The 55,514-nt window shown below is 71.0% G+C and carries 54 protein-coding genes, 2 tRNA genes and 1 other RNA gene (1 of these 57 running past the window's edge); 46 read left to right on the top strand and 11 right to left on the bottom strand.

Annotation, left to right across the window (positions count from 1 at the left end):
* Both DW296_RS13190 and DW296_RS13185 read left to right on the top strand, forming a co-directional pair.
* Positions 1 to 792, top strand: partial view of an NtaA/DmoA family FMN-dependent monooxygenase gene (locus DW296_RS13190; RefSeq protein WP_136052595.1) — the 3' portion only. It extends 588 nt beyond the left edge of the window; 792 of the gene's 1,380 nt are visible here — the last part of the coding sequence; the start codon falls outside the window, past its left edge; it ends in the stop codon at positions 790 to 792.
* Positions 785 to 1,669 carry a ribokinase gene (locus DW296_RS13185; protein ID WP_136052594.1) on the top strand — a complete coding sequence of 295 codons (885 nt, stop codon included), beginning with the start codon at positions 785 to 787 and terminating at the stop codon, positions 1,667 to 1,669. The genes DW296_RS13190 and DW296_RS13185 overlap by 8 nt, the downstream gene beginning before the upstream one ends.
* A 19-nt stretch (positions 1,670 to 1,688) precedes the next feature.
* On the opposite strand, the gene DW296_RS13180 is transcribed toward DW296_RS13185, so the two are convergent.
* Positions 1,689 to 2,291, bottom strand: a complete 603-nt coding sequence (locus tag DW296_RS13180; protein ID WP_025102352.1) for a PadR family transcriptional regulator — start codon at positions 2,289 to 2,291, stop codon at positions 1,689 to 1,691.
* A gap of 103 nt (positions 2,292 to 2,394) precedes the next feature.
* On the opposite strand from DW296_RS13180, the gene DW296_RS13175 reads away from it, so the two are divergent.
* Both DW296_RS13175 and DW296_RS13170 read left to right on the top strand, forming a co-directional pair.
* The gene (locus tag DW296_RS13175; protein ID WP_025102351.1) at positions 2,395 to 2,904 is read left to right on the top strand and encodes a flavin reductase family protein; all 510 of its coding nucleotides are present in this window, start codon (positions 2,395 to 2,397) and stop codon (positions 2,902 to 2,904) included.
* Positions 2,901 to 3,290, top strand: a complete 390-nt coding sequence (locus tag DW296_RS13170) for a riboflavin kinase (protein WP_136052593.1) — start codon at positions 2,901 to 2,903, stop codon at positions 3,288 to 3,290. Before DW296_RS13175 ends, DW296_RS13170 begins: the two co-directional genes overlap by 4 nt.
* 331 nt (positions 3,291 to 3,621) lie before the next feature.
* On the opposite strand, the gene DW296_RS13165 is transcribed toward DW296_RS13170, so the two are convergent.
* Positions 3,622 to 5,130, bottom strand: a complete 1,509-nt coding sequence (locus DW296_RS13165) for a PucR family transcriptional regulator (RefSeq protein WP_136052592.1) — start codon at positions 5,128 to 5,130, stop codon at positions 3,622 to 3,624.
* A 93-nt stretch (positions 5,131 to 5,223) separates the two neighbouring features.
* Here DW296_RS13165 and gabT point away from each other — a divergent pair, with 93 nt between their 5' ends.
* From gabT to poxB, 8 genes are all read left to right on the top strand, one after another.
* Positions 5,224 to 6,585, top strand: a complete 1,362-nt coding sequence (gene gabT, locus DW296_RS13160) for a 4-aminobutyrate--2-oxoglutarate transaminase (protein ID WP_136052591.1) — start codon at positions 5,224 to 5,226, stop codon at positions 6,583 to 6,585.
* Between the two features lie 89 nt (positions 6,586 to 6,674).
* A complete protein-coding gene (locus tag DW296_RS13155) occupies positions 6,675 to 8,057 on the top strand; it encodes a flavin monoamine oxidase family protein (RefSeq protein ID WP_136052590.1) in 1,383 nt (460 codons plus the stop codon).
* The gene (locus DW296_RS13150) at positions 8,057 to 8,941 is read left to right on the top strand and encodes a universal stress protein (RefSeq protein ID WP_071328919.1); all 885 of its coding nucleotides are present in this window, start codon (positions 8,057 to 8,059) and stop codon (positions 8,939 to 8,941) included. Before DW296_RS13155 ends, DW296_RS13150 begins: the two co-directional genes overlap by 1 nt.
* On the top strand, positions 8,941 to 10,497 hold the full coding sequence (locus DW296_RS13145; RefSeq protein WP_025102346.1) for an APC family permease: 1,557 nt from the start codon (positions 8,941 to 8,943) through the stop codon (positions 10,495 to 10,497). The genes DW296_RS13150 and DW296_RS13145 overlap by 1 nt, the downstream gene beginning before the upstream one ends.
* Before the next feature lie 14 nt (positions 10,498 to 10,511).
* Positions 10,512 to 11,978 carry an NAD-dependent succinate-semialdehyde dehydrogenase gene (locus DW296_RS13140; protein ID WP_060923240.1) on the top strand — a complete coding sequence of 489 codons (1,467 nt, stop codon included), beginning with the start codon at positions 10,512 to 10,514 and terminating at the stop codon, positions 11,976 to 11,978.
* 25 nt (positions 11,979 to 12,003) lie between these two features.
* A complete protein-coding gene (locus DW296_RS13135; RefSeq protein ID WP_136052589.1) occupies positions 12,004 to 13,368 on the top strand; it encodes an NAD-dependent succinate-semialdehyde dehydrogenase in 1,365 nt (454 codons plus the stop codon).
* A gap of 122 nt (positions 13,369 to 13,490) precedes the next feature.
* Positions 13,491 to 13,928 (top strand): pyridoxamine 5'-phosphate oxidase family protein, encoded by a 438-nt coding sequence (locus tag DW296_RS13130; RefSeq protein ID WP_136052588.1) that lies wholly within the window; start codon positions 13,491 to 13,493, stop codon positions 13,926 to 13,928.
* A gap of 40 nt (positions 13,929 to 13,968) precedes the next feature.
* Positions 13,969 to 15,693: a ubiquinone-dependent pyruvate dehydrogenase gene (poxB, locus tag DW296_RS13125; RefSeq protein ID WP_136052587.1), complete on the top strand. Its 1,725-nt coding sequence runs from the start codon at positions 13,969 to 13,971 to the stop codon at positions 15,691 to 15,693.
* A 63-nt stretch (positions 15,694 to 15,756) separates the two neighbouring features.
* Here the strand turns inward: poxB and DW296_RS13120 are convergent, their stop codons facing one another.
* Both DW296_RS13120 and DW296_RS13115 read right to left on the bottom strand, forming a co-directional pair.
* On the bottom strand, positions 15,757 to 18,549 hold the full coding sequence (locus tag DW296_RS13120; RefSeq protein ID WP_136052586.1) for a hypothetical protein: 2,793 nt from the start codon (positions 18,547 to 18,549) through the stop codon (positions 15,757 to 15,759).
* Between the two features lie 28 nt (positions 18,550 to 18,577).
* On the bottom strand, positions 18,578 to 20,371 hold the full coding sequence (locus DW296_RS13115; RefSeq protein ID WP_240743090.1) for an HSP90 family protein: 1,794 nt from the start codon (positions 20,369 to 20,371) through the stop codon (positions 18,578 to 18,580).
* A 219-nt stretch (positions 20,372 to 20,590) separates the two neighbouring features.
* Here DW296_RS13115 and DW296_RS13110 point away from each other — a divergent pair.
* From DW296_RS13110 to DW296_RS13070, 9 genes are all read left to right on the top strand, one after another.
* Positions 20,591 to 20,663: transfer RNA gene (locus tag DW296_RS13110), tRNA-Trp, on the top strand.
* A 39-nt stretch (positions 20,664 to 20,702) separates the two neighbouring features.
* A complete protein-coding gene (secE, locus tag DW296_RS13105; protein WP_025102339.1) occupies positions 20,703 to 20,975 on the top strand; it encodes a preprotein translocase subunit SecE in 273 nt (90 codons plus the stop codon).
* 42 nt (positions 20,976 to 21,017) lie between these two features.
* Positions 21,018 to 22,052, top strand: a complete 1,035-nt coding sequence (gene nusG, locus DW296_RS13100) for a transcription termination/antitermination protein NusG (protein WP_136052584.1) — start codon at positions 21,018 to 21,020, stop codon at positions 22,050 to 22,052.
* A 264-nt stretch (positions 22,053 to 22,316) separates the two neighbouring features.
* Entirely contained in the window at positions 22,317 to 22,748 is a 432-nt protein-coding gene (rplK, locus tag DW296_RS13095; RefSeq protein WP_025102337.1) for a 50S ribosomal protein L11, read from the top strand.
* An 11-nt stretch (positions 22,749 to 22,759) separates the two neighbouring features.
* A complete protein-coding gene (gene rplA / locus DW296_RS13090) occupies positions 22,760 to 23,449 on the top strand; it encodes a 50S ribosomal protein L1 (protein ID WP_025102336.1) in 690 nt (229 codons plus the stop codon).
* Between the two features lie 199 nt (positions 23,450 to 23,648).
* Positions 23,649 to 24,464: an amino acid ABC transporter substrate-binding protein gene (locus DW296_RS13085; RefSeq protein WP_136052583.1), complete on the top strand. Its 816-nt coding sequence runs from the start codon at positions 23,649 to 23,651 to the stop codon at positions 24,462 to 24,464.
* A 3-nt stretch (positions 24,465 to 24,467) separates the two neighbouring features.
* The gene (locus DW296_RS13080; RefSeq protein WP_025102334.1) at positions 24,468 to 25,133 is read left to right on the top strand and encodes an amino acid ABC transporter permease; all 666 of its coding nucleotides are present in this window, start codon (positions 24,468 to 24,470) and stop codon (positions 25,131 to 25,133) included.
* Complete coding sequence (locus DW296_RS13075; RefSeq protein ID WP_136052582.1) at positions 25,120 to 25,923, top strand: amino acid ABC transporter ATP-binding protein; 804 nt, start codon at positions 25,120 to 25,122, stop codon at positions 25,921 to 25,923. Before DW296_RS13080 ends, DW296_RS13075 begins: the two co-directional genes overlap by 14 nt.
* 40 nt (positions 25,924 to 25,963) lie before the next feature.
* A complete protein-coding gene (locus tag DW296_RS13070) occupies positions 25,964 to 26,320 on the top strand; it encodes an iron chaperone (RefSeq protein ID WP_136052581.1) in 357 nt (118 codons plus the stop codon).
* Positions 26,321 to 26,324: 4 nt separating this feature from the next.
* Here DW296_RS13070 and lysE read toward each other — a convergent pair whose 3' ends face one another.
* Positions 26,325 to 26,978: an L-lysine exporter gene (gene lysE, locus DW296_RS13065; RefSeq protein ID WP_136052580.1), complete on the bottom strand. Its 654-nt coding sequence runs from the start codon at positions 26,976 to 26,978 to the stop codon at positions 26,325 to 26,327.
* Between the two features lie 69 nt (positions 26,979 to 27,047).
* On the opposite strand from lysE, the gene DW296_RS13060 reads away from it, so the two are divergent.
* The gene (locus DW296_RS13060; protein WP_205807997.1) at positions 27,048 to 27,932 is read left to right on the top strand and encodes a LysR family transcriptional regulator ArgP; all 885 of its coding nucleotides are present in this window, start codon (positions 27,048 to 27,050) and stop codon (positions 27,930 to 27,932) included.
* A 43-nt stretch (positions 27,933 to 27,975) separates the two neighbouring features.
* On the opposite strand, the gene DW296_RS13055 is transcribed toward DW296_RS13060, so the two are convergent.
* Entirely contained in the window at positions 27,976 to 28,656 is a 681-nt protein-coding gene (locus DW296_RS13055) for a YqaJ viral recombinase family protein (protein WP_136052578.1), read from the bottom strand.
* A gap of 237 nt (positions 28,657 to 28,893) precedes the next feature.
* Between DW296_RS13055 and DW296_RS13050 the strand changes: the two genes are divergently transcribed.
* The 3 genes from DW296_RS13050 to rplL all read left to right on the top strand — a co-directional run bounded on the left by DW296_RS13050 (position 28,894) and on the right by rplL (position 31,115).
* On the top strand, positions 28,894 to 29,868 hold the full coding sequence (locus DW296_RS13050) for a hypothetical protein (protein WP_136052577.1): 975 nt from the start codon (positions 28,894 to 28,896) through the stop codon (positions 29,866 to 29,868).
* A gap of 326 nt (positions 29,869 to 30,194) precedes the next feature.
* A complete protein-coding gene (gene rplJ, locus DW296_RS13045) occupies positions 30,195 to 30,683 on the top strand; it encodes a 50S ribosomal protein L10 (RefSeq protein WP_025104226.1) in 489 nt (162 codons plus the stop codon).
* Positions 30,684 to 30,731: 48 nt separating this feature from the next.
* Positions 30,732 to 31,115, top strand: a complete 384-nt coding sequence (rplL, locus tag DW296_RS13040; RefSeq protein WP_025104227.1) for a 50S ribosomal protein L7/L12 — start codon at positions 30,732 to 30,734, stop codon at positions 31,113 to 31,115.
* A 66-nt stretch (positions 31,116 to 31,181) separates the two neighbouring features.
* Here rplL and DW296_RS13035 read toward each other — a convergent pair whose 3' ends face one another.
* Entirely contained in the window at positions 31,182 to 32,186 is a 1,005-nt protein-coding gene (locus tag DW296_RS13035; RefSeq protein WP_136052576.1) for a LacI family DNA-binding transcriptional regulator, read from the bottom strand.
* Positions 32,187 to 32,469: 283 nt separating this feature from the next.
* Here DW296_RS13035 and DW296_RS13030 point away from each other — a divergent pair, with 283 nt between their 5' ends.
* The 7 genes from DW296_RS13030 (at position 32,470) to DW296_RS13000 (ending at position 40,251) form a co-directional block, all read left to right on the top strand.
* A complete protein-coding gene (locus DW296_RS13030; protein ID WP_136052575.1) occupies positions 32,470 to 33,798 on the top strand; it encodes an ABC transporter substrate-binding protein in 1,329 nt (442 codons plus the stop codon).
* Positions 33,799 to 33,909: 111 nt separating this feature from the next.
* Positions 33,910 to 35,247: a carbohydrate ABC transporter permease gene (locus DW296_RS13025; protein WP_136052574.1), complete on the top strand. Its 1,338-nt coding sequence runs from the start codon at positions 33,910 to 33,912 to the stop codon at positions 35,245 to 35,247.
* Positions 35,247 to 36,215 carry a carbohydrate ABC transporter permease gene (locus DW296_RS13020; protein WP_025104231.1) on the top strand — a complete coding sequence of 323 codons (969 nt, stop codon included), beginning with the start codon at positions 35,247 to 35,249 and terminating at the stop codon, positions 36,213 to 36,215. Before DW296_RS13025 ends, DW296_RS13020 begins: the two co-directional genes overlap by 1 nt.
* 140 nt (positions 36,216 to 36,355) lie before the next feature.
* Positions 36,356 to 37,726, top strand: coding sequence for a cystathionine beta-synthase (locus DW296_RS13015; RefSeq protein WP_136052573.1), 1,371 nt, complete (start codon positions 36,356 to 36,358; stop codon positions 37,724 to 37,726).
* Positions 37,727 to 37,780: 54 nt separating this feature from the next.
* Positions 37,781 to 38,941 (top strand): cystathionine gamma-synthase, encoded by a 1,161-nt coding sequence (locus DW296_RS13010; RefSeq protein ID WP_136052572.1) that lies wholly within the window; start codon positions 37,781 to 37,783, stop codon positions 38,939 to 38,941.
* A gap of 47 nt (positions 38,942 to 38,988) precedes the next feature.
* Entirely contained in the window at positions 38,989 to 39,630 is a 642-nt protein-coding gene (locus DW296_RS13005; protein ID WP_234024150.1) for a phosphatase PAP2 family protein, read from the top strand.
* Positions 39,631 to 39,648: 18 nt separating this feature from the next.
* Positions 39,649 to 40,251, top strand: coding sequence for a GNAT family N-acetyltransferase (locus DW296_RS13000; protein ID WP_136052571.1), 603 nt, complete (start codon positions 39,649 to 39,651; stop codon positions 40,249 to 40,251).
* Positions 40,252 to 40,303: 52 nt separating this feature from the next.
* Here DW296_RS13000 and DW296_RS12995 read toward each other — a convergent pair.
* A tRNA-Ser gene (locus DW296_RS12995) sits at positions 40,304 to 40,391 on the bottom strand.
* A 165-nt stretch (positions 40,392 to 40,556) separates the two neighbouring features.
* Between DW296_RS12995 and mpaB the strand changes: the two genes are divergently transcribed.
* The 12 genes from mpaB (at position 40,557) to trhO (ending at position 50,161) form a co-directional block, all read left to right on the top strand.
* A complete protein-coding gene (gene mpaB / locus DW296_RS12990; RefSeq protein WP_136052570.1) occupies positions 40,557 to 41,624 on the top strand; it encodes a daptide biosynthesis RiPP recognition protein in 1,068 nt (355 codons plus the stop codon).
* Positions 41,621 to 42,880 (top strand): daptide-type RiPP biosynthesis aminotransferase, encoded by a 1,260-nt coding sequence (gene mpaD / locus DW296_RS12985; RefSeq protein ID WP_136052569.1) that lies wholly within the window; start codon positions 41,621 to 41,623, stop codon positions 42,878 to 42,880. Before mpaB ends, mpaD begins: the two co-directional genes overlap by 4 nt.
* A complete protein-coding gene (gene mpaC / locus DW296_RS12980; RefSeq protein ID WP_136052568.1) occupies positions 42,877 to 44,049 on the top strand; it encodes a daptide-type RiPP biosynthesis dehydogenase in 1,173 nt (390 codons plus the stop codon). The genes mpaD and mpaC overlap by 4 nt, the downstream gene beginning before the upstream one ends.
* Positions 44,050 to 44,054: 5 nt before the next feature.
* Positions 44,055 to 44,189: an MpaA1 family daptide-type RiPP gene (gene mpaA1 / locus DW296_RS16710; RefSeq protein ID WP_256209430.1), complete on the top strand. Its 135-nt coding sequence runs from the start codon at positions 44,055 to 44,057 to the stop codon at positions 44,187 to 44,189.
* Between the two features lie 43 nt (positions 44,190 to 44,232).
* Complete coding sequence (gene mpaA2 / locus DW296_RS16705) at positions 44,233 to 44,358, top strand: MpaA2 family daptide-type RiPP (RefSeq protein WP_256209429.1); 126 nt, start codon at positions 44,233 to 44,235, stop codon at positions 44,356 to 44,358.
* 10 nt (positions 44,359 to 44,368) lie between these two features.
* Entirely contained in the window at positions 44,369 to 44,488 is a 120-nt protein-coding gene (gene mpaA3, locus DW296_RS16730) for an MpaA3 family daptide-type RiPP (protein WP_292788270.1), read from the top strand.
* Positions 44,489 to 44,556: 68 nt separating this feature from the next.
* Entirely contained in the window at positions 44,557 to 45,369 is an 813-nt protein-coding gene (gene mpaM, locus DW296_RS12975; protein ID WP_136052567.1) for a daptide-type RiPP biosynthesis methyltransferase, read from the top strand.
* Positions 45,366 to 47,051, top strand: a complete 1,686-nt coding sequence (mpaP, locus tag DW296_RS12970; RefSeq protein ID WP_136052566.1) for a daptide biosynthesis intramembrane metalloprotease — start codon at positions 45,366 to 45,368, stop codon at positions 47,049 to 47,051. The genes mpaM and mpaP overlap by 4 nt, the downstream gene beginning before the upstream one ends.
* A complete protein-coding gene (locus tag DW296_RS12965) occupies positions 47,048 to 47,770 on the top strand; it encodes an ATP-binding cassette domain-containing protein (RefSeq protein WP_136052565.1) in 723 nt (240 codons plus the stop codon). The genes mpaP and DW296_RS12965 overlap by 4 nt, the downstream gene beginning before the upstream one ends.
* Complete coding sequence (locus DW296_RS12960; protein WP_136052564.1) at positions 47,767 to 48,495, top strand: ABC transporter permease; 729 nt, start codon at positions 47,767 to 47,769, stop codon at positions 48,493 to 48,495. Before DW296_RS12965 ends, DW296_RS12960 begins: the two co-directional genes overlap by 4 nt.
* The gene (locus tag DW296_RS12955; RefSeq protein WP_136052563.1) at positions 48,492 to 49,223 is read left to right on the top strand and encodes a hypothetical protein; all 732 of its coding nucleotides are present in this window, start codon (positions 48,492 to 48,494) and stop codon (positions 49,221 to 49,223) included. The genes DW296_RS12960 and DW296_RS12955 overlap by 4 nt, the downstream gene beginning before the upstream one ends.
* A gap of 29 nt (positions 49,224 to 49,252) precedes the next feature.
* Complete coding sequence (gene trhO, locus DW296_RS12950) at positions 49,253 to 50,161, top strand: oxygen-dependent tRNA uridine(34) hydroxylase TrhO (protein ID WP_136052562.1); 909 nt, start codon at positions 49,253 to 49,255, stop codon at positions 50,159 to 50,161.
* Between the two features lie 18 nt (positions 50,162 to 50,179).
* Here trhO and DW296_RS12945 read toward each other — a convergent pair whose 3' ends face one another.
* The 3 genes from DW296_RS12945 to DW296_RS12935 are packed head-to-tail and all read right to left on the bottom strand — an operon-like array spanning position 50,180 to position 54,624.
* A complete protein-coding gene (locus DW296_RS12945; protein ID WP_136052561.1) occupies positions 50,180 to 52,447 on the bottom strand; it encodes a transglutaminase family protein in 2,268 nt (755 codons plus the stop codon).
* Positions 52,434 to 53,624, bottom strand: a complete 1,191-nt coding sequence (locus DW296_RS12940) for a DUF58 domain-containing protein (RefSeq protein WP_136052560.1) — start codon at positions 53,622 to 53,624, stop codon at positions 52,434 to 52,436. The genes DW296_RS12945 and DW296_RS12940 overlap by 14 nt, the downstream gene beginning before the upstream one ends.
* Positions 53,625 to 53,634: 10 nt before the next feature.
* Complete coding sequence (locus DW296_RS12935; protein WP_136052559.1) at positions 53,635 to 54,624, bottom strand: AAA family ATPase; 990 nt, start codon at positions 54,622 to 54,624, stop codon at positions 53,635 to 53,637.
* Positions 54,625 to 54,740: 116 nt separating this feature from the next.
* Between DW296_RS12935 and ffs the strand changes: the two genes are divergently transcribed.
* Positions 54,741 to 54,837, top strand: an RNA gene (gene ffs / locus DW296_RS12930) — signal recognition particle sRNA small type.
* 48 nt (positions 54,838 to 54,885) lie between these two features.
* Positions 54,886 to 55,494: a rhomboid family intramembrane serine protease gene (locus tag DW296_RS12925; RefSeq protein ID WP_136052558.1), complete on the top strand. Its 609-nt coding sequence runs from the start codon at positions 54,886 to 54,888 to the stop codon at positions 55,492 to 55,494.
* The last annotated feature ends 20 nt before the right edge of the window (positions 55,495 to 55,514 follow it).

Below are 55,514 nucleotides of genomic sequence, written 5' to 3'. Positions count from 1 at the left end.
CCGGTCAAGGTCCACCGCATCGCCCACGACGGGCCCTACTTCCGCTCGCACGGCTACGGCAACACGCAGCGCTCGCCGCAGGGCACGCCGGTGCTGTTCCAGGCCGGGGCCTCGCCCGCCGGCCGCGAGTTCGGCGGCAAGCACGGCGAGGCGATCTTCGTGGGGAGCGGCTCGGTGGAGCAGCTCCGCGCGCACTCGTCGGCGATCCGCGAGGAGGCGGTGAAGAACGGCCGTGGCGCGCACGAGGTGAAGATCATGTCGGCGTTCGCCGCGGTCGTCGGCAGCACCGAGGAGGAGGCGCGCCGCACCTACGCGGAGGTTGCCGACGCGCAGAACCCCGAGGTCACCGTGGCGTCCTACGCCTGGTTCACCGGACTCGACCTGTCGTCGTACGACCCGAGCACGCCGATGTCCGAGCTCAGCACCGAACTGTCGCAGACGCAGGTCGCCCGCTTCGCCGACAAGACCGTCGGCGATGTGCTGGGGGACTGGCACGCGCACGGTGTGGGCGCCCGCCCGATCGTGGGCACGCCTGAGCAGGTGGCGGACCGGATGATGGAGCTCGCCGACGGCGCCGACCTCGACGGCTTCCTCTTCGCTCCGGTGATCCCGCCGGCGTCGACCGCCGACTTCATCGAGCACGTGCTGCCGATCCTCAAGGAGCGCGGGGCGATCACCGACCCCGCCGCCGAGCCGGAGTCGCTGCGGGAACGGCTGATGGGCACCCCGACGCCCGCGCTCGCCGAGTCCCACGTGGGCTCGTCGTTCCGGCAGTCGATGGCCCGTGTCTGAGACCCTCGCCGGCGTCGCCGTCGTGGGGAGCGCGAATCTCGATCTCGTGGTCGAGGTCTCGCGCCCACCCCGCGTCGGCGAGACGCTGCTCGGTCGGGCCGGGGGACGCTTCCCCGGCGGCAAGGGCCTCAACCAGGCCGTCGCGGCGGCGCGCACGGGAGCCGCGACGCGGTTCTGCGGTGTCGTCGGAGCGGACGAGGCGGGAGCCGTGCTGGAGGCGGCGCTGACGGAGGCGGGCGTGGACGCCGCGCTCCGCCGCTCCGCGTCCGCGCCGACCGGGGTCGCGCATGTGCTGGCCTTCGACGACGGCGACAACAGCATCCTCGTGGCGGCCGGCGCGAACGGCGAGCTCACTCCGGAGGACGCCCTGGCCGGGATCGCCGGTGCGGCTGTCGTGCTCGCTCAGCTCGAGGTGCCCTTCGCGGTGGTCGCCGCCGCCCTCGTGGCCGCCCGGGGCGCGGGGGCGCGCACGATCCTCAACGCCGCCCCCGCGCACGAGACGGCGGTCGAGCTGCTCCCGGAGGTGGACGTGCTGGTCGTGAACGAGACGGAGTGCGCGGAGCTCGGCGGCGTCGAGCGGCTCCTCAGCGCCGGTGCCGGAGCGGTCGTGCTCACGGAGGGGGCTGCGGGCGTGACGCTGCACCGGCCGGGACGACCCGGTGTGCACGTGGCGGCTTTCCGCATCGACGCCGTCGACACGACGGGGGCCGGGGACGCCTTCTGCGGTGCGCTCGCCGCGGGGCTCGCCCAGGGGCACGACATCGAGCACGCTCTCGTGCGCGCCTGTGCCGCGGGGGCGATCGTGGCCCGGCATCGCGGCGCGACCACTCCGGCGCTGTCCGTCGCCGCCCTGGAGGAGCTTGTGGCCGGGCGCTGAGTCGCGTGCGCCCTGCGGGTCACCGCGGGGGAGCGGGTTCCGCCTCCGTCGTCTCCGCCGTCTCGCCGGCGAACGTGTACGCCCCGGCGCGCAGCCGCTCCAGCAGCGTCAGGAGCCACTCCTTCTCGGCGGTGAGTCGGGCGGTGGAGAGGTCGAAGATCTCGCGGACGTACTCCGGGGTCGTCTCCGAGCGCAGGGTGTCCTGCACGTCGAAGCCGTTCTGCGTGATGATCGCGTCGCTCTTGATGAGCCGATGCTCGAGCCCGGCGATGACCTCCTGCCGGCTGAGGACGAACATGAACGACGCCACGGTCATGATCGCCTGGGTGTCGAAAGCCGCGACATTCCACAGGTTCTCGCGCAGCATGCGCTGCAGCTCCACCTCGCCGGCCGGCGTGATGCGGTAGGTGGTGCGCGCTGGGCGCTTGCCCTCGGTCTCGGTGCCGCTCTCCGCCACGTAGCCGTCGACCTCGAGTGCGCGGAGGGCGTTGTAGATCGAGCCGGGCTGGATGTGCGCCCACTCGTCGACGTGCCAGGTCATGAGCTCGCGACGGAGGAAGTAGCCGTGAACGGGCTGGAACTGCTTGACGGCGCCGAGGACGACGAGGCGGGTGGTCGACATGCGCTTCATGCTAACGGCTCGATGTCGCGAAATCTGTTGTTTGCATGGTCAAAAATGCATATGATTCAAACTAGTCAAAGTTGACTAACGAAAGGACTTCGTGATGACCACTGCCGTGACCGACGCCCTGCCGCGGGACCGCGCTCTCCGTCGCGCCTTCTCCGTCTACCCGACCGGTGTGGTCGCGCTCGCCGCGCACGTCGAGGATCGCGCCGTCGGGATGGCGGTCAACTCCTTCACCTCGATCTCGCTGGAGCCCGCGCTCGTCGCCGTCAGCGCCGCCCGCACCTCGAAGACGTGGCCCGTGCTGCGCGCCGTCCCCGAACTGGGGATGAGCGTCCTCGCCGCGCACCACGAGCCGCTCAGCCGCTCGCTGTCCGCGCGCGAAGGGGACCGGTTCGGCGGCCATGCCTGGCATCGCTCCGAGGGTGGGGCCGTGTTGATCGACGACGCCGCGCTCTGGCTCACCTGCCGGCTGCACAGCACGTTCGACGGCGGCGACCACGAGATCGCGCTCTACGAGATCCAGGACGTGACGCTCTTCGACGACGTCGAGCCGCTCGTGTTCCACCAGAGCCGCTACCGCGCGATCTCGCCCGCCGCAGACGTGTGACCGGACCGGCGCTCCCGGTGCTCTCCGGCCTCGTCGTCCCCGGCGACGGCCGCGGGCGACTGCTCGGCTTCCCGACCGCGAACCTCGCCCTGCCCGAGCGGCTGCTGCCCGACGACGGCATCTACGCGGCCTGGGCGCGGCTGCCCGATGACGACCGGCGGTGGGAGGCGACGGCGAGCGTCGGGGCCAACCCGACGTTCTGCGGCGACCGGGCGCGGCGACTCGAGGTGCACCTGCACGACGTCGACCGCGACCTCTACGGACAACGGCTGTCGGTCGAGCTCGTGGCGCTGCTCCGGCCGACGCTGCGCTTCGACGCGGTCGAGGAGCTCGTCGCCCGGACCGCCGCCGACATCACAGCATCCCGGCGGCTCCTCGCCCGCTGACACCGATCCGACTCCGGTTCCGCGGTTCGAGTTCCGGGTTCCGGGTGCACGATCCCGGTCCGGGTGCACGACTCATCGGGCCGATCCGTCGTGCATACGTGGTGAGGTCCTGCAGGTGTCGCGGGAGAGGTGGGCACGGGTGGGGCCGGGTCGGTCGCGGCAGATTCTGCTGGCCGACACGACCCCGGACCCCCTCCCGGGCCGACCGGTTCCGGCGGCACGATCCCGGTCCGGGTGCACGAGTTGGCGGGCCGATCCGTCGTGCATACGTGGTGAGGTCGTGCGGGCGTCGCGGGGGAAAGGGGGAGAGGCAGGGACGGAAGGGGCCGGGTCAGTCGCGGGCGGTCTGCAGGAGGGCCCACACCTCGGCCCGGGCCGGGAAGGTCGTCAGGTCGACCCCGAGGAGGGCACCGGCGTGGGAGACCCGGGAGCGGAGGGTGTGCCGGTGGATGCCCAAGGCGGCTGCGGCCTGCTCGGCCCGCGCGTCGTGGTCGAGCCAGGTGCGCAGCGCGTGTTCGAGCGCGGTGCCGTGGGCGGCGTCGTGCTCCCGGAGCGGGGCGAGCCGCGACTCCGCGACGAGCCGGGCCTCATCCGTCGCCAGTGCGGTGAGCAGACTGGATCCGACCGTGTCGGCGTAGCGGACGGCACCGCTCGTGCCCGGCTGCCGGAGGGCGACGAGGGCCTGTGAGTGGGCCCGGGAGAAGGCGTCGTACCCCTCCGGTGCGGAGACGCCGACGCGGGCGGTGAAGCGTGCGGCCACGTCGTCGAGGAGCGATTCGTCGGTCGCGGAGACGCAGATGACCACGCCGTCCTCGGAGTCCGCGAGGAAGGCCGGGGTCCCGTGCTCGAGGCGCCGGCGCTCCCACCAGTCGAGGAGCGGTTCCGCCGGGGCGTCTCCGGTCACGGCGACCACCACGGGGGCGGGCGGAAGGCTGCCGAGCACCCGTCGGGCGAGGCCGGGGTCGTCGCCCAGGAGCGAGCGCAGCAGCTGCGTGTGCAGGCGGCGTCGGCCGCGGGCGAGCTGCTCGCTCTGCTCCCGCGCGAGCCCCGCCATCGCGATGACCGAGGTGACGACGGCTCTGGCCTCCTGGTCGAGGGCGTCGGCCTCCACGGCGAGGACGCCGCGCAGGTGCCCGCCCCTCCCCACCGTGAAGAGCATGAAGGTGTGCGCCTCGAGGGTGAGGGACTGCCCCGCCTCGAGTCCGCGGTCGAGGATCTCCTGGACCCGCGTCCCGAGCTCTTCCCGGACAGCCGTCGAGAAGGCATCGCGGGGGTGGGTGACGAGGAGGTCGCCCGTCGCGTCGAACATCCCGGCCCACGCGTCGAGCCGACGGCCGAGCTCGGTGATGATCGCCTCGAGCCCGCGCGGCCGGAGCGCGGCGAGGGCGAGGGCGCGCTGCGTGTCCAGCGCCCAGGTGCGTCGGGCGTACGCCTGCGCCGCGATCGCCTCGGAGTGCGCGCGGGCCACGGCGATGAACGGCGTGCGGTACGGCACCTCGAACAGAGGGATGCCCTGTGCGGCGCACGCCGCGATCAGCTCCTCCGGTGTGCCGGAGCGGTGCACGTCCGTGCCGAACCCGAGGCCCAGCACGCCGCGCTCGGCGAGACGCACGACGTAGGGGGCGATGTCGTCCGCATCGTCGAACTGGGTGCCGGTCGTGAGCAGGACGAGGTCCTCCGCGAGGAACGGGGTCGGGTCCGCGAGATCCGAGCTGTGCACCCAGCGCAGCGGCCGGTCGAGGGCGCCGTCCGGCAGGTCGGCGACGGCGGAGACGAGACGCAGGTCGAGATCCCGACGCCGCAGCAGGGCGGACAGCGTGGAGGGCTCGGTGGGGGGCATGCGATCTCCGGTTGTACGGGACGGCGAAATCAATTCTCCGATTGTACAATCGGGCGAATGCGGCCGTCTTCGCCGTCGCCGTACGCTCGCGGCATGGCTCTCCTCGACACCGCAGCACCCGCAGTCCCCCTCGGCGGCCCCGACCTCCCGCAGGAGCGTCGCCTCGTCACGGAACTCCCCGGCCCGCGGTCGGCCGAGGTCCTCACCCGCAAGGCGGACGCGGTCGCCGCCGGTGTGGGCCACACCGTGCCCGTCGCCGCCGTCGCGGCCGGGGGAGGGGTGGTCGTCGACGCCGACGGCAACTCGCTCATCGACCTCGGCTCCGGCATCGCCGTCACCACCGTCGGCAACGCGCACCCGAAGGTCGCCGCGGCCGTCGCCGCGCAGGCGGCGCAGTTCACGCACACCTGCTTCATGATCTCGCCGTACGAGTCGTACGTCGGCGTCGCCGAGGCGCTTAACCGCGTCACCCCCGGTGACTTCGCCAAGAAGAGCGCCCTGTTCAACTCCGGCGCCGAGGCCGTCGAGAACGCGATCAAGATCGCCCGCAAGCACACCGGTCGCCAGGCCGTCGTCGCGTTCGACCACGGCTACCACGGCCGCACGAACCTCACCATGGCGCTGACCGCGAAGTCGATGCCCTACAAGAGCGGCTTCGGCCCGTTCGCCCCCGAGGTCTACCGCGCGCCGATGTCCTACCCGTTCCGCGACGGACTCGAGGGCGGCGAGGCCGCGGCCCGCGTGATCCTCCAGCTCGAGAAGCAGATCGGTGCCGACAACCTCGCGGCCGTCATCATCGAGCCCATCCAGGGCGAGGGCGGCTTCATCGTCCCCGCCGACGGCTTCCTCCCCGCGATCGTCGACTGGTGCCGCGCGAACGGCGTCGTCTTCATCGCCGACGAGGTGCAGACCGGCTTCGCCCGCACCGGGCACATGTTCGCCAGCGAGATCTTCGGCATCGAGCCCGACCTCATCACCACCGCCAAGGGCATCGCGGGCGGGCTGCCCCTCGCGGCCGTGACCGGTCGCGCCGAGATCATGGACGCCTCGCACTCCGGCGGCCTCGGCGGGACCTACGGCGGCAACCCGATCGCCTGCGCGGCGGCGCTCGCGGCCATCGACGTGTTCGAGAACGACGGTGTCATCGAGCGGGCCCGCGAGATCGGCGAGATCCTCATCGGCCGCCTCACCGCCCTCCAGGCCGAGGACGCCCGCATCGGCGACGTCCGTGGTCACGGCGCGATGGTCGCGGCTGAGTTCGTGGACCCGGAGACCAAGGCTCCGGACGCCGCGCTCACTGCCGCCGTGGCCAAGGCGTGCATCGCTCAGGGCGTCATCGTCCTCACCTGCGGCACGTACGGCAACGTCATCCGCTTCCTCCCGCCGCTGTCCATCGGCGACGAGCTGCTGAACGAGGGCCTCGACGTCGTGGCCGAGGCGCTCGCCGGCGCCTGACACTGTCCGGTCGCGTCCCCGGATCGGGGGATTTCGGGACGCGACCGGTACTTCATCCCCCGCATCCCCCGACGACGAAGGAGTTGCAGATGGCTGAGATCACCCGCGACGTGCTGATCGTGGGCGCCGGAGCCGCAGGGCTCACGGCGGCCAACGACCTGCGGAAGGCCGGACTGTCGGTCGCCGTGCTGGAGGCCCGCGACCGCGTGGGTGGCCGGCTGTGGACCGACGTCATCGACGGCGCCATGCTGGAGATCGGCGGCCAGTGGGTCTCGCCCGACCAGGACGCCCTCAAGGACACGATCGAGGAGCTGGGGCTCGAGACCTACAGCCGGTACCGCGAGGGTGACAGCGTCTACGTCGGCCCGGATGGCCAGGCCCACCGCTTCACGGGCGAGATGTTCCCGGTGTCGGCGGAGACCGAGGCCGTGATCGCCCGCATCACCGGCATCCTCGACGCCCTCGTCGCCGAGATCGACCCGGACCGGCCGTGGGAGCACCCGAACGCGGCGGAGTGGGACTCGATCTCCTGGGACGCCTGGCTGCGCTCGCAGACCGACGACGACGAGGCCGTGCGCAACCTCGCCTTCGCGACCGGCTCGGCGATGCTGACCAAGCCGACCCACGCGTTCTCGCTGCTGCAGTCGCTGCTGATGGCGGCGTCCGCCGGCTCGTACTCGAACCTCGTCGACGCCGACTTCATCCTCGACAAGCGCGTCGTGGGCGGTCTGCAGCAGGTGCCGCTGCGCCTCGCCGAGCGCCTGGGAGACGACGTGCTGCTGAACCAGCCCGTCCGCAGCCTGGAGTGGTCGGACGACGGGGTCGTGGCGACCACCGACGACCTCACGGTCCGGGCGCGGTACGCGATCCTCGCGCACGCCCCCATCCTCTACAACCGCATCTCCTTCGTCCCGCCGCTGCCGCGTCGCCAGCACCAGCTGCACCAGCACCTGTCGATGGGCTTCGTCATCAAGGTGCACGCGGTCTACGACCGCCCGTTCTGGCGCGAGCAGGGCCTGAGCGGCACGGCGTTCAGCCCGTACGAGCTCTCGCACGAGGCGTACGACAACACCAACCACGGCGACGAGCGCGGCACCCTGGTCGGCTTCGTCTCCGACGCGAACGCCGACGGCGTGTTCGAGCTGTCGGCCGAGGAGCGCAAGGAGCGCATCCTCGAGTCGCTCTCGCACTACTACGGTCCCGAGGCCAAGAACCCGGTCGTCTACTACGAGAGCGACTGGGGCAGCGAGGAGTGGACCCGCGGCGCGTACGCGGCGAGCTTCGACCTCGGCGGACTGCACCGCTACGGCGCCGACCTGCGCACGCCGGTCGGACCGATCCACTTCGCCTGCAGCGACATGGCAGGAGCGGGTTACCAGCACGTCGACGGGGCGATCCGCATGGGCCACCTCGTCGCGGCGAACATCGTCGACGCCCGTCGCGAGACCGGCGCTCCCGAGAGCATCGGCTGATGACCGGCTCGGTCGTCGTCGGCTACACGGCGACGGATGCGGGGGCGGACGCGGCGGCGCTGGGCGCGCGACTGGCGCGCAGCATCGGCGCGACCCTGCACCTCGTGATCGTGCTGCCGACCGAGGGCACCCGGAGCGCCGCCGTGCCGCCGGAGCGCGCCTACGAGGACGTCATCCGGAAGCAGGCGCGGAGCTGGCTGCAGGACGCGGTCGTGCGTCTGCCGCAGGAGCTCGTGCGCAGCGGCCATGTGCGCTTCTCGGAGTCGTTCGCCGAGGGCCTCATCGCCGCCGGTGAGGAGTTCGACGCCAGCGTCATCGTGATCGGCACCGCCGGCGGAGGTCTCTTCGGCCGGCACCGGCTGGGCAGCGTCGCATCGGAGCTGCTGCACTCCTCGCCGATCCCTGTGGCTCTCGCGCCGGCCGGTCTCGCGCAGCAGGACGACCACGTGCTCCCGCGCGTCACCGTCGCCGTCGGCACCCGTCCCGGCGCGGAGGGCGTGCTCGACCAGGCCGTCGCCCTCGCCGGCGCCGCCGAGGTGAGCCTCCGACTGGTGTCCCTCGTGCCGTTCGACGTGCCGCCGGGGCTCGACACCGGCGCCATCCGCCTCGCCGGCAGCGAGCACGCGCACAAGGTGCTGGCCGTGGCCGCCGAGCGGCTGCCGGACGGTCTCGGCGCCGTCGTCGAGGAGGCCCCCGGCGAGACGGTGGAGGACGCCGTCGCCGGGCTCTCCTGGCTCCCCGGTGAGGTCGTGCTCGTCGGCTCCAGCCGGCTGGCGCAGCCGCGCCGACTCTTCCTGGGCTCCACGGCGGCGAAGATGCTGCACGAGCTGCCCGTCCCCATGATCGTCGTCCCGCGTACCCGCGATGAAGCAGGAGACCGCTGATGAGCAGCACCAACCGGGCGACGGAGCCCGCATCCGGCGTCACGACCGGAATCTCGACGAAGGGCCTGAGCGCCGGCACCGTCGGCCTGATCGGCGCCGTCGTGATCGGCATCTCGTGCATCGCCCCCGCCTACACCTTCACGGCCGCCGTCGGCCCCACCGCGTCCGAGGTCGGCGCGCAGATCCCGGCGATCATCCTCGTCGGCTTCATCCCGATGCTCCTCGTGGCCTTCGGCTACCGCGAGCTCAACAACCGCATGCCCGACTCCGGCACCTCCTTCACCTGGGCCGCCAGGGCGTTCGGGCCGTGGGTGGGCTGGATGGCCGGCTGGGGCCTCGTGGTCGCCACGATCCTCGTGCTGTCCAACCTCGCCGGCGTCGCGGTCGACTTCCTGTTCCTGCTGCTGTCGCAGATCACGGGCAACGCGGAGATCGCCGATCTCGCCGGCGTCACCTGGATCAACATCGGCGTCTGCCTGCTCTTCATGCTGGGCGCGACATGGGTGTCGTACCGCGACATGCAGACCACGCAGAAGCTGCAGTACTGGCTGGTCGGATTCCAGATCCTCGTGCTCGTGTTCTTCGCGGTCGCCGCGATCGTGCAGGCCGTGGGCGGCAACGGCTTCGACTACCAGCCGTTCGACCTCAACTGGTTCAACCCGTTCGCGATCTCGTCGTTCAGCGCCGTCGCCGCCGGTCTGTCGCTGTCGATCTTCATCTTCTGGGGCTGGGACGTCACCCTCACCATGAACGAGGAGACGAAGGACCCGGAGAAGACCCCGGGTCGCGCGGCCACCGTCACCGTGCTCACGATCGTCTCGCTCTACCTGCTCCTCGCCGTCGCGATGATCATGTTCGCGGGTGTCGGCACCGGAGAGCTCGGCCTCGGCAACGGCGACATCCAGGAGAACGTGTTCTTCCACCTCTCCGGACCGATCCTCGGGCCGCTCGCGTTCCTCGTCTCGCTCGCGGTGCTCACGAGCTCGGCGTCGTCGCTGCAGTCGACGTTCGTCGGTCCGGCCCGTACCCTGCTCGCGATGGGTCACTACGGCGCGCTGCCGAAGTCGTTCGCGAAGGTGAGCCCCCGGTTCTTCACCCCGGGCTACGCCACCATCGTGTCGGCCATCGTGGCCTCCGCGTTCTACGCCGTGATGCGCGTGGTCAGCGAGGACACGCTGTGGGACACGATCCTCACGCTCGGCATGATGATCTGCTTCTACTACGGGATCACGGCGTTCGCCTGCGTCTGGTACTTCCGCAAGCAGTGGTTCGACTCGGCGCGGAACGTCTTCTTCACCTTCCTGTTCCCGCTGGTGGGCGGCATCATCCTCGCGATCCTGTTCTTCACCACGCTGATCGACTCCATGGACCCGGCCTACGGCTCCGGGTCGGAGATCGGCGGCATCGGGATCGTCTTCATCCTCGGCATCCTCATCATCGTCGTCGGCATCGCCGTGATGATCTGGAACGCCATCCGCCGCCCCGCCTTCTTCCGCGGTGAGACGCTGGGTATGGACGCTCCGCCCAGCCGCCGCCGTCGTCCCACGTCCGTCTGAAAGAGAGAGAATCCATGAGCACTCAGAACGAGCAGGCGCTGCTCGACAGCATCCCCACCGGCCTCTTCATCGGCGGGGAGTGGATCGAGGGGGAGACCGGCGCGACCTTCGACGTCAAGGACCCCTCGACCAACCAGGTGATCCGCACGATCGCCGACGCCACCCCCGCGGACGGCATCCGGGCGCTCGACGCCGCCGTCGCCGCGCAGGACGAGTGGGCAGCGACGGCGCCGCGCGTGCGCGGCGAGATCCTGCGCCGGGCGTTCGACCTCGTGCAGGAGCGCAAGGAGGACCTCGCGCTGCTGATGACGCTCGAGATGGGCAAGCCCCTCGCCGAGGCCCGCGGCGAGGTCGCCTACGGCGGCGAGTTCCTCCGCTGGTTCAGCGAGGAGGCCGTGCGCATCAGCGGCCGCTACGGCCTCAACCCCGAGGGCACCGGTCACATGATCGTGTCGCAGCGCCCCGTCGGCCCGTCGTTCTTCGTCACGCCGTGGAACTTCCCGTTCGCGATGGCCACGCGCAAGATCGCCCCGGCCCTCGCCGCCGGCTGCACCGTGGTGATCAAGCCCCCGGCACTCACGCCGCTCACGACCATCTTCTTCACGACGCTGCTCGAGGAGGCCGGTCTGCCGAAGGGCGTCGTCAACGTCGTGCAAACCTCGAAGTCGAGCGCCCTGTCCGCGCCGATCATCGCCGACCCGCGTCTGCGCAAGCTGTCCTTCACCGGGTCGACCGAGGTCGGCCGCAAGCTCATCGCCCAGGCGGCCGAGGGCGTGCTGCGGGTCTCGATGGAGCTCGGCGGCAACGCGCCATTCGTCGTGTTCGACGACGCGGACCTCGACAAGGCCGTGGACGGCGCGCTGGCCGCGAAGTTCCGCAACATCGGTCAGGCCTGCACGGCGGCGAACCGCTTCATCGTCCACAAGGACGTCGCGGGCGAGTTCGCCAAGCGCGTCACCGAGCGTGTCAACGGCATGAAGATCGGCCGCGGCACGGAGGAGGGCGTGGCGATCGGCCCGCTCATCGACGAGGACGCGGTGGCCAAGGCCGGCGAGCTCGTGGACGACGCCGTCGAGCGCGGCGCGACCCTGCTCGCGGGCGGCAAGGCGCTCGAGGGCACCGGCACGTTCTACGAGCCCACGGTCCTCACCGACGTCGTCCCCGGCTCCGCGATCCTCCGCGAGGAGATCTTCGGCCCGGTGCTCGCGATCGCGACCTTCGAGACCGAGGACGAGGCCGTGCGCCTCGCCAACGACACCGAGTACGGCCTCGTCTCCTACGTGTTCACCGAGAACCTGCAGCGCGGTCAGCGGATGATCGACGCGCTGGAGACCGGCATGATGGGTCTGAACGTGGGTGTCGTCTCCAACGCGGCGGCTCCTTTCGGCGGCGTCAAGCAGTCCGGCGTCGGTCGCGAGGGTGGCTTCGAGGGCATCCACGAGTACCTGTCCACCAAGTACACGCTGATACCGGTCTCCTGACCGGTACGGCAAGAGGAGGAGACACATGACCGACTACGCCGTCGTCAACCCCGCCACCGGCGAGACCCTGGCGTCGTACGACACGTTCACCGACGCCCGGATCGAGGAGGCGGTCGCAGCCGCCGACGAGGCGCACCGCGAGTGGTCGCGCTCCACGACGGTCGCCGACCGTGCCGCGCTGCTGCGCCGTGCGGCCGAGCTGCACCGGGAGCGCCGCGAGGAGCTGGCCGACATCTTCGTGCGCGAGATGGGCAAGCCTCGGGAGGCCGCGCTCGGCGAGGTCGACTTCGCCGCCGACATCGCCGAGTACTACGCGGACCAGGCCGAGGACATCATGGCCGACCAGCCCATCAAGATCCTCGGGGAGGGATCGGCGATCATCCGCCGTTCCTCGCTGGGGCCGCTCGTGGGCATCATGCCGTGGAACTTCCCGGCGTACCAGATCGTGCGCTTCGCCGCGCCGAACTTGATCGTCGGCAACACGATCCTCCTGAAGCCCGCGCCGCAGTGCCCGGAGTCGTCGAGCGCGATCGAGGCGATCTACCACGACGCCGGCTTCCCGAAGGGCGCGTACCAGAACGTGCTCGCCACGAACGACCAGATCGCGGCGATGATCGCGGACTGGCGGGTGCAGGGCGTGTCGTTGACCGGGTCCGAGCGCGCCGGCGCCGCGGTCGCCGAGATCGCCGGGCGCAACCTCAAGAAGGTCGCGTTGGAGCTCGGCGGGTCCGACCCGTTCATCGTGCTCTCCACCGACGACCTCGACGCCACCGTGCAGGCGGGTGTGGATGCGCGGCTCGACAACAACGGTCAGGCCTGCAACGGCGCCAAGCGCTTCATCATCGTCGACGACCTCTACGACGCGTTCGTCGAGAAGTTCACGGCGGCGATGGCGGCTGTCGAGGCGACCGATCCCACACTCGACGACACGGTCCTCGGTCCGGTCTCGTCGGAGGCGGCGGCGGAGAACCTGCAGAAGCAGATCGACACCGCCGTGGCCCAGGGTGCGACCCTGCTCACGGGCGGCACGCGCGACGGAGCGTTCTTCGCGCCGACCGTGCTCGCCGACGTGACCCCGGAGATGGACGTCTACCGGGAGGAGCTGTTCGGCCCCGCGGCGGTCGTGTACCGCGTCGCGGACGAGGACGCGGCGGTCGCGCTGGCCAACGACACCACGTTCGGTCTCGGCTCCTACGTCTTCACGACGGACGAGGCGCAGGCGGAGCGGGTGGCCGACCGGATCGAGGCCGGCATGGTCTACGTGAACCTTGTGCTCGCCGACAGCCCCGAGCTCCCGTTCGGCGGCATCAAGCGCAGCGGCACGGCCCGCGAGCTCGGCCACCTGGCCGCCGACGAGTTCGTCAACAAGAAGCTGATCCGCATCGGCTGACCGTCGACCCACCCCGTTGCGGCCGAGCGGCCCCCTTGCGTACGCACGCAAGGGGGCCGCTCGCACGAGAGGGGCCGGGTCGACGGGGTGCGCGTCGAGGACGGACGAGGCACAATGGCGGCATGAGTGCGCACACGGATCCGGTCCAGTCCCTCACCGCGGAGCAGAGCTGGGAGCACCTGCGCGGCCAGGAGCTCGGGCGGCTCGTCACGAGGGTCGGCGAGACCATCGACATCTTCCCGGTGAACTACGCCGTCGACGGCGAAGGACTCCTGTTCCGCACGGCCCCCGGGAGCAAGCTGTTCGAGCTGACGGTCAACGCCGACGTGCTCTTCGAGGTCGACGACCACACGGACACCGCCGCCTGGAGCGTCATCGTGCGCGGGCGTGCGGAGGCTCTGGAGATCGACGCCGACATCGAGCGGGCGGAGGCGGCGGGCCTGCGCCCGTGGATCCCGACCGACAAGCGCGTGTACGTGCGCATCGCCCCGGCATCGGTGTCCGGCCGCGCGTTCCGGCGCGATCCCGAGCCCGACCGGGACGGCCCGCAGGAGTACTGAGCCCGGCCCGGGGAGGCCGGGGCGGGCGTAGGGTCGGGGTATGGCCAACGTCGCTGAGAACATCGTCAAGACTCTGAACGCCAACGGAGTCGACCGGGTCTACGGCATCCCGGGCGACTCCCTGAACGGACTCACGGACGCCCTCCGCAAGGACGGCCGGATCCGGTGGGTGCACGTGCGCCACGAGGAGTCCGCGGCCTTCGCCGCCGCGGCCGACGCCGGCACGACCGGTGACCTCGCCGTCGTGGCGGGCTCGTGCGGCCCCGGCAACCTGCACCTCATCAACGGCCTCTACGACGCGCAGCGCTCCCGCGTGCCGGTGCTGGCCATCGCCGCGCACATCCCGACCGTCGAGATCGGCACCGGCTACTTCCAGGAGACCCACCCGCAGGAGCTGTTCCGCGAGTGCAGTGTGTACGTCGAATACGTCGCTGACCCGTCGCAGATGCCGCGGCTGATGGAGATCGCGATGCGCGCGGCCATCGAGCAGCGCGGCGTCGCCGTCCTCGTGATCCCCGGTGACGTGGCGCTGTCGGAGATCGCGGACGACCGCGCCGTGGTGATCGAGCGCACCCGCCCCCTGATCCAGCCCAGCGGCCCGGAGCTGGAGAAGGCCGCGACGATGCTGAACGCCGCCAAGAAGGTCACCATCCTCGCCGGGGCCGGCGTCGAGGGCGCACACGACGAGGTGATCGCGCTCGCCGACGCGCTCGGAGCCCCCATCGTCCACGCGCTGCGCGGCAAGGAGTTCATCGAGTACGACAACCCCTTCGACGTCGGCATGACGGGACTGCTCGGCTTCGCGTCCGGCTACCGCGCCATGGAGGCGGCCGACACGCTCCTCGTCCTCGGCAGCGACTTCCCGTACGAGCAGTTCTACCCGGATCACGCGACCACCATCCAGGTCGACATCCGCGGGTCCCAGCTCGGCAAGCGCCACCCGCTCGATCTCGGTCTCGTCGGTGACGTGAAGGCCACCGCCGAAGCCCTGCTGCCCCGCATCGCGCGGAAGGATGACCGCGGCCACCTCGACGACGCCGTGGCCCACTACCGGAAGACGCGGAAGAAGCTCGACGAGCTCGCGGTGCCGGCCAAGGGCACGCGCCCCATCCACCCGCAGTACCTCGCCCGGCTGCTCGACGAGTACGCCGCCGACGACGCGATCTTCACCGCCGACGTGGGGTCGCCGACCGTCTGGGCCGCGCGGTACCTGTCCATGACCGAAGGGCGCCGGCTGATCGGATCGTTCACGCACGGCTCGATGGCGAACGCCCTGATGCACGGCATCGGCGCGCAGGTCGCACATCCGGATCGTCAGGTCGTGGCGCTCGCCGGCGACGGCGGCCTCGCGATGATGCTCGGCGAGCTGCTCACGCTCACCCAGAACGGACTCCCGGTCAAGACGATCGTGGTGAACAACTCATCGCTGAACTTCGTGGAGCTGGAGATGAAGGCCGCCGGCTTCGTCACCTACGGCACCGGGTTGGACAACCCCAGCTTCGCGGCGATCGCCGAGGCCATGGGGATCTTCGCCCGTCGGGTGGAGCGTAGCGAGGATCTGCCGGAGGCCGTCCGCGAGGTCCTCGCGCACGACGGCCCTGCGCTCCTCGACGTCGTGACCGAGCGGCAGGAGCTGTCCATGCCGCCCGCGATCGAGGCCGCGCAGGTCAAGGGCTTCGCGCTCTACGCGATCCGCACGGTCATGTCGGGTCGCGGAGACGAGCTGCTCGACCTCGCACGGGCGAATTGGCGTCAGCTCTTCTGACGCGGGCCTCCGCCGCATCCGCATCGGCGCGGGATCCCCTCCGGATCCCGCGCCGGTGTCGCGTCAGCTCTCGACGAGGGCCCTGACCTCGGCGGCCTCGGCGTGCCGCCCCAGTGCCTCCAGCACGTCGCCGAGCTCCAGCGCCGCCACCTGACGCAGTGGCGGGAAGCCCTCGGCATGCTCCAGGGCGCTCCGGTATACCGGCACAGCATCGGCCGGGCGGTCGTTCCCCGCGAGCACCCTGCCCGCGAACAGTTCCGAGCTTCCGGCGGCGCCCTGGTCGCCGAGCGCAGCGAAGCCGTCCGCCGCGGTGAGGGCGGCGGCGACGGCCTCATCGATCCGGCCCAGCTGGGCCAGCGCGCGGCCGCGGGAGTCGGTCACGTCGGCGAGCAGCCAGCCGGCTTCGTGCTCCTGGGCGAGCGCGGCGACCTCGTCGAAGAGGGGGAAGGCGCGCTCGTCACCCCGGCCGGCATAGGCCTGGCCGAGGCTGTGCAGCACCTCGGACAGCGCGCCCACGGCCTCAGGGGCGCGCCGCACGATGTCCGCAGCGCCCTCCAGCAGCCGCACCGCGTCGTCGTGTTCCTCGAAGCGGGCGAGGATCTTCGCCTGCTCCGTCATGGCCATGGCCTGGTCGGCGTGCGCCTCCGCCTGCCCGAACAGCTCGGCCGCGTAGCCGTGCGCCCCGACAGCCTGTCCGTACTCTCCGGACTCGGCAAGCGACCGGGCCAGGAGCGAGGCGGTCATGGCGCGCGAACCCGCAGGAGTCTCGGCGTTCTCCTCGCGCTGGAGCACGTCGCCGAAGAGCTCGGCTGCCTCCTCCGCGTCCCCCGCGCGGAGCATCGCCCTGGCCAGCCGGAAGTCGACGCCGGTGCGATCGCCGTCGTCCTGCAACCGAGCGGCCAGTCGGTAGCGGGCGACGGCCTTCTCGGGCTCCTCCGCGTCCTCCCAGAGCGCGCCCGCGAGCACATGGGCCTCGGCGAGAGCCCTGGTGGCCCCGAGTTCGGCGAGCAGCCGGCACACCTCGTCGGCGTCGACGGCCCCGTCCTGGTACGCACCCGTGCCGCCGCGCACGCGGGCCCGGGTCTGCAGCGCGTGGGCCCGGTGTCCGGCGGAGAGGTCGTCCTGGGAGAGGAAGCGGTCGAGGAGCGTGCGACCGGCGTCGAGGTCGCCCTTGCTCAGCACGGCGCCGATCGCGACGAGGGTCGTGGTGTTGGACAGCCGGGTGTCCTCGGCCTCCGCGAACGAGCGCGCGGCGAGCTCGGCGAGGTCGAGCGCCGCATCCGGCTCCTCCGCCCGGAGGTGCAGCGACGCGCGGCTGATCGCCAGGTCGCCGCGCGACCACGCGGGAAGGCGGTCGGCCTCGGCCAGCTCCTCTTCGAGCGCCGCCATGGTCTCGTCGGTGTGCAGGCCGAACGTCGCCAGGCCCAGACGCTCCTCGAGGTCGGCCTGCGCGTCGTTCCCGGCGGCCCGCAGCGCGGCGATCCGGTCGGGAAGCAGGCGCTCGGCCTCCTCCACGCGGTCGAGTGCGACGAGGATGCCGAGGTGCATCGACAGGAGCTGCGCGCGCTTGGCGGCGTCGTCGATCTCCAGGGCGTGCGGGAGCGCGGCGAGGGTCTCCTGCTCGGCGCCGAACTGCGCGAGCTGCATCGCCCGCTCGTACCAGGCCTGCGGATCCGCCGGAGCGGTGGCCGGAGCCGGAGCGACGAACGCATCGGAGCGGATCGGGACGTCGTAGCTCTCGTCGGCGAGAGCACGCATCCGGGCGAGGCTGCGGGCGTGGCCGTCGGTGCCGTCCCGCTCGTCGAAGTCGGCGCCGATGCGCTCCGCCGTCGACCAGGCGGTCGCTGCCAGGTCGGCCGCGCTCCACGGGCCGTCGTGCGCGCCGAGCAGCGACACGAGCGCCGGGGCATCGGCGCCGCGGACCGGGGTGTCGCCGTGACCGGCGGCGGTGACGCGGTCGAGAGCGACCGCGAAGGCGGTGAGGGCGGCGAAGTGCGCGTCGACGTTGAGGCCGTCGTGGGCCAGCCACGCGATGTGCTTCTCGATCAGGGCCAGTGCCCGCGCCTCGTTGCCGGTGATCGCCGCGAACACGATGTTGTTGGCGACGATGCGCAGGTTGTCCGGGTTGTCCTTCGCCAGGCGGTAGCTGCGCAGGTGCGCGGTCTTCGCGTCCTCCGTGCGACCGGCGCGCAGATACGGGAGCAGCACGCGGGACAGAGCGTGCTCCGGCTCCTCGCCGCACGAGAAGCCGCCCTCGAGCATCTCCTCGACGAGGCGGATGGCGTCGGCGTCGCGGTCGGTCTCCGCGAAGAAGCCCGCGAACTGGCTGCGGCTGCAGGCGTCGCAGTGGCTGTGCTCGTCCCGCGGCGTGGCCTCGAGCTGCACGCGCAGGGCTTCGGCGGCGTCGAACCGGCCCGCGTCCCAGGCGTCCTCGAAACGTGCGGTCAGCACGCCGCTGAGGCCGAGACCTGCGGCGCGGTAGTGCGCCTCCATGTCATCGAGCACCGCGGCGATCTGCTCCTGCGAGAAGGCGGGGGAGGAGCGTAGGGACGACGCCATCCACTTGAACTGCCACATGAGGTCGGCGCCGCCGTTGTCGAGGTCGGCGGGGAACCGCTGCGGGTCGGCGTCGTGGTGCGCGAGGCACCAGGCGAAGGAGTTGAGCATGACGTCGGTGGCCCCGACCATGTTCGCCGACGCGGTCTGGCGCATCCGGGCTTCGTACTCCAGCCGTTCGTCGCCGATCTCGACGGCCAGCGCCACCGCCTCCGCCACGAGGGCCTGCTCCGCCGGGCCCCACGGGGTGCGATCGATCTCCTCGATGAGCTGCTGGAAGCGCTTCTTCGGACGTGCCATGGAGGGCCCTTTCGGGTAGTCGGGGGTGTCAGCGCGCGTCGAAGGGGAGCGTGTCCCCCTCGATGCCGGCGGAGAGCGAGACGAGATCGGAGAGGGCGCTGGTCATGAGGGCCCGGTCGGTGTCCGAGAGCGGGTGGTGTCCTGCGAGGAGCGCCTGGATGTAGAGGAGTTGGACCGTGCGCGCGAACACGGCATCGTCCTCGACGCGGACGAGGGCGCGGACGACGCGGTTCGACCAGTTCAGGCACAGTCGCGCCGTGAGGTCGTCGTCCCGCGCGGAGGAGAGCGTCTGATCGATCCGGTCGAGCACCCCGCCCCAGAGCGTGCTCGCGATGCCCTTGGTGCGCCCGCGGTCGATCGTGCGCAGCACCTCGGGATCCGCGACGTAGAGTCCGGTCAGCTCGGGGCGATCGATCGCCCTGACGACGACGGCACAGTCGGAGGCGGCGAGCACGGCGCCGGCGCGGGACTCCAGCGCCATCGCGATGTCCCGGTCGTCGAGCGGCGGCGGGTCGAGGCGATCGAGCTCCCCGGTCACGTCGACCTTCTCCACCGTGACCTGCGGGTAGAGGTCGGGGAGCAGGCGGATCAGGTCCGCGTCATAGAGGTAGCCGCCGTTGACGAGCACCTCGTCCGAGGGCGAGATGCCAGCCACCTGGCGGAACTCGTCGACCGTCTGGGCGTAGCGCACGTGCGGATACCGCTCCACGAGCTCGCCGATCCGCAGTGTGCCGTGCGTGGTCTCCACGGTGAGCCAGCGCGTGATGAAACGCGCGAGCTCCTCGTCATGACGCACCAGCGACTTGAGTCCGACCTCGTGCACGGCGACGAACTGGGCGAGGCGATGCGGTTCGCGCAGCCCGAGCTCGAGCACCCAGCGGCGGATCCCGGCGCCGAGCTGCTCCCGGACGTGCTCCAGGGCCGTGTCCTCGACGAGGGACTCGCGGCTCGCGGTCGGCGCGAGGCCGGTGGAGTCGACGACGGCGCGCACGAAGAAGGCCCAGTCGGGCAGCACGTCGTCGACGCGCTCGGACAGCAGCATGCGCCCGAGGTACATGCGGGTCGCCTGGCGGGCGCCGGGCGGAGGAGCGAAGGGCAGCACGTAAGCCAGGCCCTGCGTCCCGGTCGCCGGCTCGCTCAGCGGGATCACGTCCAGCGGGGCGGCCCCGAGCAGGTCGCGACCGTACTGCACGGCCGCCTCGACGTCGGCGGCGGGGTCGAGGAAGGGGGGCTCGCGGGTGACGTCGATGTCCCCGCCGGGTGCGTCGATGGTCACCCGCACCGGCAGGAACTCCCCGAACGTGGTCGCGAGCTCGTGCACGGCCGCCGGCCGCAGCAGCTCATCGGCGTCGAAGCGCGGCACGAGGTGCACGCTGGTGCCGATCGGCAGGTCGTCGTCGATCTCCGCGACGCGGAACGTGCCGTCGGCGCTGCCCGTCCACTCCACCGCAGAGCCGCCTCTGGCGCTGCGGGAGCGGATGACGATGGTGTCGGCCACCATGAAGCAGCTCAGCAGCCCGATGCCGAACTGGCCGAGGAAGTCGCTCCGGGGAAGGTCGAAGATATCCCGCTTGGAGCTGCGTCCGACGGTCGCGAGCAGATCCGCGACCTCGGCTGCGGTCAGGCCCACCCCGTCGTCGCGCAGCACGAACTCGCCGGTCTGCGCGGTGAGCGGCGTGATGCGGATGCGGCTCCCGCCCCCGTCGACCTCGCGGCGTGCCGCGATCGCGTCCCTCGCGTTCTGGAGCAGTTCCCGCAGATAGACCCGGGGACTGGAGTAGATGTGCCGGCTGAGCAGATCGACGACTCCGCGCAGATCCACTTGGAACTGCTGCACATCCCCACTCACATGCTTCCCTTCCTGCTTCGTCCGCCCGCCGAGCCTAGCAACAACGCCGGTTCCGCTTCCTGTTCGGCACCACCGGATCGATGCCGTATGCTTGGTGAGCAGTTGTTCTCTGCATTCTTTCGCCGTGCCTGGCGTCTACGACATCGGCCGGTGACAGGGTGGGGAGGGCATCCCCGAGACCTCCGGGTCTCTAGGGCGGTAGCTCAATTGGCAGAGCAGCGGTCTCCAAAACCGCAGGTTGCAGGTTCGATTCCTGTCCGCCCTGCGCGTCAGCGCACGCTGACACACGAAAGGTACATTCAGGATGGATCAGGACGAACCGCGCGGCGACGTCGTCGCGGCCGGCGCCACGCGCCAGAAGAAGGGCAACCCCTTCTCCCGGTTCTTCGGGGGCATCGCCCTGTTCATCCGCCAGGTCATCGCCGAACTGCGCAAGGTCGTCACCCCGACCCGCAAGGAGCTTTTCAAGTTCACGGGTGTGGTGCTCGTCTTCGTCCTGATCGTCATGGGCATCGTCTACGGTCTCGACTACGTCTTCGGGCTCCTGACGCACTACGTGTTCGGAATCCCTGGCTGATGACCCCCGCGGCGACCGCCGCAGCTATGGAGAAGAAGCAACGTGTCTGAACGATATTCCGACGACGCCGACTGGGCGACCGCCGCAGAGCAGTCCAGCGAGGAGGACGAGGCCCAGGAGGGCAACGTGCTCGCCGCCGAGGAGCTCTCGGTCACCTCTGCCGAGCACGTCGCGGTCCACGTCGAGGACGAGGACGGCGAGCAGGAGACGGAAGACATCGACATCGACATCGACGACCCGGAGGCGGACGCCATCGTGAACGACGCTCTGAACCTGGACGAAGCCGCGGAGTCCGAAGCCGCCGCCGAGGTCCTCAACGATTCCGTGGCCGAAGAGGCCGCGGAGCAGGAGGCCGAGGCGGCCGACGAGGTCACCCCGTACGAGGGGCCCGACGTGAACGGCGAGGACGACCGTCCCGCCGCCGAGTCCGACGAGGACGAGTCGGCCTCCGAGGAAGACCCGTACGAGGCCTTCCGCATGGACCTGCGCATGCTCCCGGGCAAGTGGTACGTCATCCACTCGTACGCCGGCTTCGAGCGCAAGGTCAAGGCGAACATCGAGCAGCGCAAGTCGACGCTCGAGGTCGAGGACGAGATCTACCAGGTCGAGGTCCCGATGGAGGACGTCGTCGAGATCAAGAACGGCCAGCGCAAGATGGTCACCCGCGTGCGCATCCCCGGCTACGTGCTGGTGCGCATGGAGCTCACGGAAGACACCTGGTCGGTCGTGCGGCACACCCCCGGCGTCACCGGCTTCGTGGGCAACGCCCACAACCCGACGCCGCTGCGCTTCGAAGAGGCCTTCAACATGCTGAAGTCCCTCGTCGAGGTCAAGGACGTGCCGACCGCCAAGAACATCGCGGCCAAGGGTGGCGTCGCCGTCGCCCGTCCGCTCCCCGCCGAGGTCGACTTCGAGGTCGGCGAGACCATCACGATCAAGGAGGGCTCGTTCGCGGGTCTTCCCGGTTCGATCAGCGAGATCAAGCCGGAGAGCGGCAAGCTCACGGTTCTCGTCTCGCTCTTCGAGCGCGAGACCCCGGTCGAGCTGTCGTTCGACCAGGTCACCAAGATGATCTGACACTGTCACGAGAACGGCCGCCCTCTTCCGGGGCGGCCGTTTTCTTTCCCCCGACCCACCCCCTTTCGTGTCTCCCGGCCCGTTGCGGACGCACGCAGAGGGCCGGCTCGCACGCAAGGGGCCGGCTCGCGAGCGGGGGAGTGATCAGGTAGACTTACGTGGTTTGTGCGACGCTTCGGCGTGCGTAGAGACGACCACGGGCCGGAGAGGCCGGAGCCGTGGGAGAAGCGGATGCTCGCATCCGCCTCGAGGAAAGGAAAGAGAATGGCACCGAAGAAGAAGGTGACCGGCCTGATCAAGCTTCAGATCAACGCCGGTGCCGCCAACCCGGCGCCGCCGATCGGCCCCGCGCTCGGTCAGCATGGCGTCAACATCATGGAGTTCTGCAAGGCGTACAACGCCGCGACCGAGTCGCAGCGCGGCAACGTCATCCCCGTCGAGATCACCGTCTACGAGGACCGCAGCTTCACCTTCGTCCTGAAGACCCCGCCGGCGGCGGAGCTCATCAAGAAGGCGGCCGGCGTGCAGAAGGCTTCGGCCACCCCGCACACCGTCAAGGTCGGCAAGATCACCAAGGACCAGGTCCGTCAGATCGCCGAGCAGAAGCAGGCCGACCTGAACGCGAACGACATCGAGGCCGCCTCGAAGATCATCGCCGGCACCGCCCGTTCCATGGGCATCACGGTCGAGGGCTGAGGAGAATAATCATGGCTACCAAGTCCAAGGCTTACAAGGCTGCCGCCGAGAAGATCGAGGCAGACCGTTTCTACACGCCGTCCGAGGCCGTCGCTCTCGCGAAGGAGACCGGTTCGGCGAAGTTCGACTCGACCGTCGAGGTCGCGCTGAAGCTCGCCGTCGACCCCCGCAAGGCGGACCAGATGGTGCGCGGCACCGTCATCCTGCCCCACGGCACCGGCAAGACCGCCCGCGTCATCGTGTTCGCCACTGGCCCCGCGGCCGAGGCGGCGATCGCGGCCGGCGCCGATGAGGTCGGCGGCGCCGAGCTCATCCAGAAGGTCGCCGACGGCTGGACCAACTTCGACTCCGCGGTCTCGACCCCGGAGCTCATGGGCCAGGTCGGCCGTCTCGGCAAGGTGCTCGGTCCCCGTGGCCTGATGCCGAACCCGAAGACCGGCACCGTGACTCCGAACCCGGCCAAGGCCGTCGAGGAGATCAAGGGCGGAAAGATCGAGTTCCGCGTCGACAAGCACGCCAACGTGCACTTCGTCATCGGCAAGGCCTCGTTCTCGGCCGAGCAGCTGAACGAGAACATCGACGCCGCTCTCGAGGAGATCGTCCGTCTCAAGCCGTCCAGCGCCAAGGGCCGTTACATCCAGAAGGGTGCGGTGTCGACCACGTTCGGCCCCGGCATCCCGCTGGACGTCAACGCCATCTGACGCGTCGACGGGTCTCGCACCCGTCGCACAGAACGCCCCCGGGTCCGCCCGGGGGCGTTCTGCGTTCCCGGAGGTCTCTCGTCCCACGACATCCGGCGTCATCCGATGCGGGCAAGGTCGGAGGCGACGCGTACTGTGGGGGAGTTCCCGCGGTCGTCGCGTAAACTCGCATCCGCGCTTTCTCGCCCCAGGAGGGTCCATGTCCCGTCGCTTCATCGCCGTCACCGCACTCGTCGTCGCCGCCGCGGCCCTGACCGCCTGCAGCGGCTCGAGCACGCCCGCGAGCACCGACGGCGAGAGCGCCGCCGGCTCCGACTTCGGCCTGGTGAAAGACGGAACGCTGACGGTCGCGACGGAGGGCACCTACCGCCCGTTCAGCTTCCACGCCGACGGCGGCTCGGGCGATCTCACCGGCTACGACGTGGAGATCATCCAGGCCGTCGCGGACGAGTTCGGCCTGAAGGTCGAGTTCCAGGAGACCCAGTGGGACGCGATCTTCGCAGGCCTCGACTCCGGCCGCTTCGACGTGATCGCGAACCAGGTGTCCATCAACGACGAGCGCGAGGCCAAGTACCTCTTCAGCGCCCCGTACACGGTGTCGCCCGGTGTGATCGTGGTCAAGGAGGACGACGACTCCATCTCGTCCTTCGACGACCTCGAGGGCAAGACGACGGCGCAGTCCCTCACGAGCAACTGGTACGAGCTGGCCACCGAGTCCGGCGCCAAGGTCGAGGGCGTCGAGGGGTGGGCGCAAGCCGTGGAGCTCCTCCGCCAGGGCCGGGTGGACGCGACCGTCAACGACAAGCTGACGTTCCTCGACTATGAGACGACCAACAGCCCGACGGGCCTGAAGATCGCGGCGGAGACCGACGAAGCCGGGGAGCAGGCCTTCGTGTTCACGAAGGACAAGGAGGCGCTCGTCGATGCGGTCGACGAAGCGCTCGACACGCTCCGGGCCGACGGCACCCTGGCCGAGATCAGCGAGAAGTACTTCGGCGAAGACGTCTCGCAGTAGGCGATGCAGAATCCCTGGGAGCTCTTCTTCTCCTCGCTCGGGCCGATCGCCTGGGCGGGGCTGACGGCGACGATCCCGCTCGCCCTGGTGTCGTTCGCCCTGGGGCTCGTGATCGCGATCGGCATGGCGCTGATGCGGATCTCGGTGCATCCGGTCGTGTCCGGCATCGCGCGGTTCTACATCTCGGTGATCCGCGGCACGCCGATGCTCGTGCAGCTCTTCGTGATCTTCTACGGCCTGCCGTCCGTCGGGGTGACCCTCGATCCGTGGCCGAGTGCCATCATCGCGCTCTCGCTCAACGTCGGCGGCTACGGTGCCGAGGTCGTGCGGGCGGCGATCCTCTCGGTGCCGAAGGGGCAGTGGGAGGCCGCGTACACGGTCGGGATGAACCGCACCCGCACGCTGACCCGCATCATCCTGCCGCAGGCCGCCCGGGTGTCGGTGCCGCCGCTGTCCAACACGTTCATCTCGCTCGTGAAGGACACTTCCCTCACGTCCCTGATCCTCGTGACGGAGCTGTTCAAGGTGGCGCAGCAGATCGCCTCCACCACACTCGAGTTCATGGTGGTGTATCTGGCCGCGGCGCTGGTCTACTGGGTGATCTGCCTGGTGCTCTCCTTCGGGCAGAGCGCCCTGGAGAGGAGGCTCGACAGTCGTGTCGCGCACTGACCCCACGACCGGACCGCTGCTCACCGCCCGGGGCCTGCACAAGAGCTTCGGCGCCACCGAGGTGCTCCGCGGCTTCGACCTCACCCTGCACCGCGGCGAGGTCGTGGTGCTCATCGGGCCGAGCGGCTCGGGCAAGACGACCGTCCTGCGGGCCCTGAACGGCCTGGAGACACCGGACGCCGGCACCATCGCGATGGCCGGGGGCCCGGAGATCGACTTCGCACCGGAGGTCCGCCCGAAGCCCCGCGTCGCGAAGCAGCAGCGGCTCGCCTTGCGCGACCGGTCGGCGATGGTGTTCCAGCACCACAACCTCTTCCCACACCTGACCGTGCTGGAGAACGTGATCGAAGGGCCGTGGCGGGTGCAGGGCCGTCCGAAGGCCGAGGTCGTCGCCGAGGCACAGGCGCTGCTCGCCCGGGTCGGTCTCGCCGACAAGGCGGACGCGCGGCCGCATCAGCTCTCCGGCGGGCAGCAGCAGCGGGTGGGCATCGTGCGGGCGCTGGCCCTGCAGCCGGACCTGCTGCTGTTCGACGAGCCGACGAGCGCGCTCGACCCGGAGCTCGTGGGGGAGGTGCTGCTCGTCATCAAGGAGCTCGCCGACGAGGGATGGACGATGGCCGTCGTCACCCACGAGCTGAGCTTCGCCCGCGAGGCCGCAGATCACGTGCTCTTCCTGGATGGCGGCGGCGTCGTCGAGCAGGGGCCGCCCGCCGAGCTGTTCAGCGCTCCGCAGCACGAGCGCACGCAACGGTTCCTCACCCGCATCCTCCGGCCCCTCGACGGCGCGTGAGCCCTCGACCCCGAGGGGATTCGATGGCAGGATGCGGTGCGTGGGCACCATCGACGACTATCTGACCGACCTCGACGCCGCGGATCGTGCGGTGATCGACGGCGTGTATGCGATCGCCACGGAGGAGGTACCGGAGGCGGAACAGGGCAAGGGCTACGGCATGCCGGCGCTCGTGTACGCCGGCAAGCCGCTGCTCTCGGTGATGCGCGCGAAGAAGCACATCGGCGTCTACCCGTTCAGCCCCGAGGCGGTCGCCGCCGTGACGGACCTCCTCGCCGGTCACCCCGAGGTCAGCCTCGACAAGGGGACGATCCGGTTTCAGCCGGAGCACCCCCTGCCGGAGCAGGCGGTCCGCGCGCTCATCCGGGCGCGGGTGTCGCAGATCGACGCGGCGTGAGCGGCTAGGCGCCCAGCACCGGGAGCACGAGGCTCACCGCCAGCGTGATCATCACGACCGCGATCACCGCGTCGAGGATGCGCCAGGAGCGCGGGGTACGCAGCCACCGTCCGAGGTAGCGGGCGCCGAAGCCGAGAGCGGTGAACCAGAGAAGGCTCGCGGCGACCGCGCCGGCGGCGAACAGCCACCGCTCCTCCCCGTGCGTCGCCGCGATCGAGCCGAGCATCAGCACCGTGTCGAGGTACACGTGCGGGTTCAGCCACGTCAACGCCAGCGTCGTGAGGATCACCGGGGCGAGGCGGGTGCGGGTGAGCGTGCCGGTGCCCCCGGACGCCTCGAGGGCCGGTGCGTCGCCCCCGTCGACCACCAGCTCCTCGCCGCCCCGCCAGGCCCGCCGTGCCGCGAGCAGTCCGTACCCGAGCAGGAACAGCGCCCCCGCCCAGCGAGCCACGACGACGAGCCAGGGGGCGGCGGACAGCACGAACCCGAGCCCGGCGACACCGGCGATGATCAGCACGGCGTCGGAGAGCGCGCACACGATCACGACGGCGAGGACGTGCTCGCGCCGGATTCCCTGGCGCAGCACGAACACGTTCTGCGCGCCGATCGCGACGATGAGGGAGAGACCGAGGCCGAGACCGGCGAGGACGGTGAGCATGTGTCGAGCCTATGGGCACGAGACATGAGCTGCAGCGAAGATTCCTTTCGTACCATTAGCATCGCTGATGTGAGGATCGACCCGGAGCTTGCCGCCACACTCGCCGCCGTCGCGGACGAGGGGACCCTCGATGCCGCGTCGCGTCGGCTGCAGGTCACCCCTTCCGCGGTCAGCCAGCGGCTCAAGGTGCTCGAGGAACAGCTCGGGCGGATCCTGCTCGTACGCAGCAAACCCGTCCGGCTCACCGAGGCCGGGGAGTCCGTCGTGCGCCTCGCGCGGCAGATCGCGCTCCTCGAGCAGGATGCGCTCGCCGGGGTCGGCATCGAGGAAGGCGGTGGAGGGCACCGCATCGCGGTGCCCCTGGCTGTCAATGCGGACTCCCTGGCGACCTGGTTCCTCCCTCCGATGGCTCGGCTCTCGGCTGTGCACGACATCGACCTGGATCTTCATCGCGACGACCAGAACTTCACCGCCCGTCTGCTCGAATCGGGCACGGTCATGGCGGCGGTGACGAGCGAGGCCACGGCGGTCGCGGGGTGCACGGTCACGCCCCTCGGCGTGCTCGAGTACCGGGCCATGGCCGAACCGGCGTATGCCCGTCGTTGGTTCCCGGACGGGGTGACCGCCGACGCTCTGGCACGGGCGCCGTTCGTCGACTTCGACCGACGGGACACCCTGCAGCACGAGTGGCTCGCCGCGCGTGGAGTGACCGCCGCCGGCGTTCCCCGGCACTACGTCCCCGCTTCGCACGACTATGCGCTCGCGGTCGGCCTCGGCCTCGGCTGGGGGATGGTCCCGCGACTGCAGGAGGTGCCGGGTCTCGTGGCGCTCGGCGGTCCGACCCTGCGCGTCGCGCTGTACTGGCAGCAGTGGAACCTGCGCTCGACGCTCCTCGACACGATCGCGTCCGAGGTCGCGGGGGAGGCGGCCCGGGTGCTGGCTCGCGAACCCTGACGGGGAGTGAGCGTCCCGGCGGGTCCGGGGCCGCGCGGCCGACTCAGTCGGCGAGGGCGAGAGCGCGGAAGGCGTCGCGCTCGCGGAGCTGCTCCCGGCGGCTGTCCACGGGGGACGCGGAGCGGGCCGGGACCGTGCGCCCGGTCGTGCGGCGGTACAGCTCGTCGATGAGGTCGGTGGCGAGCCCCACGAGCTTCGCGATCTCACGGTCGTCGCGGTCGATCCACACACAGCGGGGTTCGTCGTGGATGGGGGAGAAGTCGACGTGCTCCTCCCAGACGAACAGGGTGCGCTCGGCGCCCAGCACGTGCTGCTGCCACCACACCTGCCGCAGATAGGTGCGCGGGATCCCGCGGAACGCCTTGTTGGTGGTCTTGATCTCCGCGAGGCTGACGCGACCGTCCGCGTCCACCGAGATGCCATCGGGCGTCGCCAGGTGGCGGTGCTCGACCTCGGCGCGGAACAGGGCGGAGGAGGGGAAGATGCCGTGCGTCGCGGCGACCCAGGCGGCGATCTCCGGCTCGCGGCGCCGGCCGTGGTCGGTGTAGGCGTTGCCGCCGAACCGCGGCCCGCCGCCGAGCTTGGCGTCGGCAGCACGGGCGATCGAGCGCTCGCTGGTGAGTCCGGCGACGTCGGTCGCCGTGATGCCGCGAGAGCGTGCCCTCATCCATGCCACGCGGTCGCGCGAGTCCGCGACGATGCGAGCTTGGAGTTCCGGGGTCACCAGAAGACTCTAACTCTCCCCCACCTCGGTCCCCGCCGTACACGCCGCTCCCTCGCCCGACCCACCCCCTTGCGTGCGTCCCGGCCTCCTACGTGCGCGCACAAGGGGGTGGCTCGAACGCAAGGGGGTGGGTCGGCGGGGAGCACGGTTCCTGCACAGGGGGCGGGAGGGAGTGAAGGGTGTGGAGAAGTGGGGGAAGGCGGGGGAGTGGCGAGAGGAGAGGGGAGAGTCGGGGGGATGAGACAGGTGAGTGTGGACGAGATCCGGGCGATGCTCCTCGGTCGTCGACGGCTGGAGGAGGAGGGCTGGGGGTCACGGACGCTCCACGCCGCGGTGGAAGGGCGGCAGCTGCATCACGTGCGCCGCGGGTGGTACCTCGCGCTGCGGACCTGGAGCGAGCTCGCCCCGGAGTCCCGGCATCGTGCGGAGGTGGTGGCCGCCGACCTCGCGGCCTCGGGGACGCGGCCTGTGTTCTCGCACGCCTCGGCCGCGGTGCTGTGGGGTCTGCCGCTGTATCGGGTGCGCCCGACGAGGGTCCATGTGACGGCGCCCCCCGACCGTCGCCACAGCACCTCGGGGATCCTTCGACACGAGGGCGCGGTTGCCGCCGGTGACATCGTGGAGCACGACGGCATCCGCTGCACCTCCCTCGCCCGGACGGTCGTCGACCTCGCCCGCACGGTCGCTCCGGAAGCGGCTCTCGCCGTCGCGGATGCCGCCCTCGCCCTGGTCGGCGGTGACCCGTGGGAGTTCGACGACACCGCGGCGCAGGCTCTCCTGGCGGACCTCGCAGATCGGGTCCGCCGTCCACGGCTCCGCGGCATCGTGCAGGCTCGCCGGATCGTGAGTCTGGCGGACGGTCGCGCGCAGCTGCCTCTAGAGAGTGTGACCCGGTACCGGCTCCATCAGCTCGGCTTCGGCAGACCGCGGCTGCAGGTGCCGGTGGACGGACCGCGGGGCGGTCGGTTCTGGATGGACATCGCCGTCGACCAGTGCCGCACCTTCGTGGAGTGCGACGGCCGCGACAAGTACCTGGATGACGAGCTCCGCGGGGGCCGGCCCGTGGCACAGGTCGTGCTCGACGAGAAGATCCGCGAGGACTGGGTGCGCGGAAGCACCGGCTGGCGGGTGGTCCGGGTGACCAGCGCGGACGTCGCCTCCCTCGCCGCGGCCGACGCGCACTTCCGTGCCCTCGGTCTCTTCGCCCGTTGAGTCCTCGACCCACCCCCCTTCCGCGCGCCCCGGCCTCTTGCGTGCGGCCGTAAGGGGCCGGGATGCGCGAAAAGGGGTGGGTCGACGGGAAGAGGAGGGGGATTTGGGGGAGAGGTGGGGGTGGGGTACAGTGGTCATAACCGAAGACCGCTGGTCATCATGTGCGCGTGAGTGCACAGGATCGAAGCTCTGCATCGCAGGGGCCCGCGCAGGTGTCACGAACTTCTGAGCTCCGTGCGCTTGCGCCGGAGCTCTTCTCTTTTGCAGGGGGTCGGAGGCCGGCGCCCCACCACCGTGCGGCGCCTCGTACACACCAAGGAGTGACCATGGCGCAGAAGGATGCATCGGTCAACGAGCTCACGAAGTCATTCGAGAACTCGAACGCCGTCCTGCTGACCGAGTACCGCGGTCTGACGGTTGCCCAGCTCAAGCAGCTGCGCAACAGCATCCGTCAGGACGCTGAGTACGCCGTGGTGAAGAACACGCTGACCAAGATCGCCGCCAACAAGGCCGGCATCTCCGCGCTGGATGACGACCTCAAGGGGCCGTCGGCTGTCGCGTTCGTGCACGGTGACTTCGTCGCCACCGCCAAGGCTCTGCGTGACTTCGCCAAGGCCAACCCGCTTCTCGTGATCAAGTCGGGCATCTTCGAGGGCAAGGCCCTCACCGCCGACGAGGTCAACACGTACGCCTCGCTCGAGAGCCGTGAGGTTCTGCTGGCGAAGGCCGCGGGCATGATGAAGGCGACGATGGGCAAGGCTGCGGCCACCATCGACGCGCTTCGCGAAAAGCTGGAGACCGCCGAGGCCGCGTAAGCGACCGGCGATCTCGTCTACAAACCCCATCTATCTAGGAGATACATCATGGCGAAGCTTTCCACCGAGGAGCTGCTCGAGCAGTTCGCCGGCCTGACCCTCATCGAGCTCAACGAGTTCGTGAAGGCGTTCGAGGAGAAGTTCGAGGTCACCGCTGCTGCCCCCGTCGCCGTCGCCGGTGCCGCTGGCGGCGCAGGCGAGGCCGCGGCCGAGGAGGAGAAGGACTCCTTCGACGTCATCCTCGAGGCTGCTGGCGACAAGAAGATCCAGGTCATCAAGGCTGTCCGCGAGCTCACCTCGCTCGGCCTCGGCGAGGCCAAGGCCGTCGTCGACGGTGCTCCGAAGGCCGTCCTCGAGGGCGCCAACAAGGAGACGGCCGAGAAGGCCAAGGCTGCTCTGGAAGAGGCCGGCGCGACGGTCACCCTCAAGTAATTCCAGCGCACCAGCGCTTCTGCGAAGGCCCCGGATTCCGCCCGGGGCCTTCGTGCGTCTGCGGGGTCAGCGCGGCGCCGCGGTCGAGCTGCGGACGACGAGCGCCGAAGCGGCCTCGAGCCGCTCGACCGGAGCGTCCGGCTCGCTCATCCGCCGCATGAGCAGGCGCACCGCCTCCCGGCCCTGGTCCCGCGGCGACTGCCCGATGGTGGTGAGGGCGAACATCTCCGCATGCTCGTGGTCGTCGATGCCAACGACGCTGAGTTCGGTCGGCACGGCGATCCCCAGGCGGCGAGCGGCGATCACGGCGCCGATGGCCGCCTCGTCGCACACGCCGACGATGGCGGTCGGCCGGTGCCGGCGGTCGCCGAGTAGCCCCGCCGCCGCCGCGTAGCCGCCGGGCATCGTGGGGGCCGCTCCGGCGACCCGCGCCCGCGGGGTCAGTCCCGCCGCGTGCAGTGCCTCCCGGTAGCCGGCCAGGCGTCGGGCGTCGCCGTAACTGAGGTCGGTGTCGTCCGTGGCGCCGCCGACGAACGCGATGTCGGTGTGGCCGAGCTCGATCAGGTGCTCGGTGGCGATCCGGGCGGCGGCGGCGTCGTCGATCGACACGGCGCTCGATCCGGCGCTGTACGGGCCCACGCTCACGAGCGGGCGCCCGGTGCGATGCAGTCGCTCCAGCTCGCGGGCGCTGGGCTGGATGCCGACGGCGATGATGCCGTCGAACCTCCGGCCGGGCAGCACGCTCTCGAACAGCCGCTCCCTGGTCTCCGAGCGCTCGGGGACGCCGTAGAGCGACAGGTCGTGGTCGAGCGCGAGCAGCGATTCCTGCACGCCCGCCAGCAGCTCGGAGAAGAACCACCGGTCCACGGGCGGCATCACCAGTCCGATGGTGCCGGTGCGCCCCGTGGCCAGACTCGTGGCGGAGGAGTGCGCGACGTACGCGAGATCGTGCGCCGCCTCCTCCACCCGCTGCCTGGTCTCCTCCGAGACGTAGCCGCGGCCGCTGAGCGCGCGGCTGGCCGTCGCCTTGGACACACCGGCGCGCATCGCGACGTCGGTGATCGTGCTCATCGTGTCCTCCTCGACCCGGTTCCACGACGGCGAGTGATCGGGCACTCGCCGGGAGCCATCGTAGCCGTTCCAAGACGGGGGAGGAACCGGTTCCAGGCGCATGGAACTGGGAGCGCTCCCATCCGAGCCTCCGCTGCCGCGTCAAAGGGTTGTGATCTTGTAACCTTCCCCAGTTGTACGGCGGGAAGGAACGCGAGTAGGTTGGCCTGGAATCGGTTCCCCAATGGTTGCGGCGATTGCTCTCCTTGGGCGGACTGAAGATCCACCTGAAGAGGAGAAGTACATGGCTTTGTCACAGCGATACCGCCTGCTCGCCCCCATCGCACTCGTCGGCGTCGCGTCTCTCGCGCTCGCCGGCTGCGCCGAGGGCGGAAGCGGCGAGGGCGGCAGCGGGGAGACCAAGGACACCGTCCGGATCTCCGGCGGCATCACCGGCGTCGAGGCCGACGACCTGAACGCGTCCTTCGAGCAGTTCACCAAGGACACCGGCATCAAGGTCGAGTACACCGGCGACAAGGGCTTCGAGGGCAACATCGTCACCAAGGTGACGGGTGGCGACGCCCCCGACATCGCGATCGTCCCGCAGCCCGGTCTGCTCAAGACCCTCGTCGACACCGGCAAGGTCATGCCGGCCCCCGAGGCCGTCGAGTCCGCCGTCGACGAGAACTGGTCCGAGGACTGGAAGAAGTACGGCACGTTCGACGACACCTTCTACGCGGCGCCGATGCTCGCGAACCTCAAGGGCTACGTCTGGTACTCGCCGAAGCAGTTCGCCGAGTGGGGCGTCGAGGTCCCGGAGACGTGGGACGACATGATCGCCCTCACCGACACGATCGTCGAGAAGACCGGCGGTCCGGCCTGGTGCGCCGGGTTCGCCTCCGAGGCCGCCTCCGGCTGGCCGGGGACGGACTGGATCGAGGACCTCGTCCTGCGTCAGTCGGGCCCCGACGTCTACGACGACTGGGTGGCCGGCGACGTGAAGTTCACCGACCCCGAGATCAAGCAGGCGTTCGACGCGGTGGGGGAGATCCTCCTCAACCCGGAGTACGTCAACGCGGGCTACGGCGACGTCAAGAGCATCAACTCCACCGCCTTCGGCGACGTCGCCAACGCGGTGGCCAAGGGCGACTGCGCGCTGACCCACCAGGCCTCGTTCCTGTCGGCGAACTTCCTCGACACGGAGACCGCGGACGGCAACGTCCCCGAGGTCGCGCCGGACGGTGACGTCTACGCGTTCATCATGCCGGGCGAGACCGCCGGTGAGCTCCAGGTCGAGGGTGGCGGCGAGTTCGTCGCGGCATTCTCCGACGACGAGGCCACCCAGAAGGTGCTCGAGTTCATGGCATCGCCGGAGTTCGCCGACGCCCGTGTCGAGCTCGGTGGCGTGATCTCCGCCAACAAGAACGCCGACCCGAGCCTCGCCTCGAGCGAGTTCCTCCAGGAGGCGATGACCATCATGCAGGACGACGCGACGACCTTCCGGTTCGACGCTTCCGACCTGATGCCGTCGACCGTCGGCTCGGGCTCGTTCTGGAAGGGGATGGTCGACTGGATCGACGGCAAGGACACCGACACGGTGCTCTCCGACATCCAGGCCGGCTACGAGAACTGATCGCCTCGACGCGATCTTCTCAGGCTGAGCGGGGCCGGGCTGCACAAGCCCGGCCCCGCTCCACCCATCCATACTGCGCGGGAACCCAGCATGATCCAGAAGGGGACGTTCATGTCGCACGCGACCATCGAGAAACCCGTCGAGGCTGACGCGCCGCCGACGACGCACGGCACCGACGAGAAGGGGAGGAAGACCACACGCACGATCCTCGCGATCGGCTTCGTAGTCGTCGTCGCGCTGGCTCTCCTCCTCGTCTTCACCGCTCCGACCGAGGAGTCCTCGCGGATCACGATCGGGTTCTCGCTCAACAGCTTCTTCCTGTGGCTGGGCGGTCTGAATCCGCTGGTGCAGATCCCCGCCGTGCTGCTCGTTTTCGGCGTGGTCGTGGCGATCATCCTCGTGCTGATCGAGTTCGCGCCCCGCCCGGGTCGCGGCTACTTCATCATGCGGCTGGTCGCGTGCCTCGTCATCCCGGCGCTCGCGCTGCTGCTGCTCCGTCCCTACGCGAACGCTGTCGTGTACGTCGTCGCGATCGCGCTCCTCGTCGGGGCGCTCCTCTTCTTCGCGGACTTCCGCGCGCGGCAGGGAGCGGGCTATCTGTTCCAGCTCGTGCTGTTCATGGCCCCGGCGGCCATCATGCTGCTGCTCGGCCTCATCTACCCGGCGATCTCGACGATCTTCAAGTCCTTCTTCGACAAGACCGGCGACGAGTTCGTCGGGCTCGAGAACTACATCTGGGTCTTCACCAACCCGGTCGGCACATCGTCGGTGATCAACACCATCATCTGGGCGCTGCTCGCTCCGGTGATCTCCGTGGTCATCGGCCTCGCCTACGCCGTGTTCATCGATCGCGCCCGCGGCGAGAAGTTCCTCAAGGTGCTGGTCTTCATGCCGGTGGCGATCTCGTTCGTCGGCGCCGGCATCATCTGGAAGTTCATGTACGACGCCCGGCAGGGCGACCAGATCGGTCTCCTCAACGCGATCGTGACCGCTTTCGGCGGCGACCCCGTGCAGTGGCTGGCGATCAAGCCGATCCTCAACACGCTCATGCTGCTCATCGTGTTCATCTGGACCCAGACCGGCTTCGCCATGGTCATCCTCTCGGCCGCGATCAAGGCCGTGCCGGTGGAGCAGATGGAGGCGGCCGAGCTCGACGGCACGAACGCCTGGCAGCGCTTCCGCAACGTGACCGTTCCCGGCATCCGGTCGTCGCTCATCGTCGTGCTGACGACCATCACGATCGCCTCGCTCAAGGTGTACGACATCGTCGCCGTGATGACCGGCGGACGGGATGAGACCAGCGTCCTCGGCTTCGAGATGGTCAACCAGCAGCAGCGCTTCCAGAGCTACGGGCACTCCTCGGCGCTCGCCGTCGTGCTGTTCCTGTTCGTGTTGCCGCTGATCATCTACAACGCCCGATCGATGGCCAAGCAGAGGGAGATCCGCTGATGAGTGCAACGCAGGCCACCGTCGTGGACAACCGCACCAAGCGCCAGGTGGCGCGGGACACGCGCCGCAACGAGGCGACCGCCCACAAGAAGCTGACCTCGAAGGGGGCGACGATCGCGGCCGCGGTCATCGCGCTCTTCTGGACGATCCCGACCTTCGGGCTGTTCGTGACGTCGTTCCGCCCGGGCGCCGACACGCAGAACAGCGGCTGGTGGACCGTCTTCTCCAACCCGGAGTTCACGTTCGACAACTACGTGCAGGCGTGGAACTCGGGCGGCACCTCGACGACCCTCGCGACGGCGTTCATCAACTCGCTGGCGATCACGATCCCGGCGACCGTGTTCCCGATCGTGATGGCGTCGCTCGCCGCGTACGCGTTCGCGTGGATCGACTTCAAGGGTCGGAACATGCTGTTCATCTTCGTGTTCGCACTGCAGATCGTGCCGCTGCAGATGGCCCTCGTGCCCCTGCTGAGCCTGTTCTCGGACGGGCTGACGATCAACGACGTGCCGATCTTCCCCGGGTTCGGGCTGAACGAGGTGCAGTACAGCTTCGCCCGCGTCTGGATCGCGCACGCGATCTTCGCGCTGCCGCTGGCGACGTTCATGCTCCACAACTTCATCTCCGAGATCCCCGGCGAGATCATCGAGGCGGCCCGCGTGGACGGCGCCGGACACGGACAGGTGTTCTTCCGCATCATCCTGCCGCTCGCGGCTCCGGCGATCGCCTCTTTCGCGATCTTCCAGTTCCTCTGGGTGTGGAACGACCTGCTGGTCGCGACGATCTTCGCCTCGCCCGGCGCCCTGCCGATCACCCAGGCGCTGAACTCGCTCTCCGGAACCTGGGGGAACAAGTGGTTCCTGCAGTCGGCGGGAACGTTCATCTCGATCATCGTCCCGCTGATCGTGTTCTTCGCCCTGCAGCGCTTCTTCGTGCGCGGCCTGCTGGCCGGCGCGACGAAGGGCTGACTCTTCGACAGGCTCAGGCCCTTCGACAGGCTCAGGGACCCAGGCCCTTCGACGGGCTCAGGGACCCAGGTCGCTGAGCCTGTCGAAGCGCGGGTGAAACACAGCCCCGGAGGCGGGAGCCCGCGCCGTACCCTGAACAGATGAAGTACGCAGACTCCATCGTCGACCTCGTCGGCGACACGCCCCTGGTGAAGCTCCAGCACGTCACCGAGGGCATCGCGTGCACGGTGCTCGTGAAGCTCGAGTACCTGAACCCGGGCGGGTCGGCGAAGGATCGGATCGCCGCACGGATCATCGATGCCGCCGAAGCCGCGGGCGATCTGCAGCCCGGCGGCACGATCGTCGAGCCCACGAGCGGCAACACGGGCGTGGGACTCGCCCTCGTGGCGCAGCAGCGCGGCTACCGGTGCGTCTTCGTGCTCCCGGACAAGGTGGGGGAGGACAAGATCGACGTGCTCCGAGCCTACGGCGCGGAGGTCGTCGTGACCCCGACCTCCGTTCCGGCGGACAGCCCGGAGTCGTACTACAGCGTGAGCGACCGGCTGGCACGGGAGATCCCCGGCGCCTTCAAGCCGAACCAGTACGAGAACCCGAACGGGCCGCGCAGCCACTACGAGACGACGGGGCCGGAAATCTGGCGCGACACCGACGGGCGCGTCACGCACTTCGTCGCCGGCGTGGGGACGGGCGGCACGATCACCGGCACGGGACGCTACCTGCGCGAGGCGTCGGACGACGCGGTGCGCATCATCGGCGTCGACCCCGAGGGCAGCGTCTACAGCGGCGGCACCGGTCGGCCCTACCTCGTCGAGGGCGTGGGCGAGGACATCTGGCCCGGTGCCTACGATCCTGCCGTCCCGCATGAGATCGTCGCGGTCGGCGATGCGGAGTCGTTCGCGATGACGCGGCGCCTGGCCCGCGAGGAGGGCATCCTCGTCGGGGGCTCCAGCGGCATGGCCGTCGTCGGGGCGCTGCGGGTGGCGCAGGACCTGCCGGCAGATGCGGTCATGGTGGTGCTCCTCCCGGATGGCGGGCGCGGCTACCTGGGCAAGATCTTCAACGACGGGTGGATGCGCTCGTACGGGTTCAGCGAGGTGGAGGAGGGGGAGACGGTCGCGGACGTGCTCGCGGCCCGGTCCTCCCGTCACGGCCTTCCCGACCTCGTGCACGCGCATCCCACCGACACGGTGCTCGAGGCGATCGGCATGATGACGGAGTACGAGGTCTCGCAGCTCGTCGTCCTCAGCGCGGAGCCGCCGGTGATGATGGGCGAGGTCGTGGGCACCGTCGACGAGAAGGGCCTTCTCGACCTGCTCTTCCGGGGCGACGCCGAACCGAGCGACGCCGTCGGCGCACACGTGGGCGAGCGGCTTCCGCTCATCGGCATCCACGCGCCGGTCGCGCAGGCACGGGCCGCGCTCGCCGCCGCCGACGCCCTCCTCGTCACCGAGGACGGCAAACCGCACACCGTGCTGACGCGGCAGGACCTGCTCGGCTACCTCTCCCGGTGACGCGGGACGTAACAGGCCGGGACCCGTCGGAGGGTCCGGACGTAGGCTGAGAGCATGTCCGACCACGACCACGCCTTCGCCACACGAGCCATCCACGTCGGACAGGCGCCCGACCCGATCACCGGGGCGATCATCCCGCCGATCTACCAGTCGTCGACGCACGTGCAGGACGGCATCGGCGGCTTCCGGGACGGCTACGAGTACAACCGTGCGGGCAACCCGACGCGCTCCTCGCTGGAGACGCAGCTCGCCGCGCTCGAGGGCGGGGTCGGGGCGCTGTCGTTCGCGTCCGGTCTCGCGGCCGAGGACGCGCTGCTGCGCGGCATCCTCAAGCCCGGCGACCACGTGCTCCTCGGAAACGACGTCTACGGCGGCACCTACCGCCTGCTCACGAAGGTGCTCGCGCCCTGGGGGATCGACACGACCACGGTCGAGCTCTCCGACGTCGACGTGATCCGCGCGGCGATCCGACCCGAGACGCGCATCGTGTGGCTGGAGACGCCGAGCAACCCGCTGCTGAAGGTCGTCGACATCGCGCTCATCGTCGAGGTGGCGCACGCGGCCGGTGCCCTCGTCGTGGTGGACAACACGTTCGCCTCGCCGGCTCTGCAGCAGCCGCTCGCGCTCGGCGCCGATCTCGTCGTGCACTCGACGACGAAATACCTGGGCGGGCACTCCGACGTGCTGGGCGGCGCCGTCGTCTTCGGCGACGACCGCTTCGTCGAGGCCGTGAAGTTCCAGCAGTTCGCGGTGGGGGCGGTCTCGGCGCCTCTGGACGCCTGGCTGACGACCCGCGGCATCAAGACCCTCGCGGTGCGGGTGCGCCAGCACTCCGAGAACGCCCAGGCCATCGCCGAGTGGGCCCAGGCACGGCCGGAGTTCGCGCAGGTGTTCTATCCCGGCCTCCCGTCGCACCCGGGTCACGAGATCGCGGCGCGGCAGATGAGCGGCTTCGGCGGAATGCTGTCCCTCGGCCTCGCCGCGGGCGCGGACGCCGCTCGGGCCTTCGCCGAGAGCACGCGCGTGTTCCAGCTCGCCGAGTCGCTCGGCGGCGTGGAGTCGCTCATCGGCTACCCGCCGGAGATGACCCACGCGTCGGTCCGCGGCACGGAGCTCGCGGTGCCGGAGAACGTCGTGCGCCTCTCGGTCGGCATCGAGGACGTGGCCGATCTCATCGCGGACCTCGAGGAGGGTCTCGCCCGCATCGCCCGCTGACCGGCACGGCGACCCGCGATCTCGGGGGCGTCCGTCACAATGGGACGATGAATCGACGGATGCTGCTGTGGTGGGGCGTCGCCTGCCTCCTCCTGGCCACTGCCCTCGGCGCACTCGTCGTCTTCGTGTATCCACAGACGCCGGGGCTCGACCAGTGGTGGAACGACACGATCGCCGCGGTCCGCGCGGACTGGATGCTGAGCTTCGCCCTCGCACTGAACTGGATCGGCGGTGGCTGGGTCGCCATCCTCGCCGTGCCGCTGGCGACCATCGCCGTCCTGCTGCTCCTGCGCCGATGGCGGGGGGCGCTGTTCGCCGCGTTGTGCTTCCTCGTCAGCGCCGGTGCCGTCCAACTCCTGAAGAACGTCTTCGGCCGCGCCCGCCCGCACGACATGCTCGTCGTGAGCGACTACGGCTCGTTCCCGTCCGGTCACACCGCGAATGCCGCGACCATCGCCCTGGTGCTCTGGGTGCTCTTCCCGCGGGTGTGGGTGGCGATCGTGGGTGCCGCGTGGATCGTGCTCATGGCGCTGTCGCGCACCTTCCTGTCGGTGCACTGGGCGACGGACACGCTCGGCGGGGCGTTCGTCGGTGCCGGCGTCGTCCTCGTGCTCGCCGCCTGGCTGGTGCCGTGGGTGCGACGCGACGTCGAGGCGACCGCCCGCGCCGATAGGCTGAGCGGAACCTGACCCGTCCGAGGAGCCCCCGTGTCGCGCATCCGTCCCTACCGTCCGACCGATCGCCCGACGATGTTCGAGATCTGCCTGCGGACGGCCGACGCCGGGGGAGACGCCACCGGGGTGCTGTCCGATGACGAGCTGTGGGGGAACCTCTTCGCGGTGCCGTACGTCGAGCGGCACCCGGACCTCGCCTGGGTCGTGGAGGCGGAGGACGGGCGCACCATCGGCTACATCGTCGCCACCGACGACACCGACGCCTTCTACACCTGGTTCCGCGACGAGTGGTGGCCGAGCCTGCACGCGCGGTATCCGCGATACGCCGACCCGCAGACGCGCGAGGAGAAGCTGATCGAGTACGGCTATACGCGGGAGCCGGGGGTCGAGCCGAACGCCGCCGAGTACCCGGCGCATCTGCACATCGACCTGCTGCCGGAGACCCAGGGGCAGGGACTCGGTCGCGGTCTCATCGAGACCCTCTTCGCCGAGCTGCGCCGGCGCGGTGTCCCGGCGCTGCACCTCGGCATGGATCCCGCGAACTCCGGCGCGGCCGCGTTCTACGAGCGGCTCGGCATGACCGTGCTCCCGTCCGCACCCGGTGGTCTGACGTACGGGGTGCGCTTCGACGGCTGACGCCGCCCGAAACGAGAGAAGACCTCCGCGATGCGGAGGTCTTCTTCGTCTGTGGCGGTGACGGCGGGATTCGAACCCGCGGTTGCTTGCACAACACACGCTTTCCAAGCGTGCTCCTTCGGCCGCTCGGACACGTCACCAGGGAACAACCTGTCCATCCTATCCGATGTCCCGGTGGCCTCGTGACATACCGGCGATCTCGTGCTGTGCACGCGAAACCTGTTATATTGCACGTCATCAGAGGTCTGGATATCTTCATATGAAGACGCAAAGGCGTCAGGCGGATCCGGTTCTCTGGGGGGATCATGGGGACGAGTGCGACGACGGCACGGCACGACGAGGGGTCGACGGGCGAAGACCCGCTCCTCGGACCGCAGGCCCTGCGGGCGTGGGTCACCGGCGGGCATGCGGCACGCGGTCGTGTGTTCCTGCGCGAGGCGGAGACCGGGGCTGAGACCCTCGCTGCTGCGGTCGACCCCGAGGACGTGATCCTCGAGCCCGCAGGATCGGTGCCCCGGCACGGAGCGGCCCGCGTCGTCGGTTACAGCGGGCGGCTCGCCGACCTCGGCGACGAACTCTTCCTGGGGGAGCGCGGCGTCGAGCTCCAGGACTACATCGCGGCCTCCTTCGTCCAGATCGTCGGACCGACGGCCATGCGCTTCTTCGACGAGGCGAGCTGGCGTGCCTTCCTCGACGACGCCGATCTCGCGCGCGGCACCGGACTCTTCGCCGCGGCCATGCTCGACCCGCGGGTGCTGCTGGCGGATCGCTCCGCTCTCGCGCGGCCGCATGAGGTGGAGACTCCGCGCGCCCTCCGCATCGACGGGGACGGCGGCGTGCATCTCGGGCTGCAGGGAGAGGCGATCGGCCACGTGGACGACCTCCCCGCCGCCCTCGGACGGGCCCTGCCGCTGGCGTCGGCGCTGGGCGGCGTGCCCGGCTCGGCCGACCTCGTCGCCGAACTCGACACCCGGCCGTGGCTCCGCCGGTACCTGGACGCCGCCGATCTCCGGAAGATGCTTCGCCTGCCGAACGGCGCCGCTCAGATCGCGGGCTTCGGGTGGGCGCTCCTCGATGACGACCTCGCGGATGCGGAGCCCCCGACCGACGACCCGTTCCTGCTCGACACCGCCGAGGGGTTCCTGCTCGCCGATGTCCGGACGCTCCGCCGGCACCTCCTGTCCCCGCTGACCGCTGCGGTGGTCGACGCGCTCCAGACCTCGAGCACACGCGGGCGGGCGGCGGCGCGCGTGGCCCGCGCCTGCGGAGTGCCCGATGCCCACGCACGGCACCTGTGTCTGGAGGCGCTCGCCGCGCTCGGCGTCCGCCTCGGTGCGCGGATCGAGGACGCCTCGGGGGGAGGAGCGCGATGAGCGTGCCGCACGCGCTGTGGACGTCGATGCTCCCCGCCGACACCGTGTTCCCTCCGGATCGGGTGGCGATCGGTGCCGCCGGCCATCGTCTCTTCTACGCCGACGGCTCCGACCGCCTCTGCGCGACCAGCGGCCTGTGGAACGTGCCCCTCGGCTTCGGCAACCCGGCGGTGACCGAGGCCGTGAGCAGGGCGACGCGCGACGCCTCCTACCTCTCGCTGTTCCGCGCCCCGCACCGGTACGCCGAGGACGCCGCCGATGCCCTCATCGCCCTCGCGGGTTCCGACCGCTACCGGCGGGTGATCTTCTCCACCTCCGGCGGCGCGGCCAACGACGCCGCCATGAAGCTCGCCCGGCAGTACTGGGCGCAGCAGGGCGCGGGCTCACGGTCGCTCGTCGTCGGCCTGCGCGGCAGCTATCACGGCACGATGTACGGCAGCCACGTGCTGAGCGGCGACGACCTGCTGCAGTCCGTCTACGGCGTCGACAGGCGCACGGTGCGGCACGTGTCGCATGCCGACGACGGTGAGGAGCTCGCGGCACTGCTGGGGCGGGAAGGCTCCCGCGTCGCCTCCGTCGTCGTGGAGCCCGTCCTCGGCAGCGGCGCTCACGCTCTGTCCACCGCGTTCGTCCACCGCCTCCTGGAACTGCGGGAACGACACGGGTTCCTGCTGGTGGCAGACGAGGTCGCGACCGGTTTCGGGCGCACCGGCGCGATGTTCGCCACCGACCGCTGGGCGGCCGCCCCGGATGTCCTCCTCGTGTCGAAGGCGCTGACGAACGGCGCGATGGGTGCTGCTGCGCTCCTCGTCGGCGACCGCATTGCGACGGCGTTCGTCCGCGGCGGGTGGACCTTCGTGCACGGGGAGACGCAGGCGGGCACGCCGGCCTGCGCGGCCGCGGTGCTCGCCGTGATCGACGAGCTCCGGCGCATCGATGCGGAGGCGACGACGCAGGCGCTGGCGACGACGGTGCACCGCCTGGCACGGACCTGGCAGGACGACGAGATCGTCACCGACGTCACCGGCAGCGGCTGCTTCGTCGGGGTGGGGCTCCGCCGCCCGGATGGGTCCCCGCTCTCCGGGGCCGATGTCCTGGAGGTGGTGTCCGCCATCGCCGACTGCGGCGTCGTGGTGCACCCCGGTCCCAGCTCCTTCCAGCTCATCCCCGGCTACGGATTCACCGCGGCGGAGGTGGCCGAGACCGACCGGGCCGTGCGAGGCGGCCTGGCACGGGTGCGGGAGGCGGCGGCATGACCGTGTCGTTCACCGCACGCGTCCCCACGCTGTGGCACGGGTCGCGCGCACGAGAGACGGTGGTGGGTCTTACAGCGGGACGCGACACGCTAGTGCTCGCCGACGCGGCCGTCGCGCATCCCCTTCCCGCCCCGCAGCCGGGCCGGACGATGACGGTGGACGCTGCCGCGGTGGATGAGGTCGGGGTCCTCCTGATCGCCGAGGAGCTCGTCCGACGACCGCCCGAGGTCATCGTGGCCGTCGGCGGCGGGAGCGTCCTCGATGCGAGCAAGATCGCGGCCCTCGCGCTCAGCCCCGGACGCCTCCTGGACTTCGCCCTGCGGCACGCGGCGACCTCGGCACTCACGATCCTGCCCGACGCGCCGCCGCCGGTCGACATCATCGCCCTGCCGACGACGCTCGGCACGTCGTCCGAGACGAACAGCGTCGCCATCCTCCGGAACCGCCGCGGAGCCCGACTCCTCGTCGGTCGCCCGCTGCGCCCCCGTCACGCCGTCCTCGATCCCGAACGGCTCGCCACGCTCAGCACCGCTGCCGTGCAGGAGGGAGCGCTGGAGGCCTTCCTCCGGGTGGCCGGCGCCTCGACGAGTCCGCGGACGGAGCGGGCCGCGCGCGACGCGCGGATCCTCGGTCGGGCGCTGCTCGAGGCGGCCACGGGGGACACGATGTCGACGGCGGGACGCCTGCGCCTGGCACGTCTGAGCGCCGCCACCCAGCGCACGGCCGCCCTTCGCGGGCCCGATCCCTACAGCGCCCGGCACTGGTACCTCGCGAACGAGGTCGCCTTCCATCTCGGCGTCCGCAAGATGACGGCCACGGCGGCGGTCATCGCCGCCGTCTGGCAGCGGATCGGTGCGGGCGATGCGCGCTGGGGCGACCGCGCCAGCCTCGACGCCTTCTGGGCCGGCGTCGCGGCGGGGACAGCACTGCCTCGTGACCCGGCCGCCGGCATCGCCGTCGTCGTCGATCAGGGAGGCCTCCCGTCACCGCCGCGCCCGAGCGCACGGGAGATCGATCGGATCGCCGCCGCCGTGGAGACGGCGTGGGGGGATCACCGCCCCATGCTGCGCGGAATCCGCGATGCGGACGTCCGCGCCGTACTCCACGACTCCCGGTGGAGCACGTCCCCGGTCGGCGACCGCCGGCCCCGAACGGCGGAGAGGAGGTGACGGGAATGAACGAAAGCACGGAGACGAGCATCCGATTCCAGGAGCTCGACCCGATGGAGGCCCCCAGCTGGGACAGCTTCTACCAGGGCGTGATCGGTGCGCTGGTCCTCATCGGGATCGGTGCGGCGGCCGCCACGTGATGCCGACCGAAGGCACCGGATCGCAGAAAGGAAGGAGGGACACATGACCGCAGCACTGCCGACGCTCGAGTTCACCGAACTCGACGCCATGGATGCGCCGGGAGATGCCGACGACTACATCCGCGGTTTCGCCGTGGGCGTGATCATCGGAATTCTCGCTCTGACCTAGGAGGTGCACGTTGCAGACCACGTCGCTGGAGTTCCTGGAACTCGAACAGATCGACACCCCGCTCGAGTGGTGGGAGCACGCGAGCTACATCATCGCGATCATCGGCGGAGCCGCCGCCATCGCGACCTGACCGAGGGTGCGGGCGGGACCATCCGCCCGCACCCCCCGACCATCCATCCGAGGAGAGGCGATGCACGGATGACATCCCTGATCACCGAGACCGTGGCCGCGCGGCTCGACCTCGTCGGCGCGACCGCCAGGGAACAGGACCTGTATGCCGGGGCGGGTACCGACTTCTACGACCGGCTCGTCGGCCCGGACCGGGCGGAGATCCGCGAAGTCCTGGCACTCGCGCGCGCGGTCCCCGGCCCCGTCCTCGACCTCGCCGCAGGAAGCGGCCGCCTGACGATCCCGCTCGCACGCTCCGGGCATCGCGTCACGGCGGTCGATCTCTCCGCGGACATGCTCGGGCGCCTCCGCGGCGCCGTTCCGCACGAGGCGACGGTCGAGTGCGTCGTGGCGGACATGCGCGACCTCGTGCTCGCCGGGCACTTCGGTCTCGTCGTCCTCGGGGCGACCTCGATCACGCTGCTCGACCGCGAGGGCCGTTCGCGGCTCTACGCGGGTGTCCGACGTCATCTCACCGCGACCGGTGTCTTCGCCCTCACCGTCGCGGACGGCGCCTCGGCGGACAGTCTCGGCGTGGCGACCGTTCGCGAGATCACCGTCCCGGGCGGTGCAGGGGAGGAGCCCTACCTCTTCGCGCAGCAGATCGAGGACGACGGTGCCGTGCGGGTGGTCAACTGGGTCCGCCTCGCGGACATCGTCCCGCGCGCGGAGGTGCCCGTCCTCACCAGCCGCCTGCACGTGCTGAGCCCCGAGGTCCTCGCGGGTGAGCTCGTCGCCGCGGGGTTCACGGCGCCCGAGAGGTCTCCCGTGCGGACGCCCGCGGGCGTGGAGATCCTGCTCCTCACGACCTCGCGCGTCGGGGATGGAAGGGGTGGGCGATGACGACGGCAGGACCACGACCCGTACGGCGTCGCCGCGGGGAAGGTCGCGCGTCCCTCACGGCGGACTCGTGCCCGTCTCTCGCCGTCGGCGTCGCGTTCGAGCCGACGGCGGAGGGGTCCGGGTGGCTCGCCACCGTCCAGGGCGTGCCGACCGCCCGGCTGTCGCGAGCGGTGGTCGACCTGCTGACGGCGATGGACGGCCGCACCCCCGTCTCGGCGTTGCAGACGCGCTTCGCCCCGGGGGAGACCGACGAGGAGGTGCTGCGACTGGTGGCGCGCTTCCGTGACAACGGACTCCTGGACGGGGGCACATCTCGGCCGCCCGGCCGTGTCGCCTATCGGCCACCGTTCACCGTGCAGTTCGCGACCCTCCGCGCTCCCGCGCTCTTCGCCCGCCTCGACCGTCTTGTCGTCCCCGTCCCGCGTCGCGCGGTCCTCGCGGCCGCCGCCGCGGCGCTCGGTGCCGGGATCGTCGCCGCAGTCCTGCTCGCCGGCGAGCTGGGGGCCGTCCTCGCCCGTCCCGTCCCGCTCGCCGGCTTCGCGCTCGTCGTCGTGGCGCTCGGGCTCGCGACGCTGCTGCACGAGGCCGCGCACGGTCTCACCCTCACACGGCTAGGCGGTCGACCGCGACGTGCGGGGTTCATGCTGCTGTATCTGACGCCCGCCTTCTTCGTCGACGTCACGGACGGCTGGCGGCTCACCGACCGTCGGCACCGGGTGGCGATCGCGCTCGCCGGTCCGGCCGTCCACGCCACCGTGGCGGCGGTGGCGATGGTGGTCGCCCTCGCCCTGCCGCCGTCGGTGGCCAGGGAGACGCTGCTGCTCCTCGCGATCTCCTGCACGGTCGTGGTGCTCGTGAACCTGATCCCCTTCGTGCGCTTCGACGGGTACCTCGCCCTGATGAGCGCCCTCGATGAGCCGAATCTGCGGGGGAGGACGGTGCGCGACGGTGCGGCCTTCCTCGCCCGCCTCCTGTTCGGGGCGCCGCGACAGCCTCGGGCGCTCGAGCGGTGGTGGAGCGTGCCCTTCGGCCTCTGCTGCCTGGGGGCTCCGATCGTCATGGTGCTGTTCGCGGTCGTCCGTGCCGCACAGCTGCTCGCCGGGGGCGGTCCGGCGGCGAGCCTCCTCGTGCTCGCCCTCGAAGCTGTCGTGGTCGCGGTGGGTGTCGCCCTCCTGGCGCGCGCTCTGCTCCGGGTGCGGCGATCCGGTGTCTCGCGGTCCCGTCTCGTCGGGGTGACCGCCGCGCTCGCGCTCGGGATCGGGGCCGCCGGCCTGCTCATCCCGGTCCCGACGGCCGCGATGCTGGGGTTCTCCGTGGACGACGGCCGCGTGGTCCTGGTGCAGGGCGGCCGGGACACCGGCATCGACATCCCGGACGGGGCGCCGGTGGTCCTGTCGACGCGGGGCATCCTCGCGAACGAGTACCGCGGCGCGGGGACGATCCGGACCCGCCCGGCGACGGAGACCGAGGTGCCGATAGAGGCGCTCTTCCCGGTCAGGATGCCCGGGGCCGCCGTCGCGGCGACGGCCGTGGCCGAGGTCGAGGTGACGGGGGAGCGGAGTGCCCTGCCGGCAGCCGGACAGGCGCGCGTCGACCTCGGCGTGACCCCGCTCTGGCAGGCGCTCTGGGCGGCGGTCGCGTCGCCGCTGGCAGCTCTCACGAGCGAGGAGGAGAGAGGATGACCATGAAGCAGCACGCCATCGAGGTGCACAGTCTCACGAAGAGGTTCGGACGCCGAACCGCCGTCGAAGACCTGTCGTTCGCGGTGCCCCGCGGGGCGATCGTCGGGCTTCTCGGCCCGAACGGCGCGGGGAAATCGACGACGCTGCGTGCGATCGTCGGACTCGTGCGGCCGACCAGCGGCGAGGCCGTCATCGACGGGGCGCCGTTCGGGGCGCTGGACAACCCGGGTGCGCACGTCGGCGTCCACATGGACGGGTTCGGCTTCGAGCCCGGCATCTCGGGGCGACGGCACCTGGAGATCTGCCGGCTCGCTGCCGGGATGCCCCGCGAGCGCGTCGACGAGGTGCTGGACGAGGTGGGCCTCGCCGCCGATGCGCGCCGCCGCGTGAAGACCTACTCGACGGGCATGGCGCAGCGGCTGGGCCTGGCCGCGGCCTTGATCGGTGCGCCGCGGACGCTCATCCTCGACGAGCCGGCGAACGGTCTGGATCCCGACGGCATCCGGTGGCTGCGCCGGTTCCTCCGCGGCTTCGCCGAACGCGGCGGCACGGTGCTCGTCTCCAGCCATCAGCTCCCGGAGCTCGAGCAGGTCGTGGACGAGGTGGTCGTCATCAAACGCCGCGCGCTCTTCGCCGGGAGGCTGGACGACCTCGTCACGGGCGGGGGCGACTCGCTGGAGAGCCGGTACTTCGATCTCGTCGAAGGAGCCCCCGCATGAGCAGCATGATCCGGGGCGAGCTGCTGCGCGCGGTGAGCGGGCTGTCGATCCTGGCCGTGTACCTCGTCGCGGTCCTCATGCCGGCCTTCGTGCTGTTCTCCGACGGCTCCCGTCTCGCGGTCGACGGCCTCGACGCGGGCACGGCGACGACCCGGCTGCTGGAGCCGCTCGCGTGGTCGGTCATCTCCGCGGCGTTCGTCGGCGCGTACCCGGTGACGCGGGAGTACTACTACGGCTCCATGGACCGGACACTCACGGCGGTCGGGTTTCGCCGCGCCTTCCCGGGGAAGCTGGTCGCCGGCGTCCTCGTCGCCCTCGCGCTGGCCGTGGTCGTCGTCCTGCTGTGGATGCTCGGCATTTCGGTCCTCCTGGCTCGGCACGGGCTCGCTCTCGTGCTCACCGCGGACGCGGGACGCATCGTCGCCGGGGCCCTGGTCGGCGTGGTCCTCGGTGCCGTCATCGGGGGCGCGATCGGCTGGATCACCCGGAACTACTACGCGACGGCGATCATCGTCCTCGTCTTCCCGATGGCACTCGAGTTCGCGATGCTGCGGACGGCGCCCGAGATCGCACGGTTCTCGCCGGGAATGGCCATCGCGGCGCTGAGCGTGCCGGAGTACCAGGGGCGGCTCCTCGCCTTCGCGCCCGCCCTCGCCGTCGGGGTCACGTGGGCGGTCGGCCTCGTCGCGTTCGCGGCCGTCCGGGGACGCCGGAGCCTCGCATGATCGGTCGGGCGCTGCGCGCGCAGGCGCGCGGGGCCGTCGGGGACATCGTCCTCCTCGGCATGGCGCTGGCGGCGCTCGTGCTGTCCCTCTCCCTGGCCGCCGGCATCCCGGCGGACCTCGCGGACGCTCCGCCGGCAGTCCGGGAGGACCTCGTCGCCCCCTTCGACGCGGTGCTCGCGACCTATGCCGGCATCCTCGCGGCCGTCTACGGCTCCTTCCGCTACACGATCGACCGACGGGACGGCGTCGTGGCGCAGCGGCTGATGCTGGAGTCCCGATGGGCGATGCTCGTCGTCCGGGTGCCCGCCGCGGCGCTGGGCGGCGCGGTCGTCGCGGGCGCCGCCGTGGTCGGCGGTCGCACGGCGCTGATCGTCACCATGGGCGGCGTCCCCGTGCACGCGTCCGCGGTCGCCTCGGCCGTCGCCCTCGGTGCGGCCGCGGCTCTGTGGGGTCTGGGGGTCGGCATCGTCGTGCAGGCGCATCTCGCGGCGCTGTTCGTCGCCGCCCTCACGATGGGGTTCGGGATGCTCGTCGCGCTGTTCTGGAGCGCGGGCGCCGCGTACCTGCCTCTCCCGGCCCTGCTCGACGCCTTCCGGTTCGACGTGTCCGTCATCGGCATCCCGGCGGATCGAGGCCTCGGGGCCGCGGCGGGGCCGATCGCGGCCGGCTGGGTCGTGCTCGCGGTGGGCGCGGGGGCGGCCGTGTTCCTGCGGCGGGACGTGTCGTAGGGCTCCCGGAGGCGACGTAGGATTCCTGGGTGGCCACCCCCAAGATCGTTCTGTTCTACGCGTTCACCCCGCTTGCCGATCCGGAGGCCATCCGCGTCTGGCAGCGTGACCTCGGCGAGGCGCTGGGGCTGCGCGGACGGCTGCTGATCTCGGCGCACGGCGTCAACGGCACCCTGGGCGGGGACCTCCCGGCTCTGAAGAAGTGGGCGCGTTCGTTCCGCTCCTACGCCCCCTTCCGGGACACCGACATCAAATGGAGCGAGGGCACCGGACTCGACGAGGCGGGTCGCAGCCTCGACTTCCCGAAGCTGAGCGTGAAGGTGCGCGACGAGATCGTGTCGTTCGGCGCCCCGGACGAGCTCCGCGTCGACGCGGACGGCGTCGTCGGCGGAGGCGCGCGGCTCACCCCCGACCAGCTGCACGCCCTGGTCGCCGAGCGCGGGGAAGAGGTCGTGTTCTTCGACGGCCGGAACGCGCTGGAGGCCGAGATCGGACGCTTCCGCGGCGCCGTCGTGCCGGACACCGAGACCACCAGGGACTTCGTGCGTCTGCTCGACTCCGGCGTGTACGACGACCTGAAGGGCAAGCCCGTCGTCACCTACTGCACCGGGGGCATCCGCTGCGAGGTGCTGTCGAGCCTCATGGTGTCCCGCGGCTTCGGCGAGGTCTACCAGCTCGAGGGCGGCATCGTCCGCTACGGCGAGACCTACGGCGACGACGGCCTCTGGGACGGATCGCTCTACGTCTTCGACGGGCGAGGGTCCGTCGACTTCTCGGATCACGCGCGCGTCATCGGCGTGTGTGCAGGGTGTGGTGCGGCGACCAAACGCACCGCCAACTGCCCTGACCCGTCGTGCCGCGTGCAGTCCGTCGTCTGCGCCGACTGCGAGGCCGTCGCGTGCCCCGCGCATGCGGCCACCGTGCCGACGCGGGCCTGAGCGTCCGGCGGCCGAGCGTCAGACCAGGAGCCGCGTGTCTGATCCGCGCGGGGCGTAGAGCGACCGCGGCAGCAGCACGGCGCGTGCCCGCGTCGACCCGTCCACATGCGCGCGCAGGCTGACGAGCACGGACTGCAAGGGCCCGCCGAGGTCATCCTCCACGTCGGACGCGCGGGCGTAGTTGGCGCGCTCCACTGCCGCGATGAGCCGCCCCAGTGCAGCCTCGTCGGCTCCCGCGTCCCTGACGAGCCCGGCGGCCCGCATCCGAGGACTGTCCGCATCCGAGACGGCGATCCGGAGGTCGATCAGGGTGTCGCGCAGTTCCGCCCAGGCCGCGGCGGCGTCGCCGCGAGCGGCACGCCGCATCCGGATGCGCCGCTCCACGACCCGGACGAGCGCAGGAAGGAGGAGGAGGACCACGACGCCGAGCGCGGCGAGGAGCACCGGCGTCGGGTCGAGCCGTCGCAGCTCTCCGGAGTCCGTCGAGCCAGCATCGGCATCCCTCCTCTCGACCTCGGGGCCCGAGGTCTCCTCGGTCTGAGGCGCCGTCGTCGGCGCCGGGGTGGCCGGACTCCCGCCGGTGCCGCCCCCTGTCGTTCCCGCACGGAAGGCCGTGGGGACGCCGAGCGAGGCGGTCGGCTCGAACGGCACCCAGCCGATCCCGGGGAACAGCACCTCGGGCCAGGAGTGCAGCTGGTCGCTCGACACCGAGAAGATCGACTCGTCTCCGCGCTTCTCATCGGTAGGAGACCCGGGAAGGTACCCCACCACGATGCGCACCTGCATGCCCAGGCTCTCCGCCATGAGGGCGAAGGAGCCCGCGAAGTGCACGCAGTACCCGGACCGCTCTTCGAGGAAGCGGGCCACCGCGTCGGCGCCGGTGCCATCGAACCCCTCGTCGACGGGCGTCTCCAGCGAGTACTCGAACTGCGACCGGAACCAGTCCTGCAGGGCGATGAGGCGGTCGTAGTCGGTCTCCTCGTCCGCGGTGACCTCTGTCGCCAGTTCAGAGATGATTCCGGGCAGCTCGACGTCCTCGCCCTCCGCGTCCTCGAGGGGCGGGGCAGCCTCCGCCGCGCGGATCTGCTCCAGGGTTGGTGTCACCCGGAGCGAGGTCACGGTGTAGTCGTTGCCGACCGCATCGGCACGGCGGGAGAACAGGGTGCGGTTCTCCGGCGAGACGCGCCATGCAGCGCTGAGTCCCTCCACATCGGTGGCGGGGTACGGCAGCGGCAGCCAGGAACTCGACATGCGCAGCACTCGGATCGAGGTCGTCTGCTCGGCGGTGGTGATGTCGTCTCCCCACTCCGGTTCGCCGAAGCCGTCGACCTGAGACTGCAGGTCGCCGCGATCGGGCTGCCACACGCGGCCGTCGAACCGGGAGAGCGTCGTGAGGCGGAGGTACGGGGCGGCGTCCGCCTTCGCGGCCACGGTCAGCACTTCGACGGGGCTCGGCTGCCGCAGATCGTCGCCCAACCGCAGCGAGGCATCGACCGTCACACCGACCCCGGTGCCCGTGATGGTCGAGCCGACCGGGAGCAGCGGCGTCACGACGAAGGTGGTCGCGAGGGCGGCGGCGCCCACGGCGACCGCGACCCCGGGCGACGATCGGCGCGGGGACTCCGGGTGGCGGCGGGCGGTGAAGCGGAACACGAGGAGGGCCACGACAGCCGCCGCGGCGAACCACCCCAGATTCGGGGCGCCCAGGGTGATGATCATGGGCACCGCGCCGGTGACGCCCATCAGCACGGTCGTGAGCACGGCGGATCGGTTCACGATGAGGAGATCGAGCAGGATCGCGACGACCGCGAATCCCGCGCCGAGGGCTGCCGCGAGCCCCGGCGAGGCCTCCAGCGGGGCGGAGCCGAAGACGATCTCCTCCGCTGCCGCCGCAGCCAGGGCCTGGAATCGGCCCAGGGTCGCTGACGTCGGCACGACCCCCGCGACGGCGGTGTCCCCCGCGAGGAGCAGCGTGAGCACGCCGACCGCCACGATGATCTGCGCCAGGAGGGCGAGCAGCCCGGCGACGCCCTCCGAGCGCCTGCGCAGGAGGTGACGCACGAGCGCGCCGACCCCCACGACCGCGATGATGACGACGGTCGCGACGAAGGACCAGGTCCCCGGAGCGATGACGGCGGTGAACGGCCACAGCGCCGTGAGTGCGGCGAGCCCGGCGAGAGCCGCAGGCGCGAGCACACCGGGCGGCGGCTCCTCCCGGTCGCGGTGCCAGCGTGCGCTCGTGTCGGCGGGGACGGGAGCGGGCTGCGGGCGCTCAGCGCGGAACATCGGCGGCTCCCGTCCGTGCCGACAGCGCGTCGTCCCAGGCGTCCGCCACATCGGCGCCGAGCCGGGTCACCGTCCAGCCGTGGTGGCGGGCGGCGGCCTCCGTTCCCGGAAGCGGATCCGTGCTGAACAGCAGCGGCGCCGCAGCCCCGGCCGGGCGCAGCAACGCGGCGTCCTCCTCGTCCAGCCGTCCGGTCACGTAGACGAGCGGTCCCGGCGGAGTCCCGCCCAGGAGAGCGACGAGATCGCGTCTCTCGCCGCGCGGCGTCACCATCGCCAGGGCGACGAGGAGTCCGTCCCGGTCGTCCTCGTGTCCGCGGAGCGCGCCGAGGAGCGTGCCGGCGCTGTCCAGGACGTCGACGCTGTACCCCTCCGCTGCGAGGTGGACGGCGGCGGATGCGCACAGGGAGACGGCGGCCTCGAACGCCGGGTCGACGACATCGGTCCCCGGTGCCCAGCCGCCGGCGGCGCGGTCGAGCACGACGACCGCGTCCGGGCTCGATTCCTCTTCCTCCTGCCGGACCATGAGCTCGCCGCGGTGTGCCGTGGCCCTCCAGTGGATGCGACGCATCGAGTCACCGGGCGCGTACCCACGGGGCGAGAGGTTGTCGCTGCCCTGGCCCAGGCGGGTGGAGGAGGTGTGCGCCGTCCCGCCCGCGGCGCCGATCCGCGCGGCGAGCGGGGTGAGCGCGAAGACCTCCGGGACGACCGTGACGGTGCGCGTGTCGCCGAACGCCTGCTCGCGCTGGGCGAGACCGAACGGATCGACCGTCCGCAGCACGAGGGGTCCGAGGGGCCAGACGCCGCGGCGCACGCCGGTGACGAGGTAGCTGAGCTGGGGTGTGTCCGCGGGGTATTCGCCGCTCGGGTCTCCGGTGACCGCGGGGGGAAGGACGTCGTGCCACAGCCCGTGCGGGACCCGGAGGGCGCGCAATGTGAAGCGGACCGTGACCCGCGAGGTCTCGGACACCGTGAGCAGGTCGGTCGAGATCTGTCGGCTGACGGTCCCGGAACGCCGGGGGAGGCGCACGGCGAGGGCGGCGAACAGCGTGAGCGCGGCCAGCAGGATCCCGAGGTACAGGAGGATCCGGGCGCCGAGGACGTTGGCCGCGATCACGCACACGAGGGCGGCGAGAAGCGCACCGGTGCCGCGCGGCGTGAGCAGTCGACGTCGGCGCATGATCGCGGGCTCAGGAACGGGTCGCGACGGGGACGCGGACGCGCTCGGCGATCTGGGTGAGTGCGGCCTCGACCGGCTGCGCGCCCGCACGGTGGGCCCCGCGGGCGGGGAGCAGCCGATGGGCGAACACCGGGATCAGCAGATCGGTGATGTCGTCCGGGATGACGTAGTCGCGGCCGTCCAGTGCGGCCCAGACCTTCGCGGCGCGGACGAGCTGCAGAGTGGCCCGCGGGCTGGCGCCGAGGTGCAGGCTGGGATCGTTCCGCGTCGCCTGGGCGAGCGCGACCGCGTACTCCTCCAACGCGGGTGCCACATGCACGGACCGCGCCCAGGCGATGAGCTGCGAGATCGCGGTGGCGTCCGCGACCGGGGTCACGGTCGCCAGCGGGTTCACGACGTCACGCTGCCGGAGCATGAGGGCCTCGGCCGCAGGGTCGGGGTAGCCCATCGAGATGCGCATCATGAACCGGTCGCGTTGCGCCTCGGGGAGCGCGTAGGTGCCCTCCATCTCCAGCGGGTTCTGCGTGGCGACGACGAGGAACGGATCGGGGAGCCGGTGGGTGGAGCCGTCGACCGTGACCTGGCCCTCCTCCATGGCCTCTAGGAGTGCGGACTGGGTCTTGGGGGACGAGCGGTTGATCTCGTCGGCGATGACGATGTGGGCGAAGACGGCGCCGCGCTTGAACTCGAACTCGCGATCGACGGGGTTGTAGACCGAGACCCCCGTGACGTCACCGGGCAGGAGGTCAGGGGTGAACTGGATGCGGCGGACAGTGGCGTCGACGGTCGCGGCGAGGGCGCGGGCCAGCATCGTCTTCCCGACGCCGGGCACGTCCTCGATGAGCAGATGGCCTTCGGCGAGCAGGCAGACGAGGGCGCTGCGCACGGCCTCGGGCTTCCCGTCGATCACCTGGCTGATCGAACCGAGGATGGCCGCGGTCTGGGCGGCGAATCCGTCGGCGTCGATCGCGACCGGGCTCAGGGGGGCGTTCTCTGGCATGCGTTCCCTCTCGTCCGGCGCAACGATGCGCGTGCATCGATCGTACGCTCCGCACGCCCTGCGGGACCATGCCGGGCTGCGGTCGTCGGGTCCCGTCGGCGTCGGGTAGAGTGGACGACGGCTCTCCGCGTGGCGGCATCCAGGCCAATTCCCCCAGGGCGGAAACGCAGCAAGGGTAACCGGGCTCTGCTGGGTGCGCGGAGGGTCTTTTCTTTTGCCTGCGTCCAGCCGGCGCCAGGGTGCTCCTGCGAGAATCGAGCGGTGACCGTTCCTCCGTCGGCCAGGCCCGAGCATCCGCTGCGGCGGTTCGCGTCGCCCGTGCTGCTGCTCGCGGCGATGTGGGCGGTGCAGTTCGCGGACGCCGTGCTGCCGGGCTCCTTCAGCGGGCTCGGCATCCGTTCGTGGGACCCCGCCGGGCTGCTGGGGATCGTCTTCGCCCCGCTGCTGCACGCGAGCTGGGCGCATCTGATCGCGAACTCCGTGCCGTTCCTCGTGCTCGGCTGTCTGGTCGCGGTCGAGGGCACGCGCCGGTTCTGGGCGGTCACCGTGATCGTCGCGGTCGTCGGCGGGCTGGGCACCTGGGTCGTGAACGCCCCCGGCACGCTGACGGTCGGCGCCTCCGGACTCGTGTTCGGGTACTTCGGCTACGTGGTGATGCGGGTGTTCGCTCCCGGCCGCGTGTCGCACCGCATCCTCTACGCGGTGATCGCCGTCGTCGTGATCGGCCTGTACGGCGGCACCATGTTGGCCGGGGTGTTCGGCGTCGCGGACGGCGTGTCCTGGCAGGGCCATCTCTTCGGCGCGATCGGGGGCGGTGCGGCCGCGCTCGCCGGACGACGTCCCGACCGGCGCCGCGCCGTCGGACGATGACGGGCCCGCGCACGAGGGGG

It is taken from the genome of Microbacterium sp. K36, assembly GCF_004794355.1.
GTDB lineage: Bacteria > Actinomycetota > Actinomycetes > Actinomycetales > Microbacteriaceae > Microbacterium > Microbacterium paraoxydans_D.
Note: the sequence above shows the minus strand (reverse complement) of the source record. Positions and strands in the feature narration are given on the sequence as shown.

What these genes read in the sequence shown, in the direction of transcription:
- DW296_RS13010 (WP_136052572.1), top strand. Translation starts at nt 37,781, where the DNA reads ATGTCCGACCACGACCACGCCTTCGCCACACGAGCCATCCACGTCGGA.
- DW296_RS13155 (WP_136052590.1), top strand. Translation starts at nt 6,675, where the DNA reads ATGGCTGAGATCACCCGCGACGTGCTGATCGTGGGCGCCGGAGCCGCA.
- DW296_RS12940 (WP_136052560.1), bottom strand. Translation starts at nt 53,624, where the DNA reads ATGCGCCGACGTCGACTGCTCACGCCGCGCGGCACCGGTGCGCTTCTC.
- secE (WP_025102339.1), top strand. Translation starts at nt 20,703, where the DNA reads ATGGATCAGGACGAACCGCGCGGCGACGTCGTCGCGGCCGGCGCCACG.
- DW296_RS12965 (WP_136052565.1), top strand. Translation starts at nt 47,048, where the DNA reads ATGACCATGAAGCAGCACGCCATCGAGGTGCACAGTCTCACGAAGAGG.
- mpaD (WP_136052569.1), top strand. Translation starts at nt 41,621, where the DNA reads ATGAGCGTGCCGCACGCGCTGTGGACGTCGATGCTCCCCGCCGACACC.
- DW296_RS12935 (WP_136052559.1), bottom strand. Translation starts at nt 54,624, where the DNA reads ATGCCAGAGAACGCCCCCCTGAGCCCGGTCGCGATCGACGCCGACGGA.
- mpaB (WP_136052570.1), top strand. Translation starts at nt 40,557, where the DNA reads ATGGGGACGAGTGCGACGACGGCACGGCACGACGAGGGGTCGACGGGC.
- rplJ (WP_025104226.1), top strand. Translation starts at nt 30,195, where the DNA reads ATGGCGCAGAAGGATGCATCGGTCAACGAGCTCACGAAGTCATTCGAG.
- DW296_RS12955 (WP_136052563.1), top strand. Translation starts at nt 48,492, where the DNA reads ATGATCGGTCGGGCGCTGCGCGCGCAGGCGCGCGGGGCCGTCGGGGAC.
- rplK (WP_025102337.1), top strand. Translation starts at nt 22,317, where the DNA reads ATGGCACCGAAGAAGAAGGTGACCGGCCTGATCAAGCTTCAGATCAAC.
- mpaA1 (WP_256209430.1), top strand. Translation starts at nt 44,055, where the DNA reads ATGAACGAAAGCACGGAGACGAGCATCCGATTCCAGGAGCTCGACCCG.
- rplA (WP_025102336.1), top strand. Translation starts at nt 22,760, where the DNA reads ATGGCTACCAAGTCCAAGGCTTACAAGGCTGCCGCCGAGAAGATCGAG.
- DW296_RS13025 (WP_136052574.1), top strand. Translation starts at nt 33,910, where the DNA reads ATGTCGCACGCGACCATCGAGAAACCCGTCGAGGCTGACGCGCCGCCG.
- DW296_RS13165 (WP_136052592.1), bottom strand. Translation starts at nt 5,130, where the DNA reads ATGCCCCCCACCGAGCCCTCCACGCTGTCCGCCCTGCTGCGGCGTCGG.
- DW296_RS12945 (WP_136052561.1), bottom strand. Translation starts at nt 52,447, where the DNA reads ATGTTCCGCGCTGAGCGCCCGCAGCCCGCTCCCGTCCCCGCCGACACG.
- DW296_RS12960 (WP_136052564.1), top strand. Translation starts at nt 47,767, where the DNA reads ATGAGCAGCATGATCCGGGGCGAGCTGCTGCGCGCGGTGAGCGGGCTG.
- lysE (WP_136052580.1), bottom strand. Translation starts at nt 26,978, where the DNA reads ATGCTCACCGTCCTCGCCGGTCTCGGCCTCGGTCTCTCCCTCATCGTC.
- DW296_RS13135 (WP_136052589.1), top strand. Translation starts at nt 12,004, where the DNA reads ATGACCGACTACGCCGTCGTCAACCCCGCCACCGGCGAGACCCTGGCG.
- DW296_RS13015 (WP_136052573.1), top strand. Translation starts at nt 36,356, where the DNA reads ATGAAGTACGCAGACTCCATCGTCGACCTCGTCGGCGACACGCCCCTG.
- DW296_RS13050 (WP_136052577.1), top strand. Translation starts at nt 28,894, where the DNA reads ATGAGACAGGTGAGTGTGGACGAGATCCGGGCGATGCTCCTCGGTCGT.
- DW296_RS13175 (WP_025102351.1), top strand. Translation starts at nt 2,395, where the DNA reads ATGACCACTGCCGTGACCGACGCCCTGCCGCGGGACCGCGCTCTCCGT.
- DW296_RS13080 (WP_025102334.1), top strand. Translation starts at nt 24,468, where the DNA reads ATGCAGAATCCCTGGGAGCTCTTCTTCTCCTCGCTCGGGCCGATCGCC.
- DW296_RS13180 (WP_025102352.1), bottom strand. Translation starts at nt 2,291, where the DNA reads ATGTCGACCACCCGCCTCGTCGTCCTCGGCGCCGTCAAGCAGTTCCAG.
- DW296_RS13145 (WP_025102346.1), top strand. Translation starts at nt 8,941, where the DNA reads ATGAGCAGCACCAACCGGGCGACGGAGCCCGCATCCGGCGTCACGACC.
- gabT (WP_136052591.1), top strand. Translation starts at nt 5,224, where the DNA reads ATGGCTCTCCTCGACACCGCAGCACCCGCAGTCCCCCTCGGCGGCCCC.
- mpaA2 (WP_256209429.1), top strand. Translation starts at nt 44,233, where the DNA reads ATGACCGCAGCACTGCCGACGCTCGAGTTCACCGAACTCGACGCCATG.
- DW296_RS13030 (WP_136052575.1), top strand. Translation starts at nt 32,470, where the DNA reads ATGGCTTTGTCACAGCGATACCGCCTGCTCGCCCCCATCGCACTCGTC.
- DW296_RS13150 (WP_071328919.1), top strand. Translation starts at nt 8,057, where the DNA reads ATGACCGGCTCGGTCGTCGTCGGCTACACGGCGACGGATGCGGGGGCG.
- mpaC (WP_136052568.1), top strand. Translation starts at nt 42,877, where the DNA reads ATGACCGTGTCGTTCACCGCACGCGTCCCCACGCTGTGGCACGGGTCG.
- DW296_RS13130 (WP_136052588.1), top strand. Translation starts at nt 13,491, where the DNA reads ATGAGTGCGCACACGGATCCGGTCCAGTCCCTCACCGCGGAGCAGAGC.
- DW296_RS13085 (WP_136052583.1), top strand. Translation starts at nt 23,649, where the DNA reads ATGTCCCGTCGCTTCATCGCCGTCACCGCACTCGTCGTCGCCGCCGCG.
- DW296_RS13120 (WP_136052586.1), bottom strand. Translation starts at nt 18,549, where the DNA reads ATGGCACGTCCGAAGAAGCGCTTCCAGCAGCTCATCGAGGAGATCGAT.
- DW296_RS13005 (WP_234024150.1), top strand. Translation starts at nt 38,989, where the DNA reads ATGAATCGACGGATGCTGCTGTGGTGGGGCGTCGCCTGCCTCCTCCTG.
- DW296_RS13035 (WP_136052576.1), bottom strand. Translation starts at nt 32,186, where the DNA reads ATGAGCACGATCACCGACGTCGCGATGCGCGCCGGTGTGTCCAAGGCG.
- DW296_RS13020 (WP_025104231.1), top strand. Translation starts at nt 35,247, where the DNA reads ATGAGTGCAACGCAGGCCACCGTCGTGGACAACCGCACCAAGCGCCAG.
- mpaP (WP_136052566.1), top strand. Translation starts at nt 45,366, where the DNA reads ATGACGACGGCAGGACCACGACCCGTACGGCGTCGCCGCGGGGAAGGT.
- mpaM (WP_136052567.1), top strand. Translation starts at nt 44,557, where the DNA reads ATGACATCCCTGATCACCGAGACCGTGGCCGCGCGGCTCGACCTCGTC.
- rplL (WP_025104227.1), top strand. Translation starts at nt 30,732, where the DNA reads ATGGCGAAGCTTTCCACCGAGGAGCTGCTCGAGCAGTTCGCCGGCCTG.
- poxB (WP_136052587.1), top strand. Translation starts at nt 13,969, where the DNA reads ATGGCCAACGTCGCTGAGAACATCGTCAAGACTCTGAACGCCAACGGA.
- DW296_RS13140 (WP_060923240.1), top strand. Translation starts at nt 10,512, where the DNA reads ATGAGCACTCAGAACGAGCAGGCGCTGCTCGACAGCATCCCCACCGGC.